The 57,192-nt window shown below is 73.5% G+C and carries 56 protein-coding genes (1 of these 56 only partly in view); 21 read left to right on the forward strand and 35 right to left on the reverse strand.

The window, feature by feature from the left end; translation table 11 throughout:
- Positions 1-211 precede the first annotated feature (211 nt).
- From AB0637_RS02010 to AB0637_RS02035, 6 genes are all read right to left on the reverse strand, one after another.
- The gene (locus tag AB0637_RS02010) at positions 212-310 is read right to left on the reverse strand and encodes an AURKAIP1/COX24 domain-containing protein (protein ID WP_012085056.1); all 99 of its coding nucleotides are present in this window, start codon (positions 308-310) and stop codon (positions 212-214) included.
- A 179-nt stretch (positions 311-489) separates the two neighbouring features.
- Positions 490-690: a helix-turn-helix domain-containing protein gene (locus AB0637_RS02015; RefSeq protein ID WP_106210166.1), complete on the reverse strand. Its 201-nt coding sequence runs from the start codon at positions 688-690 to the stop codon at positions 490-492.
- 192 nt (positions 691-882) lie between these two features.
- Entirely contained in the window at positions 883-1,998 is a 1,116-nt protein-coding gene (locus tag AB0637_RS02020; protein WP_366169742.1) for an acetoin utilization protein AcuC, read from the reverse strand.
- Between the two features lie 84 nt (positions 1,999-2,082).
- Positions 2,083-2,886 (reverse strand): pyrroline-5-carboxylate reductase, encoded by an 804-nt coding sequence (proC, locus tag AB0637_RS02025; protein ID WP_366169489.1) that lies wholly within the window; start codon positions 2,884-2,886, stop codon positions 2,083-2,085.
- Positions 2,887-2,917: 31 nt separating this feature from the next.
- A complete protein-coding gene (locus AB0637_RS02030; protein WP_366169490.1) occupies positions 2,918-3,757 on the reverse strand; it encodes a sugar phosphate isomerase/epimerase in 840 nt (279 codons plus the stop codon).
- Positions 3,758-3,767: 10 nt separating this feature from the next.
- Positions 3,768-4,745, reverse strand: a complete 978-nt coding sequence (locus AB0637_RS02035) for a Ppx/GppA phosphatase family protein (protein ID WP_366169491.1) — start codon at positions 4,743-4,745, stop codon at positions 3,768-3,770.
- Between the two features lie 65 nt (positions 4,746-4,810).
- Between AB0637_RS02035 and AB0637_RS02040 the strand changes: the two genes are divergently transcribed.
- Both AB0637_RS02040 and AB0637_RS02045 read left to right on the forward strand, forming a co-directional pair.
- Positions 4,811-5,614 carry a hypothetical protein gene (locus AB0637_RS02040; protein ID WP_366169492.1) on the forward strand — a complete coding sequence of 268 codons (804 nt, stop codon included), beginning with the start codon at positions 4,811-4,813 and terminating at the stop codon, positions 5,612-5,614.
- The gene (locus AB0637_RS02045; RefSeq protein WP_366169493.1) at positions 5,614-6,300 is read left to right on the forward strand and encodes a class I SAM-dependent methyltransferase; all 687 of its coding nucleotides are present in this window, start codon (positions 5,614-5,616) and stop codon (positions 6,298-6,300) included. The genes AB0637_RS02040 and AB0637_RS02045 overlap by 1 nt, the downstream gene beginning before the upstream one ends.
- On the opposite strand, the gene AB0637_RS02050 is transcribed toward AB0637_RS02045, so the two are convergent.
- Positions 6,267-8,042 carry an EAL domain-containing protein gene (locus AB0637_RS02050; RefSeq protein WP_366169495.1) on the reverse strand — a complete coding sequence of 592 codons (1,776 nt, stop codon included), beginning with the start codon at positions 8,040-8,042 and terminating at the stop codon, positions 6,267-6,269. The two genes, AB0637_RS02045 and AB0637_RS02050, sit on opposite strands and share 34 nt — an antisense overlap.
- A complete protein-coding gene (locus AB0637_RS02055) occupies positions 8,039-9,292 on the reverse strand; it encodes a diguanylate cyclase (RefSeq protein WP_366169496.1) in 1,254 nt (417 codons plus the stop codon). Before AB0637_RS02055 ends, AB0637_RS02050 begins: the two co-directional genes overlap by 4 nt.
- Positions 9,293-9,372: 80 nt before the next feature.
- On the opposite strand from AB0637_RS02055, the gene AB0637_RS02060 reads away from it, so the two are divergent.
- From AB0637_RS02060 to disA, 3 genes are all read left to right on the forward strand, one after another.
- Positions 9,373-9,738, forward strand: coding sequence for a hypothetical protein (locus AB0637_RS02060; RefSeq protein ID WP_366169497.1), 366 nt, complete (start codon positions 9,373-9,375; stop codon positions 9,736-9,738).
- A gap of 81 nt (positions 9,739-9,819) precedes the next feature.
- Positions 9,820-11,214 carry a DNA repair protein RadA gene (gene radA, locus AB0637_RS02065; protein WP_366169498.1) on the forward strand — a complete coding sequence of 465 codons (1,395 nt, stop codon included), beginning with the start codon at positions 9,820-9,822 and terminating at the stop codon, positions 11,212-11,214.
- Positions 11,215-11,309: 95 nt separating this feature from the next.
- Positions 11,310-12,389, forward strand: coding sequence for a DNA integrity scanning diadenylate cyclase DisA (disA, locus tag AB0637_RS02070; protein ID WP_366169499.1), 1,080 nt, complete (start codon positions 11,310-11,312; stop codon positions 12,387-12,389).
- Between the two features lie 33 nt (positions 12,390-12,422).
- On the opposite strand, the gene AB0637_RS02075 is transcribed toward disA, so the two are convergent.
- Complete coding sequence (locus AB0637_RS02075) at positions 12,423-13,127, reverse strand: BsuPI-related putative proteinase inhibitor (RefSeq protein WP_366169500.1); 705 nt, start codon at positions 13,125-13,127, stop codon at positions 12,423-12,425.
- Between the two features lie 84 nt (positions 13,128-13,211).
- Between AB0637_RS02075 and AB0637_RS02080 the strand changes: the two genes are divergently transcribed.
- Positions 13,212-14,126 (forward strand): A/G-specific adenine glycosylase, encoded by a 915-nt coding sequence (locus tag AB0637_RS02080; RefSeq protein ID WP_366169501.1) that lies wholly within the window; start codon positions 13,212-13,214, stop codon positions 14,124-14,126.
- A 56-nt stretch (positions 14,127-14,182) separates the two neighbouring features.
- On the opposite strand, the gene arfB is transcribed toward AB0637_RS02080, so the two are convergent.
- The 5 genes from arfB to AB0637_RS02105 form a co-directional block, all read right to left on the reverse strand.
- On the reverse strand, positions 14,183-14,608 hold the full coding sequence (gene arfB, locus AB0637_RS02085) for an alternative ribosome rescue aminoacyl-tRNA hydrolase ArfB (RefSeq protein ID WP_366169743.1): 426 nt from the start codon (positions 14,606-14,608) through the stop codon (positions 14,183-14,185).
- Positions 14,605-16,026: a gluconate:H+ symporter gene (locus AB0637_RS02090; RefSeq protein WP_366169503.1), complete on the reverse strand. Its 1,422-nt coding sequence runs from the start codon at positions 16,024-16,026 to the stop codon at positions 14,605-14,607. The genes arfB and AB0637_RS02090 overlap by 4 nt, the downstream gene beginning before the upstream one ends.
- A gap of 17 nt (positions 16,027-16,043) precedes the next feature.
- Positions 16,044-16,538: a gluconokinase gene (locus AB0637_RS02095; protein ID WP_366169504.1), complete on the reverse strand. Its 495-nt coding sequence runs from the start codon at positions 16,536-16,538 to the stop codon at positions 16,044-16,046.
- The gene (locus AB0637_RS02100) at positions 16,535-17,107 is read right to left on the reverse strand and encodes an amino-acid N-acetyltransferase (protein ID WP_366169505.1); all 573 of its coding nucleotides are present in this window, start codon (positions 17,105-17,107) and stop codon (positions 16,535-16,537) included. The genes AB0637_RS02095 and AB0637_RS02100 overlap by 4 nt, the downstream gene beginning before the upstream one ends.
- A gap of 98 nt (positions 17,108-17,205) precedes the next feature.
- Positions 17,206-19,731 (reverse strand): ATP-dependent Clp protease ATP-binding subunit, encoded by a 2,526-nt coding sequence (locus tag AB0637_RS02105; RefSeq protein ID WP_366169506.1) that lies wholly within the window; start codon positions 19,729-19,731, stop codon positions 17,206-17,208.
- Between the two features lie 252 nt (positions 19,732-19,983).
- On the opposite strand from AB0637_RS02105, the gene AB0637_RS02110 reads away from it, so the two are divergent.
- Positions 19,984-20,553 carry a 2'-5' RNA ligase family protein gene (locus AB0637_RS02110; protein ID WP_366169507.1) on the forward strand — a complete coding sequence of 190 codons (570 nt, stop codon included), beginning with the start codon at positions 19,984-19,986 and terminating at the stop codon, positions 20,551-20,553.
- 217 nt (positions 20,554-20,770) lie between these two features.
- On the opposite strand, the gene AB0637_RS02115 is transcribed toward AB0637_RS02110, so the two are convergent.
- Entirely contained in the window at positions 20,771-21,910 is a 1,140-nt protein-coding gene (locus tag AB0637_RS02115) for a citrate/2-methylcitrate synthase (protein WP_366169508.1), read from the reverse strand.
- A gap of 54 nt (positions 21,911-21,964) precedes the next feature.
- On the opposite strand from AB0637_RS02115, the gene AB0637_RS02120 reads away from it, so the two are divergent.
- Together AB0637_RS02120 and AB0637_RS02125 are read left to right on the forward strand one after the other, a co-directional pair.
- Complete coding sequence (locus tag AB0637_RS02120) at positions 21,965-23,101, forward strand: citrate synthase (RefSeq protein WP_366169509.1); 1,137 nt, start codon at positions 21,965-21,967, stop codon at positions 23,099-23,101.
- Positions 23,102-23,141: 40 nt separating this feature from the next.
- A complete protein-coding gene (locus AB0637_RS02125) occupies positions 23,142-24,194 on the forward strand; it encodes a LacI family DNA-binding transcriptional regulator (RefSeq protein ID WP_366169510.1) in 1,053 nt (350 codons plus the stop codon).
- Positions 24,195-24,213: 19 nt separating this feature from the next.
- On the opposite strand, the gene AB0637_RS02130 is transcribed toward AB0637_RS02125, so the two are convergent.
- The 13 genes from AB0637_RS02130 to AB0637_RS02190 all read right to left on the reverse strand — a co-directional run bounded on the left by AB0637_RS02130 (position 24,214) and on the right by AB0637_RS02190 (position 36,724).
- On the reverse strand, positions 24,214-25,053 hold the full coding sequence (locus AB0637_RS02130; RefSeq protein ID WP_366169511.1) for an ABC transporter permease: 840 nt from the start codon (positions 25,051-25,053) through the stop codon (positions 24,214-24,216).
- Entirely contained in the window at positions 25,050-26,021 is a 972-nt protein-coding gene (locus AB0637_RS02135) for an ATP-binding cassette domain-containing protein (RefSeq protein WP_366169512.1), read from the reverse strand. The genes AB0637_RS02130 and AB0637_RS02135 overlap by 4 nt, the downstream gene beginning before the upstream one ends.
- A 253-nt stretch (positions 26,022-26,274) precedes the next feature.
- On the reverse strand, positions 26,275-26,628 hold the full coding sequence (locus AB0637_RS02140) for an Lsr2 family protein (protein ID WP_366169513.1): 354 nt from the start codon (positions 26,626-26,628) through the stop codon (positions 26,275-26,277).
- Positions 26,629-26,751: 123 nt separating this feature from the next.
- Entirely contained in the window at positions 26,752-26,955 is a 204-nt protein-coding gene (locus AB0637_RS02145) for a hypothetical protein (RefSeq protein ID WP_366169514.1), read from the reverse strand.
- Positions 26,956-26,998: 43 nt separating this feature from the next.
- Positions 26,999-28,513: a lysine--tRNA ligase gene (lysS, locus tag AB0637_RS02150; protein WP_366169515.1), complete on the reverse strand. Its 1,515-nt coding sequence runs from the start codon at positions 28,511-28,513 to the stop codon at positions 26,999-27,001.
- 32 nt (positions 28,514-28,545) lie between these two features.
- Positions 28,546-29,388: a pantoate--beta-alanine ligase gene (panC, locus tag AB0637_RS02155; protein ID WP_366169744.1), complete on the reverse strand. Its 843-nt coding sequence runs from the start codon at positions 29,386-29,388 to the stop codon at positions 28,546-28,548.
- A 26-nt stretch (positions 29,389-29,414) separates the two neighbouring features.
- Positions 29,415-30,287 (reverse strand): DUF2520 domain-containing protein, encoded by an 873-nt coding sequence (locus AB0637_RS02160; protein ID WP_366169516.1) that lies wholly within the window; start codon positions 30,285-30,287, stop codon positions 29,415-29,417.
- Between the two features lie 228 nt (positions 30,288-30,515).
- Positions 30,516-31,805: a Gfo/Idh/MocA family oxidoreductase gene (locus tag AB0637_RS02165; protein ID WP_366169517.1), complete on the reverse strand. Its 1,290-nt coding sequence runs from the start codon at positions 31,803-31,805 to the stop codon at positions 30,516-30,518.
- Positions 31,802-32,347, reverse strand: a complete 546-nt coding sequence (gene rfbC, locus AB0637_RS02170) for a dTDP-4-dehydrorhamnose 3,5-epimerase (protein ID WP_366169518.1) — start codon at positions 32,345-32,347, stop codon at positions 31,802-31,804. Before rfbC ends, AB0637_RS02165 begins: the two co-directional genes overlap by 4 nt.
- Complete coding sequence (locus AB0637_RS02175; RefSeq protein ID WP_366169519.1) at positions 32,344-33,393, reverse strand: SDR family oxidoreductase; 1,050 nt, start codon at positions 33,391-33,393, stop codon at positions 32,344-32,346. The genes rfbC and AB0637_RS02175 overlap by 4 nt, the downstream gene beginning before the upstream one ends.
- 25 nt (positions 33,394-33,418) lie before the next feature.
- Positions 33,419-34,231, reverse strand: a complete 813-nt coding sequence (locus AB0637_RS02180; RefSeq protein ID WP_366169520.1) for a glucose-1-phosphate cytidylyltransferase — start codon at positions 34,229-34,231, stop codon at positions 33,419-33,421.
- Between the two features lie 247 nt (positions 34,232-34,478).
- Entirely contained in the window at positions 34,479-35,648 is a 1,170-nt protein-coding gene (locus AB0637_RS02185) for a glycosyltransferase family 4 protein (RefSeq protein ID WP_366169521.1), read from the reverse strand.
- Complete coding sequence (locus AB0637_RS02190; RefSeq protein ID WP_366169522.1) at positions 35,645-36,724, reverse strand: glycosyltransferase; 1,080 nt, start codon at positions 36,722-36,724, stop codon at positions 35,645-35,647. Before AB0637_RS02190 ends, AB0637_RS02185 begins: the two co-directional genes overlap by 4 nt.
- 492 nt (positions 36,725-37,216) lie before the next feature.
- Here AB0637_RS02190 and AB0637_RS02195 point away from each other — a divergent pair, with 492 nt between their 5' ends.
- The gene (locus tag AB0637_RS02195; protein ID WP_366169523.1) at positions 37,217-38,206 is read left to right on the forward strand and encodes a glycosyltransferase family 2 protein; all 990 of its coding nucleotides are present in this window, start codon (positions 37,217-37,219) and stop codon (positions 38,204-38,206) included.
- 93 nt (positions 38,207-38,299) lie between these two features.
- Here AB0637_RS02195 and AB0637_RS02200 read toward each other — a convergent pair whose 3' ends face one another.
- Positions 38,300-39,916 (reverse strand): malectin domain-containing carbohydrate-binding protein, encoded by a 1,617-nt coding sequence (locus AB0637_RS02200; RefSeq protein ID WP_366169524.1) that lies wholly within the window; start codon positions 39,914-39,916, stop codon positions 38,300-38,302.
- A gap of 222 nt (positions 39,917-40,138) precedes the next feature.
- Here AB0637_RS02200 and AB0637_RS02205 point away from each other — a divergent pair, with 222 nt between their 5' ends.
- Positions 40,139-40,966 (forward strand): hypothetical protein, encoded by an 828-nt coding sequence (locus tag AB0637_RS02205; protein WP_366169525.1) that lies wholly within the window; start codon positions 40,139-40,141, stop codon positions 40,964-40,966.
- Positions 40,967-41,047: 81 nt separating this feature from the next.
- On the opposite strand, the gene AB0637_RS02210 is transcribed toward AB0637_RS02205, so the two are convergent.
- Positions 41,048-42,478 (reverse strand): hypothetical protein, encoded by a 1,431-nt coding sequence (locus tag AB0637_RS02210; RefSeq protein ID WP_366169526.1) that lies wholly within the window; start codon positions 42,476-42,478, stop codon positions 41,048-41,050.
- 415 nt (positions 42,479-42,893) lie between these two features.
- On the opposite strand from AB0637_RS02210, the gene AB0637_RS02215 reads away from it, so the two are divergent.
- Positions 42,894-44,438: a hypothetical protein gene (locus tag AB0637_RS02215; RefSeq protein WP_366169527.1), complete on the forward strand. Its 1,545-nt coding sequence runs from the start codon at positions 42,894-42,896 to the stop codon at positions 44,436-44,438.
- The gene (locus AB0637_RS02220) at positions 44,408-45,025 is read left to right on the forward strand and encodes a serine acetyltransferase (RefSeq protein ID WP_366169529.1); all 618 of its coding nucleotides are present in this window, start codon (positions 44,408-44,410) and stop codon (positions 45,023-45,025) included. The genes AB0637_RS02215 and AB0637_RS02220 overlap by 31 nt, the downstream gene beginning before the upstream one ends.
- 305 nt (positions 45,026-45,330) lie before the next feature.
- Here AB0637_RS02220 and AB0637_RS02225 read toward each other — a convergent pair whose 3' ends face one another.
- Positions 45,331-46,686, reverse strand: coding sequence for a hypothetical protein (locus AB0637_RS02225; RefSeq protein WP_366169530.1), 1,356 nt, complete (start codon positions 46,684-46,686; stop codon positions 45,331-45,333).
- Complete coding sequence (locus AB0637_RS02230; protein WP_366169531.1) at positions 46,683-47,822, reverse strand: glycosyl hydrolase; 1,140 nt, start codon at positions 47,820-47,822, stop codon at positions 46,683-46,685. The genes AB0637_RS02225 and AB0637_RS02230 overlap by 4 nt, the downstream gene beginning before the upstream one ends.
- A gap of 309 nt (positions 47,823-48,131) precedes the next feature.
- Here AB0637_RS02230 and AB0637_RS02235 point away from each other — a divergent pair, with 309 nt between their 5' ends.
- The 3 genes from AB0637_RS02235 (at position 48,132) to AB0637_RS02245 (ending at position 50,677) form a co-directional block, all read left to right on the forward strand.
- The gene (locus AB0637_RS02235) at positions 48,132-48,839 is read left to right on the forward strand and encodes a methyltransferase domain-containing protein (RefSeq protein WP_366169532.1); all 708 of its coding nucleotides are present in this window, start codon (positions 48,132-48,134) and stop codon (positions 48,837-48,839) included.
- Between the two features lie 112 nt (positions 48,840-48,951).
- On the forward strand, positions 48,952-49,131 hold the full coding sequence (locus AB0637_RS02240) for a hypothetical protein (protein WP_366169533.1): 180 nt from the start codon (positions 48,952-48,954) through the stop codon (positions 49,129-49,131).
- Positions 49,132-49,192: 61 nt separating this feature from the next.
- A complete protein-coding gene (locus AB0637_RS02245; protein ID WP_366169534.1) occupies positions 49,193-50,677 on the forward strand; it encodes a SulP family inorganic anion transporter in 1,485 nt (494 codons plus the stop codon).
- Here the strand turns inward: AB0637_RS02245 and AB0637_RS02250 are convergent.
- On the reverse strand, positions 50,664-50,846 hold the full coding sequence (locus AB0637_RS02250; RefSeq protein WP_366169535.1) for a hypothetical protein: 183 nt from the start codon (positions 50,844-50,846) through the stop codon (positions 50,664-50,666). The genes AB0637_RS02245 and AB0637_RS02250 overlap by 14 nt on opposite strands.
- Positions 50,847-50,892: 46 nt before the next feature.
- On the opposite strand from AB0637_RS02250, the gene AB0637_RS02255 reads away from it, so the two are divergent.
- Both AB0637_RS02255 and AB0637_RS02260 read left to right on the forward strand, forming a co-directional pair.
- Complete coding sequence (locus tag AB0637_RS02255; protein ID WP_366169537.1) at positions 50,893-51,456, forward strand: ATP-grasp fold amidoligase family protein; 564 nt, start codon at positions 50,893-50,895, stop codon at positions 51,454-51,456.
- Entirely contained in the window at positions 51,408-51,809 is a 402-nt protein-coding gene (locus AB0637_RS02260; protein WP_366169538.1) for an ATP-grasp fold amidoligase family protein, read from the forward strand. Before AB0637_RS02255 ends, AB0637_RS02260 begins: the two co-directional genes overlap by 49 nt.
- A 28-nt stretch (positions 51,810-51,837) precedes the next feature.
- On the opposite strand, the gene AB0637_RS02265 is transcribed toward AB0637_RS02260, so the two are convergent.
- Together AB0637_RS02265 and AB0637_RS02270 are read right to left on the reverse strand one after the other, a co-directional pair.
- Positions 51,838-53,334: a PH domain-containing protein gene (locus AB0637_RS02265; protein ID WP_366169539.1), complete on the reverse strand. Its 1,497-nt coding sequence runs from the start codon at positions 53,332-53,334 to the stop codon at positions 51,838-51,840.
- A gap of 20 nt (positions 53,335-53,354) precedes the next feature.
- Complete coding sequence (locus AB0637_RS02270) at positions 53,355-53,891, reverse strand: PH domain-containing protein (protein ID WP_366169541.1); 537 nt, start codon at positions 53,889-53,891, stop codon at positions 53,355-53,357.
- Positions 53,892-53,985: 94 nt separating this feature from the next.
- Here AB0637_RS02270 and AB0637_RS02275 point away from each other — a divergent pair, with 94 nt between their 5' ends.
- From AB0637_RS02275 to AB0637_RS02285, 3 genes are all read left to right on the forward strand, one after another.
- Positions 53,986-55,161: an ATP-binding cassette domain-containing protein gene (locus AB0637_RS02275; RefSeq protein ID WP_366169543.1), complete on the forward strand. Its 1,176-nt coding sequence runs from the start codon at positions 53,986-53,988 to the stop codon at positions 55,159-55,161.
- 130 nt (positions 55,162-55,291) lie between these two features.
- A complete protein-coding gene (locus AB0637_RS02280; RefSeq protein WP_366169545.1) occupies positions 55,292-56,533 on the forward strand; it encodes a glycosyltransferase in 1,242 nt (413 codons plus the stop codon).
- A 12-nt stretch (positions 56,534-56,545) separates the two neighbouring features.
- On the forward strand, positions 56,546-57,192 hold the 5' portion of the coding sequence (locus AB0637_RS02285) for an endonuclease/exonuclease/phosphatase family protein (RefSeq protein ID WP_366169546.1). 376 nt of this gene lie beyond the right edge of the window; only the first 647 of its 1,023 coding nucleotides appear in the window; its start codon is at positions 56,546-56,548; its stop codon lies beyond the right edge, outside the window.

Below are 57,192 nucleotides of genomic sequence, written 5' to 3' on the forward strand. Positions count from 1 at the left end.
CGACGAGGACAGCGCGTCGCTGAAGTTCGCCGTCGAGTCCGGGTCGGCGGGCGAGGAGTTCCGCCGCGTCACCCTGTCCGCCAGCTTCGCCGAGCCTCGCTTCCATTCATCGACAGCGAGGTGCCAACGATCCGGCGCCAGAGCGGTGACCGGGGCGCCCCGGACAGCACGAAGGGCGGGTCCCCCACCGGGGGACCCGCCCTTCAGCACATCACTTCTTGTTGCGACGCTGGTGACGCGTGCGACGGAGCAGCTTGCGGTGCTTCTTCTTCGCCATGCGCTTGCGACGCTTCTTGATGACAGAGCCCAAGGGGTCCTCGCTCACTCGATACGACTGGTTGCTGCCGACGCACCGGAGGACCGGCGGACGACGTGCCGCTCAGCGAGCGGCAGACCGTCCGCGAGTCTACCCGCCCGCCGGTGCCCGGAACGTCGACGCTCCCGCGGAGGCGCTCGGGCGGTGTCTCAGGCCGTGTCTCGGGCCGTGTCTCAGGCGGTGTCGATGAACGACTGCCGCAGGTACTCGTGGACGGCGTCCTCGGGCACGCGGAAGGAGCGGCCGACGCGGACGGCGGGCAACTCCCCGTTGTGCACGAGGCGGTACACCGTCATCTTCGACACGCGCATCATCGACGCGACCTCGGCCACGGTCAGGAACCGGACCTCGGACAGCGGGCGATCCTCAGGCATCCCCACAGCACCCTTCAGTTCGCGCGCCATTTGCGCACCGTCCCCCGCGGACGGCCCGGTGGGGGCGCGTTCGCAGTCCACTCTAGGGGCACGTGTGACGTGCGTGGAAGGTATCCGTGCTCATTGAGTCACACAGAGTGACCTGAACAGCCTGTGACCAGCACTTACGCTCGGTAAAAATCTGCTGGGAGATCAGTCGAAGTCCGGATCCAGCCCGTGCAACGGGAACGCGGCCCGGCGGGTGGCGAGGATCGCGCGGTCCACGGCGTCGTCCGGGTCGTAGCCGGACTCCCACCCCGTGAAGGTCGCGGGCTCACCGTCCGTCATCGTCGCGGGGGCCTCCCGGTCGAACACCCGCTCGACGTGCGCCCGCCAGGAGGCCGGCAGCGGGGTCGACGGGTCCAGCGGCTGCTGCGACGCCTCGGCCACCAGGTTGGCCCACGTGCGCGGCACGACGTCGACGACCTCGTAGCCGCCGCCCCCCAGGGCCAGCCACCGTCCCCCCGACGCCTCGTGGGCCAGCGCGTGCATCGCGGCCGACGCGACCCGCTGGGCGTCGACCGAGACCGCCAGGTGCCCCAGGGGGTCCAGGGAGTGGGTGTCGCAGCCGTGCTGCGTGACGAGGACGTCGGGGGCGAAGGCCGTCACGAGCTGCGGGACCACGGCGTGCACGGCCCGCAACCAGCCGGCGTCGCCCGTCCCGGCCGGCAGCGCGAGGTTCACGGCACCGCCGAGCGCGTCCGGTCCCCCGAGCTCGTCGGCGAACCCCGTGCCCGGGAACAGCGTCGTCCCGGACTCGTGGACGCTGAGCGTCAGGACGCGCGGGTCGTCCCAGAAGACGGCCTCGGTGCCGTCGCCGTGGTGGCAGTCGAGGTCGACGTAGGCGACGCGTTCGGCGCCGTCCCGCAGCATCGCGACGATGGCCGCCGCGGCGTCGTTGTAGACGCAGAACCCGCTGGCGCAGCCCGGTTTCGCGTGGTGCATCCCCCCGCAGAAGTTCACCCCGTGCAGCGTCCGGCCCGCGACGAGGGCGCGCCCGAGGTCGACGGACCCGCCCACGATCCGGGCCGCCGCCTCGTGCATCCCGGGGAAGGCGGGGTCGTCCTCGGTGCCGAGCCCGAAGACCTCCTGCGCCTGCCGGGGGTCGGCCGAGGCCGCCTTGACGGCCTCGACGTAGGCGCGGTCGTGGACGGTGCACAGCAGCTCGTCGTCGGCGGGTTCGGCGCCGACGACGGAGACCCCCGGCCGGTCGAAGAGGCCGAGGTCGGCGCACAGGCGGGCCGTCAGGTCGAGCCGGACGGGGGCCATCGGGTGCCACCGACCGAAGTCGTAGCGCGTGAACGCCGGGTCCCAGACGACCTGCACCTCGTCCCGCGAGCCCTCCCCCACGGCTCAGCCCCCCGACAGCTGCTGGGACCGGGCCGCCGCGGCCTCGACCGCGGAGATGAGCGCGGCCCGCACGCCGGAGTCGTCGAGCTGACGCAGCGCCGCAGCCGTCGTGCCGGCGGGGGACGTCACCTGCTCGCGCAGGACCGTCGGGTGCTGCCCCGTCTCGCGCAGCATCGCCCCCGCGCCGACGACCGTCTGGACGACGAGCTCGGTGGCCGTGGCGCGCGGGAGCCCGAGGAGGACCCCGGCCTCGACCATGGCCTCGACGACGTAGAAGACGTACGCCGGACCGGACCCGGACAGCGCGGTGACGGCGTCGAGGTGCTTCTCGGCCAGCACGACCGTCCGCCCGCAGGAGCGCAGCAGGTCCTCGGCCTCGGCCAGCTGGGCGTCCGCGCAGGACGACCCGGCCGCGAGCGCCGCCATGCCCTCGTCGACGAGGGCCGGCGTGTTCGGCATGACCCGCACGACCGCCGTGCCCGTCGGGAGCCGGGCCTCGATGGCCGCGGTCGTGACGCCGGCGGCGAGGGAGACGACGAGCGCGTCGGCGTCCAGGTGCGGGGCCAGGGAGTCCAGCAGCGCGGGCAGGTCCTGCGGTTTGACGGCCAGCAGCACCGTGCGGGCGCCCCGCACGGCGGCGACGTCGTCGACGACCCGCACGCCGAAGCGCTCGTGCAGCTCGCGGCCGCGACCGGCCCGCCGGTCCACCACGAGGACGTCGTCCGCGGCGCGACCCGCGCGCAGCAGACCCCCGAGCAGCGTCTGGCCCATCACTCCCGCACCGACCATCGCCAGCGTCACGTGCACTCCCCTTCGTCCGTCCGCCGCTCGGGCCCGTTCACGCCGTGACCTCCGGGGTCCGCGCCAGGTGCTCGCGGGCGAAGCGGAGGGTGCGGGCGAGCGCCTCCTCCCGGGCCGCGCGACCGCGGGCGCGGCGCGTGTTCACCTCGGCGGCGACGACACCGTCGAACCCGCTGCGCGCCAGTTCGGCCAGAGCCGCGGCGACGGGCTGGGTGCCGTCGCCGGGGACGAGGTGCTCGTCCTTGGCCGACCCGGTGCCGTCGCACAGGTGGACGTGGGCGAGCCGTGAGCCGAACGCCCGCGTCAGCTCCAGGCAGTCCTGCCCCGAGGTCGCGGCGTGGGAGTAGTCCAGCGTGAGGTTCCGGTAGCCGAGCGCGGTCGGGTCCCAGCCGGGCGCGTAGGCCACGAGCTCCCGTCCGCGGGCGCGCCAGGGGAACATGTTCTCCACGGCCATGGTGACGCCCGTGCGCGTCTCGAGCGCCTCGATGCCGGCGACGAAGCCGTCGGCGTACTCGCGCTGCCAGCGGAACGGCGGGTGCACGACGACGGTGCCGGCGCCGAGGGCCCCGGCCAGCTCCGCGGACCGTTCGAGCTTGCCCCACGGGTCGCCCCGACCCCAGGTGCGCTGGGTCAGCAGGAGCGTCGGGGCGTGCACGGACACCACGGGCACGCCGAAGTGCTCGACGAGCCGACGCAGCGCGGCCGCGTCCTGGCTGACGGGGTCGGTCCAGACGAGCACCTCGACGCCGTCGTAGCCCAGGCGCGCGGCGATCTCGAAGGCGGCCGTCGTCGACTCGGGGTACGAGCACGTCGTCGACAGGGCCACGCGGATCCGGCCCTCGGGCAGGTCAGCGGCGGTCGGGGACGTGTCTTCCACGGCGCTCACGCTAGTTCCCCGTCCCGACACCGCCGTGCGCGCCGTCCACAGCCGCACCCGCCGCGGTGATCGCGTCGAGGCGGCGCAGGATGACGCCCTCGCGCAGCGCCCACGGGCAGACGACGGCCTCCTCGACGCCCAGCAGCTCGAAGGCCGCCTCGGCGACGAGCGCGCCCGCGAGCACCTGCGGCGCGCGTTCGACGCTGACCCCGGGCAGCTCCGCGCGCTGGCGGAACGTCATGCCCGCGAGCTTGGGCACCCAGGCGGCGAGGTCGTCGCGGCGCAGGACGCGGCGCACCGCGGGACCGTCCTCCGCGGGGGCGGCCCCGGTGAGGCGCGCGAGGCTGCGGAACGTCTTGGACGTGACGACGACGCGGTCGGGCGTCCCGGCGCGGGTCACGTCGCGCACCCGGGCCGCGACCTGCTGGCGCACCGAGCGCCGCACGTCGCGGACGGCCTCGGGGGACGGGGGGTCACCGGCGAGGCGGTCGCGGGTCAGGCGGCCGGCGCCCAGCGGCAGGGAGAAGGAGACGTCGGGCGCCTCGTCGAGACCGGCGCCCACCTCGAGCGACCCGCCCCCGATGTCCAGGACGAGGAGCCGACCGGCGGACCAGCCGAACCAGCGGCGCACGGCGAGGAACGTCAGGTCGGCCTCGGCGGTGCCGGGCAGCACCTGCAGACGCACCCCCGTCGCCCGTTCGACGTGGTCGAGCACGTCCTCGCCGTTGGCGGCCTCGCGCACGGCGGACGTCGCGAACGCCAGCACCTCGCTGACGCCCGCGTCCTCGGCGGCGGCGGCGGCCGCCGCGACGGCGTCGGTGAGCGCGTCGACGCCCGCGGCGTCGATCGCGCCCTCGGGGGTCAGGTGCTCGGCGAGCCGCAGCAACCGCCGCGTGGAGTTCGCCGGCAACGGGTGGGCCCCGGGGTGGGCGTCGACCACGAGCAGGTGGACCGTGTTGCTGCCCACGTCCAGGACACCCAAGCGCACGCGGCGACCCTAGTGGACCTGGACGGGTGCGCCGTGCGCCCCGGACGCGCGCCTACGCTGCAGCGGTGAGCGTCGAGACCCCGCTGGACACGGCCCGGCTGTGGCTGGAGTTCCCCGACCCCGAGGACCTGGCGTCCGCGACGGGACCCGAGGACCAGCCCTCGACGGTGTACCGCGTCGACCTGACGTGGCTCACGAGCGACTACACGTGCATCTTCGGCAACGGCTGCCCGGGGATCTACGCCGACCGGCCCGACGTGGGCTGCTGCGCACTCGGGGCCCACTTCACGGAGAAGGCCGACGAGAAGCGCGTCGCCGAGGTCGTCCGTCGGCTCACCCCCGAGGTGTGGCAGTTCCACGACGAGGGCCGTGCGGGCGGCTGGACCGAGGTCGAGGACGGCGAGCGCAAGACCCGCGTCCACGAGGGCGGCTGCATCCTGGCCAACCGGCCGGGTTTCCCCGCCGGCGCCGGCTGCGCACTGCACCTGCAGGCCCTGCGCGACGGGGTCGACCCGCTCACCTACAAACCCGACGTCTGCTGGCAGCTGCCGCTCAAGCGCTCCTACCGCACGGTCACGCGCGGGGACGGTTCGACGTACCTCGAGGTGAGCATCGCCGAGTACGACCGCCGCGGCTGGGGTGAGGGCGGCCACGACCTCGACTGGTACTGCACCGGCAACCCCGCCGCCCACGTCGGGGAACGACCCGTGTTCCTCAGCTGCGAGAACGAGTTGCGCGAGATGATCGGCGACGCACCGTACGAGGAGCTGGCCCGGCACTGCGAGGCCCTCGTGGCGCGGACGCGGTCGGGGTCGGCGCACCGGCGGCTGCTCCCGCTGACCGTCCACCCCGCCGACCGGGGCCGGTAGTGGACGGGGTCGTCCCCAGCCCGAACATCTGGGGGTCCCCCGACGTCTACGAGCTGGAGAACCTCGCCGTCGACCGCGGCGGGCTGGTCGAGGCCACGATGCGCGGGATCCACGACTGGGCGGGGCTGGACGTCCTCGACGTCGGCTGCGGGACGGGTTTCCACCTCCCGCGGTTCGCGGCGACGGCGCGGTCGGTGACCGGCGTCGAACCGCACCCACCCCTGCTGCACCGGGCCCGGGACCGCACGGCCGGGACTCCGGGAGTCCGTGTGCTGCAGGGCGAGGCGGGGGCGCTGCCGCTGCCGGACGCGTCCGTCGACGTCGTCCACGCGCGGTGGGCCTACTTCTTCGGTCCCGGCTGCGAACCCGGGCTGGCCGAACTCGACCGCGTGGTGCGCCGCGGCGGGACGGCGTTCGTCCTCGACAACGACGCCACCCGCTCGACGTTCGGCCGGTGGTTCGCGACGTCCCTGCCGTCCTACGACGCGGTCGCGGTCGACCGGTTCTTCGCCCGCCGGGGCTGGGCGGTCGAACGCCTCGACGTCGCCTGGGAGTTCGACTCCCGCGCCGACCTCGAGGCCGTCGTGCGGATCGAGTTCGCCCCGCGGCTGGCCGACGCCTTCCTGGCCGGCCACGCCGGGACGACCGTGGACTACGCGGTCGTGCTGCGCCACAAGAGGTTCTGAGGACCCCGGCGGCCGGACTGGCGGGCCAGGTGCTCGTGCACCGCGGCCTCCGGCAGCGGCCGGGCGAACAGGTAGCCCTGGCCCCACGTGCAGCCCGCCTCGGCGACGAGCCGGGCGACCTGGTCGGTCTCGATGCCCTCGGCCACCGTCGTCAGCCCGAGACCGGAGGCGAGCGCCGCGATGCCCGAGAGCACCGCGACCCCCTGCCCGTCGGCGACGTCGTCGAGGAAGGACTTGTCGATCTTCAGCTTGTCCACCGGCAGGCGCCGCAGGTACGACAGCGAGGAGTAGCCCGTCCCGAAGTCGTCGAGCGCCGTGCGCACGCCGAGGGCGCGCAACCGCAGCAGCGTCTCGCGCGCCGCCGAGAGGTCGGCGACGGCGGCGCTCTCGGTGACCTCCAGGCACAGCGCGGCCGGGTCGACGGCGTGCCGGGCCAGGGCGTCGGCGACGAGGCCCGCGAGTTCGGGCTGCAGCAGCTGGTGCCCGGAGAGGTTCACGCTGACGAGGACGTCCGCACCGGCGGCGCGGTGGAACCCGGCGCTGGCGCGCAGCGCCCGGTCGAGCACGAACGCCCCGAGGTCCAGGATCGTCTCGGAGTCCTCCGCGATGGGCACGAAGACGTCCGGGGGCACGGCGCCGCGGTGCGGGTGCTGCCAGCGGACGAGGGCCTCCACGCCCACCGTCGACCCCAGCGAGAGGTCGACGAGCGGCTGGTACACGACCTCCAGCTCGCCCTGGGCGACGGCCTGGCGCAGGTCGGCCGCCAGTTCGGCGCGGTCGTGGCGGGCGTCGAGCAGGCTGCGGGAGAAGGGGACCGCCTGGTCCCCGCCCACCGCCTTCGCCGCGGCGAGGGCGACGTCGGCGTGCTGGAAGAGCTCCCGCACCCGGTCCTGGGGGTCGGGGGCGGCCGCCGCGGCGAGCGCCGTCCCGGCCCCGGCGGTCACGACGACGGACCGCCCGCCCAGGGTCACGGGTTCGCGGACCGCGCGCACGCAGCGCTCGGCCACGACCGCGACGGCCCGGCCGACGGTGCGTTCGGCCCCGGTCACGAGGACGGCGAACTCGTCCCCGTCGAGGCGGGCGAGGACCGCGTCGCCCCCGACGGCCCGCGCGAGCCGCTCGGCGGTGCGCCGGACGACCTCGTCCCCCGCCGAGTGCCCCTGCCGGTCGTTGACGGCCTTGAGCCCGTCGAGGCCGAGGAGCACGAGGCCGCAGGTCGCCCCCGTCGCGGTGGCGGCGGCGAACGTCTCGAAGAGGCTGCGGCGGTTGGGCAGACCGGTGAGGGCGTCGTGGTCGGCGGCGAACCGCAGCGCTTCCAGGGCGCGCCGCTCCTCGGTGGTGTCCAGGCAGTTCCAGATGACCCCCCGGATCCCCCGTTCGTGGCGGGCGTCGCTGAACCGGACGCGGCACCAGCGGACCTCACCCGTGCTCCGGACGAGGTAGCGGTGCTCGGAGTCGACGGGGCCGGCGTCGGGCAGGCAGGCCTGCCGCAGCCGCTCGCGGGCCCGGTCCCGGTCCTCGGGGTGGATCCACTCGAACGCGTCGCGCCCGACCAGACCCCAGCGGTCGAGGTTCCACCGCCGGCTGAAGGACGGGCTGAGGAAGGAGACGGTGCCGTCCGGGCTCGTGACGAGCACCTCGTCGGCGGCCTGGCGGGCCAGCGCCTCGTAGCTGGGCGAGACCACGGGCAGGCCCATCCGGCGCAGCCGCTCGCCGATCCGCATCCGCTGCGCGCGGTTCACGCCGTGGCTCCCGCGACGGGCTGGGCGGCGGGCTGCACGAGGGTGGCCCCCGCCAGCACGACGGCGTCGCGGCCGAGCGCCTTGGCGGCGTAGACGGCCTCGTCCGCGCCGGCGAGCGCGTGCTCCCAGGGACCGCGGGCGGCGCCCACGCTGACCGTCACCACCCCACCGCGGGGGTGCGGCAGTCCCAGGTCGCGCACCGCCGTGCGCAGTCGATCGCCGGCCACCTGCACGTCGTCCTCCCCCGGGTCGACCCCAGCGCGGCCCTCGACGTCGAGCACCACGACGAACTCCTCCCCGCCGAACCGGGCGACCACGTCGGTGGGACGGCTCGCGGCGGCGAGGGCCTGCGCGACCAGCCTGAGGCACCGGTCGCCCTCCAGGTGGCCGAACCGGTCGTTCAGCTCCTTGAAGTGGTCCACGTCCACGAGCAGGACGCCGGAGCGGCCTGCGGTGCGCGGGTGGGCACCGACGCGGTCGTGCAGGCCGCGTCGGTTGAGCAGCCCGGTGAGCTCGTCGCGGACGGCGGCCTGGGCCAGGGCCGCGATGAGCTCCTCGCGCTCGGCGGCGAGCCGGCGCTCGCGGTGCTCGGCGAGGAAGCGGGCTCGTTCGCTCTCCTCGAGGGTCCCGGCCAGCACGAGCCCGAACAGGCCGCTCACGGCGGCCGCGAGCAGTGCGGTGGCCTGGATCGCGACGGGGTCGGACCCGACGTACCACTGCCCCCACCCGAAGGCGGCCACCATCGTGGCCAGCACGACCGACGCCCCCCGGACGTCGTTGCGCAGCAGCGTGCTGAAGAACACGACGACGATGAGGGCGCCCGCGAAGTAGGCCCCACCGAGCGCGTCGGGGGCGCTGTGCTGCACCACGGCGATGACCGCTACGACGAGCGAGGCGGCACCGGCCACCAGCGGCACGTCCACCCGGGACCCCGGGCAGGAGGCGATCCGGCGCCCGCGCAGCCACAGGCCCACGAGCGTGACGGGTGTCACCAGGCCCAGTCGCAGCCCGAGGGACAGCGCGAGCACCTGCGGGGCCAGCACGAGGTCGATGAGGACGTAGAGGTCGAGGAAGACGAGGCCGAGCAGGGCCGTCGGGACGAACCAGCGCGACCGGGACGCGTTGCGCACCACCTGGAACTCCCGTTCCAGGTCCGCCTCGAAGGGCCGGGGCAGCAGGCTGCCTGCTCGGCGCGGTGCGGTCACCCTGGTGGTGTCGGCGCCCCCGCCCGGGCTCCGGAGTCCGCTCACCCGCCCGGCGTAGGAGCCGTGGCGCGACGCAGGATGCACCTGGGTCGCCGCGGAGGGTCACGAGCGTGGATGATGGACGCATGAGCGCGCACGCCACCCCGCCGGTCCAGCACGAGGAACAGCGGGCCATCGCCCCCATCAAGTGGTCGCGGCCCAACCGCGGCACGGTGATCGCGCTGGTCATCTGGGCGGTCGGCCTCGTCCTGTCCGGCGTCGTGCCGCTGCTGCTGCTGGGGTCGAACCCCTACGAGGCGGCCCCGGGCAGCCGGATCGTCGTCGGGCTCACCTTCACGCTCATCGGCGCGCTCGTCATGGTCTTCTCGGCCTACCTGCTCTACCGCAAGAGCGGCAGCATCGGCGCCGCGATCCTCGCCTTCGTGCCCAGCTTCGTCATGGCGACGCTCGGCATCCTCATGACGACCATGAAGGTCCTCTACGGCACCTGACCGGCGAGCACGCTCCGACACGACCCCCGCACCGGCCCCGGTGCGGGGGTCGTGTCGTACCCGGCGCCTACCGTGCGACCCGTGCCCGCGAAGAGCTCCGCCCGCCCGTCCGCGAAGTCCCGTCCCGCCTACAAGTGCGCCGAGTGCGGCTGGACGACGGCCAAGTGGGTCGGCCGCTGCGGGGAGTGCCAGGCGTGGGGCACGGTCGAGGAGGTCGGGACGGCGCCGGTCCGCACGACGGTCGCCGCGCCCGTCCGCGAGCCCGCGCGGCCCATCGCCGACGTCGACGTCGAGGCCGCACGCGCGACGTCGACGGGGGTCGACGAGTTCGACCGGGTCCTCGGCGGCGGCCTGGTGCCCGGCGCGGTCGTGCTCATGGCGGGTGAGCCGGGTGTCGGGAAGTCGACGCTGCTGCTCGACGCCGCCTCCCGCGCGGCGTCCTCGGGTCGCACGGTCCTCTACGTCACGGCCGAGGAGTCCGCGGCCCAGGTCCGGCTGCGCGCCGAGCGGATCGGCGCGCTCCGGCCGCGGCTGCTGCTGGCCTCCGAGACGGACCTGGCCACCGTGCTCGGCCACGTCGAGCAGTCGAACCCCGACCTGCTGGTCGTCGACTCGGTGCAGACGGTCGCGTCCGGTGAGGTCGACGGGGCCGCGGGCGGCGTCTCGCAGGTCCGGGAGGTCGCCGGCGCGCTCATCGGGGTCGCCAAGCGGCGCGGGATGGCGACGCTGCTCGTCGGCCACGTGACGAAGGACGGCTCCATCGCGGGGCCGCGCACGCTCGAGCACCTCGTCGACGTCGTCTGCCAGTTCGAGGGCGAACGGCACTCGCGCCTGCGCCTGCTGCGCGCGGTGAAGAACCGGTACGGCCCCACCGACGAGGTCGGCTGCTTCGAACTGGGCGAGGACGGCATCGTCGGGCTGCCCGACCCGAGCGGCCTCTTCGTCTCCGGCACACCGGAACCCGTGGCGGGAACGTGCGTCACGGTGACGTTGGAGGGACGCCGGCCGCTGCTGGCCGAACTGCAGTCGCTCGTGTCCACCGACACGACCCCCGGCAACGCGCGCCGGGTCACCAGCGGGCTCGACGCGAGCCGGATGGCGATGGTCCTCGCCGTCGTGCAGCGCCGCCTCGGGGTGGCCCTGGGCAACCGGGACACGTTCGTGGCGACCGTCGGCGGGGTGAAGCTCACCGAGCCGTCGGTGGACCTGGCCGTCGCCCTGGCCGTCGCCAGCGCGGCCAAGGACCGGCCGCTCGCCGCGGGCACCATCGCGCTCGGGGAGGTGGGGCTCGCCGGGGAGGTGCGCCGGGTCACGGGGGTCCCGCGACGGCTGAGCGAGGCCGCCCGGCTGGGGTTCACGACGGCGATCGTGCCCAAGGGCTCCCTCGGCGACGGTCCTCCGCCGGCCGGGTTGCGGGTGCACGAGGTCGAGACCCTCCACGACGCCTGCGCCGCGGCCCGACTGGTGTCCTCGTGAAACCGTTCGCGGGAGGTCGGCACCCGTTCGGCGGGTCGCACCGCTAGACTCCGCCCAGGTTCGTGGTCGTGACGTGCGAGGTTCGGAGGTGGCCGGTGGTGGACCGCACCCCCGAGGAGGTCCTCCGGGCGACGTTGGCGATCGTCGCGCCGGGGACGGAACTGCGCGACGGGCTCGAACGCATCCTCCGCGGCCGCACGGGCGCGCTCATCGTCCTCGGGTTCGACCGGGTCGTGGACTCCCTGTCCACCGGGGGTTTCGCCCTCGACGTCGAGTTCTCCGCGACGCGGCTGCGCGAGCTGGCCAAGATGGACGGGGCGATCGTCCTCGACCGGGACGTGTCCCGCATCCTGCGTGCCGCCGTCCAGCTGGTGCCCGACTCCTCCATCGAGACGAGCGAGTCCGGAACCCGCCACCGCACGGCCGAGCGCGTCGCCAAGCAGACGGGTTTCCCCGTCATCTCGGTCTCGCAGTCCATGCGGATCGTCGCGGTCTACACCGGGAACCGCCGCTACGTGCTCGAGGGGTCCGACGCGATCCTGGGGCGCGCGAACCAGGCGCTGCAGACGCTCGAGCGCTACCGCGCCCGCCTCGACGAGGTGACGGGGACGTTGTCGGCCCTCGAGATCGAGGACCTGGTGACGGTCCGCGACGTCTGCTCCGTGGTGCAGCGCATCGAGATGGTCTCCCGGATCGCCGACGAGATCTCCGGGTACGTCGTGGAACTCGGCGTCGACGGCCGCCTGCTGTCGCTGCAGCTCGACGAGCTCGTCGGCGGGGTCGGCCCGGACCGCGAACTCGTCGTCCGCGACTACCTCGAGGCCTCCCGGCACGAGGGGCCGCTGGAGGTCGTGCTGGAGGCCCTGGCCAACCTGCACTCCGCCGACCTGGTCGACCTCGCCTCCGTGGCCCGTGTCCTGGGTTTCTCCGTCGGCGGCGACTCCCTCGACTCCGCGGTGTCCCCGAAGGGTTTCCGCCTCCTCAACCGCGTCCCGCGGCTGCCGGGGGCGATCGTCGAACGTCTCGTCGACCAGTTCGGCGACCTGCAGAAGCTGCTCGCGGCGAGCATCGACGACCTCATGACGGTCGACGGCGTCGGCGAGCAGCGGGCCCGCGCCGTGCGCGAAGGGCTCTCCCGGCTGGCCGAGAGCTCGATCCTCGAACGCTACGTCTGACGACGTCTCGTCACGGCCCGGCCGGGGTGACCCTCAGCCCGCGAGCGCGAAGGTGAGGGGCGCGGCGGCGACGCCGTCCCACGTGCCGGTGACCGTGTACGTCCCCGGCTCGACGGCCGTCTGACCGGTGGGGCACCCGGCCGCGGAGTGCTGCCGCGACCACGTGATGTTCTTGGAGCTCTTCTCCCCCGGGTCGAGCTGCTCGGTCGCCGTCGCGCCCTTGGTCTGGCAGTCGGCGCTGGACCACACCTTCGTGCCGCGCGAGTCCGTGATCGTCAGGACGCGGACCGCGCTGCTGCTCTCGACGGTGCACGGGGTCTGCGAGGTGTTCTCGAGCGTCAGCACGAGGTTCGGGGCCTGGCCGGGCCCGTAGGTGGTGGCCTTGGTGGTGAGGACCGCGGTGAGGGACTGGTCGGAGCAGGCGGTCGTCGCCGCGGTGCCCGTCGCGCTGCCGGTGGCCGTGTCCGTGGCGGTGCCGCTCGCCGTGGCGCTGTCCGACGGGGTGCCCGACGCGGTGCCCGTCGGGGTCCCGGTGGGCGTCTGCGCGTCCGTCGTGGCGACCGTGCTGGGGTCCAGCTTCGTCGGCCCCTGCGCGCGGGCGTCGTCGGGCGTCGTGAGGGCGCGGACCGCGAGCGCCACCAGCACGACGACCACGACGAGTGAGACCACGACCACGAGGCGTCGCCGCCAGTACGTGCCCTTGTCCTCCGGACCGACCGGGTGCAGGACGCTGCTCACCGGGCGACGGTAGGCGCCGTCCCGTGGGCCGCGGTGGAGGCGCGCCGCGACCGTGGTCGATGCGCCGTGCGACGATCCAGCGCGATGAGCACGACCCCCGCCGCCGCCTCCCTCGACGCCGCCTCCCTCGACGACCTGCACACCCGCGTCCTGCGCTGGTACGACGAGCGCGCCCGCGACCTGCCGTGGCGCGCCGCCGACCGCACCCCGTGGGGTGTCCTCGTGAGCGAGGTGATGCTGCAGCAGACCCCCGTCACGCGGGTGCTGCCGCAGTGGCTCGCGTGGATGGAGCGCTGGCCGACCCCCTGCGACCTCGCCGCGGCCGCACCGGGCGAGGCCGTCCGGGCCTGGGACCGCCTCGGCTACCCGCGCCGGGCGCTGCGCCTGCACGCCGCCGCGGTCGCCATCCGGGACGAGCACGGCGGCGTCGTCCCCGACGACCACGCGCAGCTGCTGTCCCTGCCCGGGATCGGCACCTACACGGCCGCGGCCGTCGCCTCGTTCGCCTTCGGGCAGCGGCACGCCGTCGTCGACACCAACGTGCGCCGCGTCCACGCCCGCGCCGTCACGGGTGCGGCCGAGCCGGCGACGGCGCTCACGTCCGCCGAGCAGCGGCTGGCGGTCGCCCTGCTCCCGCAGGACGCCCCGACGGCCGCCCGCTGGGCCGTGGCGGTCATGGAGCTCGGCGCGCTGGTCTGCACGGCACGGTCCCCACGCTGCGACGACTGCCCCCTGCTGGACCGGTGCGCGTGGGTGCTCGCGGGCCGGCCCGCCCACGACGGTCCCGCCCGCCGCGGCCAGGCGTGGGCCGGGACGGACCGCCAGGTGCGGGGGAAGCTGCTCGCCGTCCTGCGCGCGAGCGCCGACCCGGTGCCGGCGCGGGACCTGGAGGCCTGCTGGCCCGACGCCCGGCAGCGCGCCCGCTGCCTCGACGGCCTCGTCGCCGACGGTCTCGTCGAACCCCTCGAGGACGGGCGCTTCACCCTCCCCCGCACCTGAGCACCTGAGCACCCCACGGCGCCTCCCGGGGACCCCGGGACGGGCGGTCGTGCGGGTCAGTCGTCGGAGGAGCGGCGCAGGCGCTTGGTCTCCCCGCGCCGGCGCTTGCCGTCGAGGCGGCGGCGCTGGGACCCGCGGGTCGGGCGGGTGGCGCGGCGGGCGGCCGCGGGCGGGGCGAAGGCCAGCGCCAGCAGGGACCGCAGCCGTTCCGCCGCAGCGGCCCGGTTGCGCAGCTGCGCCCGGTGCTCGGAGGCCGCCACGGTGAGGACACCGTCGACGAGCCGGGCCTCGAGCCGCTCCAGGGCGCGCTCGCGGAGGTCGTCGGGGACCGAGGGCGAGCGGAGCAGGTCGAAGGACAGCTCCACGCGGGAGTCGGTCGTGTTGACGCCCTGCCCGCCGGGCCCGGAGGACCGGGAGAACCGTTCGTGCAGCTCGGCCTCGGGGACGGTGACCCGCCGGTTGACGACGAGGTCCACGGTCAGACGACGAGCGAGAGCAGGAGCACCCCGACCAGCCCGCAGACGGAGATCACCGTCTCCATGACCGACCAGCTCTTGAGCGTCTGCCCCACGGTCAGGCCGAAGAACTGCTTCACCAGCCAGAACCCGACGTCGTTGACGTGGGAGAAGAACAGCGACCCGGCGCCGATGGACAGCGCGAGCAGCGCGAGGTGGTTGGCGCTGAGGTCGCCCGCCAGCGGCGCGACGATGCCGGCCGCGGTGATGGTGGCGACGGTGGCCGACCCCGTCGCGAGGCGGATGAACACCGCGACGAGCCAGCCCAGGACGAGCGGCGACAGCGAGAGCGCGGCGGCCTGCTGACCGACGAGGTCGCCGATCTTCGCGTCGACGAGGACCTGCTTGAACCCGCCGCCCGCGGCGATGATGAGCAGCGTCGAGGCGATGGGCGGCAACGACGCGTCGATGGTCGAGCCGATCTTGCGCCGGTCCATCCCGACGGCCCTCCCGAGCAGCGGGATCGCGACGAGCACCCCGATGAGCAGGGCCACCAGCGGCGTCCCGAGGGCGTAGAGCAGGTCGTGGACCGGGTTGCCCTCCCCCGAGACGATCTCGGCGACGGCGCGGGCCAGCATGAGGACGACGGGCAGCAGCACGACCGTCAGGACGGCGATGAGCTTCGGGCGGCGGGTGTGCTCGTCGGCGCCGCCGAGGTCACCGCCGGAGGTGGGCAGGTGCTCGGCGTCCTGCGGGCCGTACTTCGACACGAGCGGCGCCAGCAGCGGCCCGGCGATGATCACGGTCGGGATCGCGAGGATCAGGCCGAACCCCAGCGTCAGTCCGAGGTCGGCCTTGAGGTTGGCGATCGCGACGAGCGGGCCGGGGTGCGGCGGGACGAACCCGTGCAGGACGGACAACCCCGCCAGGGCGGGGATCCCGAGCGCCAGGACGGGCCGGCCGGTGCGCTTGACGACGAGCAGCACGATCGGGACGAGGAGCACGAGGCCGATCTCGAAGAACAGGGGCAGCCCGACGAGGGCGGCGGCCCCGGCGAGGGCCCAGGGCAGGGCCTTGCCGTGGACGCGGTCGACGATCCGGTCGACGATCTCGTTCGCCCCGCCGGAATCGGCGAGGAACCGGCCCAGGACCGCGCCGAGGGCCACGAGGATCCCGACGTCGGCGAACGTCTTGCCCGCGCCGCCGGCCTGCCCGGTCGCGTCCCCCAGGCCGATGGAGAACGACGTCACGATGTCGCCGACCGACAGCCCGGCGACGAGCCCGAGGACCGCCGACCCCAGCAGCAGGGCGATGAACGCGTTGAGCTTGGCCCAGGAGACGGTCACGACGACGACCGCGATCCCGAGGAGCGCCGCGACCACCAGCCGGGTGTCGTGGCCGGTCCAGGCCGCAGCCTGGACGGCCAGGGGGACGGACACGGGCATGGGGTGCTCCCTCCGGGTCAGAGGTGGCTGAGCACCTCGTCGAGAACTTGGGCGGGACCACCCTGCACCCGCACCCGGAACCCGCGCTCATCGGGGTGCAGGTCCTCGAGGGTGTCGAGCTGGCTGCGCAGCAGCGATGCGGGCATGTAGTGCCCCTCGCGGTGGGCGACCCGGTCTTGCAGGACCTCGTCGGGCACCTCGAGCTCGCAGAACACGACCGAGGGGTTGCCCTCGGCCAGGAGGTCCCGGTACGCGCGCTTGAGCGCGGAGCAGGTGACGACGGCCGACTCCCCCGCGGCCTCGCGCTCACCGATCCAGGCGGCGATGGACCGCAGCCACGGCCAGCGGTCCTCGTCGGTCAGGGGGTGTCCCGACCGCATCTTCTCGACGTTGGCCTCGCTGTGGAAGTCGTCGCCCTCGGCGTACGTCCACCCCTTGGCCTTCGACAGGTCCTGGGCCAGCGTCGTCTTCCCGCTGCCCGAGACCCCCATGACGATGACGGTCGTGCTCATGCCCCTCCTCGTTCCGGTGTCGCACCCGGTCCTGCGGTGAGTCGCAGCATCCGGCTGTTGCCCAACGTGTTCGGTTTGACGCGGGCCAGGTCGAGGAACTCCGCGACCCCCTCGTCGTGGCTGCGCAGCATCTCGGCGTAGACCTCCGGTTCGACCGGGGTCCCCTCGATCTCGACGAACCCGTGCCGTTCGAAGAACGCCTTCTCGAAGGTGAGGCAGAACAGCCGGGTCACCCCGAGGGCGTCGGCGCGGTCCAGCAGCGCGGTGAGGATGAGGTGCCCGGCACCCGCGCCGCGCACCGTCGGGTCGACCGCGAGGGTGCGCACCTCGGCGAGGTCCTCCCACAGCACGTGCAGGGCACCGCAACCGACCACCCGGCCCCCGAACCCTTCGTCGTCGACCAGCTCGGCGACGACGAACTCCTGGACGGCCTCGTACAGGGTGATGAGTTCCTTGCCGAGCAGGATCCGCTGCCGCGCGTACTCCTCGACGAGGCGTCGGACCTCGCGCACGTCCCCCGTGCGGGCGGGACGGACCCGGACCTGCGGACGGACCTCGGCGTTCGGCATCCCGCGATCCTCCCAGACCGGCGCCGGAGCGCCGCGGGCGGGAACGCCGACGGCCCGGCACCCCCTGGTGGGGGTCCCGGGCCGAACCGGTGAGGAGGTCAGTCCTTGGAGAGGTCGGGACCGGTGCTCGTGGTGCCGTCACCGACGGGGACGGTCACGGGCAGGTCGTCCTTGGAGGTGCCCTCGAAGGTGAACTTCTTCGCGTCGCCCTCGCCCTCGGTGTCGACCGAGACGATCTGGCCGGCGCGCAGGTCGCCGAACAGGATCTTCTCCGACAGGACGTCCTCGATGTCGCGCTGGATCGTGCGGCGCAGAGGACGGGCACCGAGGACCGGGTCGTAGCCCTTGGTGGCCAGCAGCACCTTCGCGGACGGCGTGAGCTCGATGCCCATGTCCTTGTCCTTGAGGCGGCTGTCGAGCCGGGCCAGGAACAGGTCGACGATCTGGATGATCTCGTCCTGCGTCAGCTGCGGGAACACGACGATGTCGTCGACGCGGTTGAGGAACTCGGGCCGGAAGTGCTGCTTGAGCTCCTCGTTGACCTTCGACTTCATTCGCTCGTAGTTCGTCAGCTGGGTCTGGGACCCCGCCGCGAACCCCGTGCCGACGCCCTTGGAGATGTCCCGGGTGCCGAGGTTCGTGGTCATGATGATCACGGTGTTCTTGAAGTCGACCATGCGGCCCTGGGAGTCGGTCAGGCGACCGTCCTCCAGGATCTGCAGGAGCGAGTTGAAGATGTCCGGGTGGGCCTTCTCGACCTCGTCGAAGAGGACGACCGAGAACGGCTTGCGGCGCACCTTCTCCGTCAGCTGGCCACCCTCCTCGTACCCGACGTAGCCGGGGGGCGAGCCGAAGAGCCGCGAGACGGTGTGCTTCTCGGAGAACTCGCTCATGTCGAGCTGGATGAGCGCGTCCTCCTCACCGAAGAGGAACTCCGCGAGGGCCTTGGCGAGCTCGGTCTTCCCGACGCCGGTGGGGCCGGCGAAGATGAACGACCCACCGGGGCGCTTGGGGTCCTTGAGGCCGGCCCGCGTGCGGCGGATGGCCTGGGACAGCGCCCGGATCGCGTCGTTCTGACCGATGACGCGCTTGTGGAGCTCGGCCTCCATGTTGAGCAGGCGCGAGGACTCCTCCTCGGTGAGGCGCACGACGGGGATGCCCGTCGCGGTGGCCAGCACCTCGGCGATCAGCTCCTCGTCCACCTCGGCGACCACGTCCATGTCACCGGACTTCCACTGCTTCTCGCGCTCGCCCTTCTGCGCCAGGAGCTTCTTCTCCTTGTCGCGCAGGGAGGCCGCCTTCTCGAAGTCCTGCGCGTCGATCGCGCTCTCCTTCTCGCGGCGGACGTCGGCGATGCGCTCGTCGAACTCGCGCAGGTCCGGCGGTGCGGTCATGCGGCGGATGCGCAGTCGCGCGCCCGCCTCGTCGATGAGGTCGATCGCCTTGTCCGGCAGGTACCGGTCGTTGACGTAGCGGTCGGCCAGCGTCGCGGCGGCCACGAGGGCGGCGTCGGTGATCGAGACGCGGTGGTGCGCCTCGTACCGGTCGCGCAGGCCCTTGAGGATCTCGATGGCGTGCGACAGCGTCGGCTCGGGGACCTGGATGGGCTGGAAGCGACGCTCCAGGGCAGGGTCCTTCTCGATGTGCTTGCGGAACTCGTCGAGGGTCGTCGCCCCGACGGTCTGCAGCTCACCGCGGGCCAGCATCGGCTTGAGGATGCTCGCGGCGTCGATCGCGCCCTCGGCGGCACCGGCACCCACGAGGGTGTGGATCTCGTCGATGAACAGGATGATGTCGCCGCGGGTGCGGATCTCCTTGAGGACCTTGCGCAGGCGCTCCTCGAAGTCACCGCGGTAGCGCGACCCGGCGACGAGGGCGCCGAGGTCGAGCGTGTAGATCTGCTTGTCCTTGAGGGTCTCGGGGACCTCGCCGCGCACGACGGCCTGGGCCAGGCCCTCGACGACGGCGGTCTTCCCGACACCCGGCTCCCCGATGAGGATCGGGTTGTTCTTGGTGCGACGCGAGAGGACCTGCATGACGCGCTCGATCTGCGGGTCGCGACCGATGACCGGGTCCAGCTTGCCCTCGCGGGCGGCCTGGGTCAGGTTGCGGCCGAACTGGTCGAGGACCAGCGAGCCCGACGGGGTGCCCTCCTGGGGGCCGCCGGCGGTCGCGGGCTCCTTGCCCTGGTAACCGCTCAGGAGCTGGATGACCTGCTGCCGGACGCGGTTGAGGTCGGCGCCGAGCTTGACGAGGACCTGCGCGGCGACGCCTTCACCCTCGCGGATGAGGCCGAGCAGGATGTGCTCGGTCCCGATGTAGTTGTGTCCCAGCTGCAGCGCTTCGCGCAGCGACAGCTCGAGGACCTTCTTGGCGCGGGGGGTGAAGGGGATGTGACCGGACGGGGCCTGCTGGCCCTGGCCGATGATCTCCTGGACCTGCTCGCGGACGGCGTCCAGGGAGATGCCCAGCGACTCGAGGGCCTTGGCGGCGACGCCTTCGCCCTCGTGGATCAGGCCGAGCAGGATGTGCTCGGTCCCGATGTAGTTGTGGTTGAGCATCCGGGCCTCTTCTTGGGCCAGGACGACGACCCGTCGGGCGCGGTCGGTGAACCTCTCGAACATGCGGCGCTCCTCGCGGGTGGTCGGATCCGGACTGCACGGGGGGCAATCCCCCGACCGGACCATTCCGATGCTAGTCCCGAGCTCTGACACTCTCACTCCCATCGGCGGCGCCCGGGGGCACCTGACGGTGATCGTGAACGAGTCGTGACTCGGTTGTCCTGTCCAACCTGCGCTCCGGGTGGGGTGTTCCGCCACTTCGTTCGCCGTCGGCGCAACGGTTCGGGGCCTCTGCACGCCGCTACGGTCGGCGCTGTGCAGGAGCAGACGGCGCTCGTCGTGGAGGTGCCCGCCGCGGACCCCGCCGTCGCGCCCTGGCGCCGCCGGTACGACCGCGCCGCCCGCGCCGGCGTCCCGGCCCACGTGACGGTCTGCTTCCCCTTCCTGCCGCCGCACGAGCTGGACGACCACGAGCGAGACGGCCACGAGCGGGACGACGACGTCGAGGAGGCCCTCGCGGTCCTCGCCGGGGCGACGCCCGGCTTCGCCGCGACCTTCACCCGCGTCGACTCCTTCGGCGAGGCGGTGCTGTGGCTCGCCCCCGAGCCCGACGAACCCCTGCGCGCCTTGACCCGGGCCGTCTGCACGACCTTCGGCCTCCTGCCCTACGGCGGAGCCCACGGCGGGGTCGACGACGCGGTGCCGCACCTGACGGTGGCCGAGGACCCGCCCGACCCGGCCGCCGTCCGCGCCGACCTGGCCCCGCAGCTGCCGATCACCCAGCACGTCCGGCAGCTGACGCTGCTCCAGGGCGCGTTCGTCCCCGGCGGGTGGCGCGTGCGCCGCCGCTTCCCGCTGGCTGGCCGGACAGCCGACCCGAGGTAGCGGGGCTGTGCGGGATGTCTGCACGCCGGCCCCGGGAACGAGCGTTCTGGCCTCTGCGGGCGGGCAGCGTGCAGACATCCCGTACGCGCCCACCCGTCGGCCCCGACCCGAGCGGGGTACGGCACCCCTCACTGTCCGCCCGCACGGCCCGGAAGGGCGCGTTGCCTCCACGAGGACGATGACCGGCCGCGGGGAGGCAACGAGGACCACCGCGGGGTCAGGGCACCGGGACGGGGGCGGCGGGGCCGGTGTAGCGGGCCGAGGGCCGGACGATCCGCGGGTCGCCGGCCTGCTCCAGGACGTGGGCGCACCACCCGACGACGCGGCTCGTCGCGAACGTGGGGGTGAACAGGGCCGGGTCGATCCCGCACGTGGCCATGACGACCCCCGCGTAGTACTCGACGTTGGCGTGCAGGGCGCGCCCCGGCTTGAGCTCGGCCAGGGCCGCGACGACGCGCTCCTCCACGGCCACCGCGAGGTCGGCGAGGTCGCCGCCGAGCTCGAGCGCCGTCTCGCGCAGGAGCTCGGAGCGGGGGTCGGCCGTGCGGTAGACGGCGTGCCCGAAGCCCATGACCCGCCGGCCGGCGGCGAGCTGCTCGCGGACCCACGCGGCGGCCCGGTCGGGGGACCCGATCTCGTCCAGGGCGGCCAGGGCCCGGTCCGGGGCCCCGCCGTGCAGCGGTCCGGAGAAGGCGCTGAGCGCCGCCACCACGGCCGCCACGACGTCGGCGCCGGTCGAGGCGACGACGCGGGCCGTGAAGGTCGAGGCGTTGAACCCGTGGTCGACCGTCGCCACGAGGTAGCGGCGCAGCGCCCGGACGTGGGCGGGGGGCGCCTCCCGTCCCGTGAGCATCCAGAGCCAGTTCGCCGCCGCGTCCAGGTCGTCGCGCGGCGGCACGGGCGGCAGACCCGCCCGGGTGCGGTGCAGCGCGGCGAGCACCGTCGGCACCACGGAGCAGACCCGCAGCGCGTCGGCCGCCCGCTGCGCGGGCGTGAGGTCCAGGACGGGACGCGCGCCCTCGGCGGCCCCGAGCAGCGACAGTGCCGTGCGCAGCCCGGCGAGCGGGGAGCCGCCCGCGGCCGCGAGCAGGGGCAGGGCCTCGGCGAGCACCGGGGGCAGGACCCGCAGCGGGGCGACCTCCGCACCGAACGCGGCCACCTCGGCCGCCGAGGGCAGGTGGCCGCGGTGCAGCAGGAACCACACGTCCTCGACGGTCCGCGTGCGGGCCAGGTCAACGGCGGAGTACTGCCGGTAGTGGAAGAAGCCCTCCTCACCGCGGACGTCGCCGAGCTCGGTGGTCGTGACGACGACGCCGCGCAGGCCGGCCGGGACGTCGGTGGTGAGGGGTGCGCTCATGCCCCGCAGCGTCCGGACCTTGACCGACCGGGGTCAACGTTGATCGGATCAACCGTGGAGCGGACCCCCACCCCGTCGTCGGTCCCCCTGTCGTCGGCCCCCCTGTCGTCGGCCGAGGCGGCGCACCGGCTCGGGGTCCGGCGCGCGACGCTCTACGCCTACGTCAGCCGCGGACTGCTGCACGCCCACCGCACCCCCGGCGGCAGCCTCTTCGACCCCGCCGAGGTGGACGCACTCGCGGCGCGGGGCCGCAACCGCCCGGTGGGGGCGGTGGAGACGGTGCGCACCGAGCTGACGTCCCTCGACGACGACCGGCTGCGCTACCGCGGGCAGGACGCCGTCGCGCTCTCGCGCACGCACTCCTTCGAGGCCGTCGCCCGACTGCTGTGGACGGGCGCCGCCCGACCGGGTCGCTTCGCCGCCGACCCCGCCCTCACGGCGGGAGTCGAGGCGGTCCTGGCGGCGCTGCCGACGGGAACGCGCCCGGCCGCCCGGTTGCGGGTGGCCGTCGCGGCGGCCGGGGCGCTCCTGCCGCCCGGGGGGCCGGTCCCGGGGCCGTCGGAGGCCGAACCGCTGCTGGCTGCCGTCCTGGACCGCGGGCACGGCGTCGCCGCGACCGTCGACGAGGTGCTGGGGGTGCCCGGTGACTGGGGAGCGGCGCTCGTGCTGCTGGCCGACCACGGCCTCGCGGTCTCGACGGTGGCCGCGCGGGTGGCGGCGAGCGCGCGGGCTCCCCTGCCGGCCGTCCTGGGGGCGGCCCTCGGTGCGGCGGACGGGCCGCTGCACGCGGGGGCCTCGCGGGTGGCCCACGCCTTCCTGCTGCAGGTCCTGCAGGACGGACCGGTCGGCGCACTGGCCGGGCTGGACGGTCGCCTCCCGCCGGGCTTCGGGACGGTCGTCCACACGCGCGCCGACCCGCGGGCCGAGGCCCTGCTGGACGCGCTGCCGCCGGGGGAGGTCGCCGACGCCGTCCCGGCCCTGCTCGTGCACGTCCTGCGCGCCCACGGCGCCGGCGCCTACCCGAACGTCGACCTCGCGCTGGCGGCACACGCGGTCGTCCACAGGCTCGGGCCAGGCGCCGGGGAGTTCGTCTTCGCGGTCGCCCGGACGGCGGGCTGGGTGGCGCACGCCCTGGAGGAGTACCGCGCTCCGGCGCTGCGGTTCCGGGTCCGCGGACTTCACGGAACGTGATGTATCTAGAACAATCGGGTTAGCATCCAGCGTGGCAGCTGTGAGCATCAAGGAAGTCGCGGCGCGGGCCGGTGTCTCCATCGGGACCGTCAGCAACGTCCTCAACCGACCCGACAACGTGACCGAGTCGAACCGCCTGCGGGTGCAGGAGGCCATCGAGGAACTCGGCTACGTCCGCAACGAGTCGGCCCGGCAGCTGCGGGTGGGCCGCAGCCGGTTCCTCGCGCTCGTCGTGCTCGACATCGCCAACCCGTTCTTCACCCAGCTGGCCCGCGGCGCCGAGCTGTCGGCCGAGGCCGGCGGGCACACCCTGCTGCTGTGCAGCAGCGCCGAGGACGCCGCCCGGGAACGACGGCACCTGGAGGTGCTGCAGCAGCAACGGGTCGCGGGCATCGTCCTGTCCCCCGTCGACACCTCCGCGGAACGCCTCACCGAGCTGGCCCGCCTCGACGTCCCGCTCGTCCTGCTCGACCACAGCGACCCGGACGGGACGACCCCGTCGGTGTCCGTGGACGACGTCGAGGGCGGCCGGCTGGCCGTCGCGCACCTGCTGGCCGCCGGCCACCGCCGCATCGCCGTGGTCGGCGGGCCCCGGGGGTTCCTGCAGGTCGAGGAGCGGATCGCGGGGGCCCGCCGTGCCGTCGCCGACGCCGGCCTGCCGCAGGACGTCCTCGTCGAGGTCGAGGTCCCGGCGATGCACCTGGAGAACGGTCGGGCGGTCGGCGCGACGCTGGACTCCTGGGGTCGGCCGGAGCGGCCGACCGCCGTGTTCTGCCTCAACGACCTGCTGGCGCTCGGGGTCCTGCGGGAGGTCGTCCACCGGGGCCTGAAGGTCCCCCAGGACCTCGCCCTCGTCGGCTACGACGACATCGCCTTCGCGGCGGCCGCCACCGTCCCGCTCACGTCCGTCCGGCAGCCCACCGACCTGCTGGGCCGCTCGGCGGTGGAACTGCTGCTGGCCCGCGCGGCCGGCGACACGGGGCCGGGTGGGGGCGAGCGGACGGTGGACGTGCGCGACGACCCGCCGGTCGTGGTGCCGGACCGGCGGGTCGTCTACCTGCCCGAACTCGTGGTCCGGGCCTCCTCGTCGTGAAGGGTCCCGTCCCGAGGACTCACACGTCCCGGCTGCGCAGGGCGAGTGCGCCCAGCCCGAGCAGGACGGCGACCCACACCACGAACATCCCGAACCCGACGCCCGCGGACAGGTAGCTGTCGCTCTGGCTGACCGTCGTCGCGTTCTGGATGGTGTTGTTGAACCAGAACTCCCGGATCCTGTCCCCACCCCAGGAGTCGGGGATCGGCATGAGCAGCAGCGGCAGCACGAAGATGGCCGCGACGACCGTGCAGATGCCGCCCGCGGAGTTCCGCAGCAGCGCACCGACCCCCAGGCCGGCCAGGGAGATGCCGACGAGCATCGCCACGTTCCCCAGCAGGGCCCGCACGACCCCGTCGTCCCCGATCGAGGAGCCGAGGTCACGGGTGTTCAGCACGGCCTGCCCGAGCAGGAACGCCACGAGGACGGCCACCCCGGTGACGACGGCGACGTTCACCGCGAGCACGACGGCCTTGGCCCCGAGGACGCCGAGCCGGCGCGGGGCCGTGACGACGGACGTGCGGATCATCCCGGTGGAGAACTCACCGGCGATGACGATGACGCCGACGGCCGCGACGATGAGCGTCCCCAGCTGCGCACCGGTCAGGCTGGCGCCCACACCGTCGAAACCCTGGGCGGCCATGGCCCGGGCGCCGTCCGCGCTGGACAGGGCGGACCGCGTCGCGAACGACGTCAGGACGCCGATCCCGATGATGGCGACGAAGGAGGCGACCATCGTCACGACGACGGACCGGACGCTCCAGAACTTGATCCACTCCGAGCGCACGAGCCCGGGGAACGTGACCCGGTGCTCGGTCGCCTGGAACTGCTGCCGCGGCAGCTGCTCGGTGGTGCTCATCGGACGACCTCCTGTCGCGCACGGGCGTCCGGCCCGGGGACCGCGAGCGGTCCACCCCCGGCCGGTCCGTGGGCCTGGTACTCGACGGCGTTCGCGGTGAGTTCCATGAAGGCCTCCTCCAGCGACGCCTTGACGGTGGTGAGTTCGTGCAGGGCGACACCGCGGCGGGCCGCGGCGTCCCCGATGCGTTCGGCGGACAGGTCGCGGACGTCGAAGCTGCCGTCGTCCAGCACCGTGAGCCGCCCGCCCTCGGCGACGACGAGTTCGCGCAGTTCCTCGACCTGGGGGGACCGGACGGTGACACCGCGCGGCTGCACGCGGTCGACGAACGCCTTGACGCTCTCGTCGGCGATGAGCCGGCCCTTGCCGATGACGACGAGGTGCTCGGCCGTCAGCGCCATCTCGCTCATGAGGTGCGAGGAGACGAACACGGCCCGGCCCTGGCGGGCGAGTTCCTTCATGAGGTTGCGGATCCACAGGATGCCGTCGGGGTCGAGACCGTTGACCGGCTCGTCGAACATGACCGTCGAGGGGTCCCCGAGCAGCGCCGAGGCGATGCCGAGGCGCTGGCCCATCCCGAGGGAGAACCCGCCGGCGCGCTTGCGGGCCACCTCGCCGAGGCCGACGAGGTCGATGACCTCGTCGACGCGCGAGCGCGGGATCCCGGCCGTGGCGGCCATGGCGAGCAGGTGCTTGTGCGCGGACCGGCCGGTGTGGACGGCCTTGGCGTCCAGCAGCGCCCCGACGGTGGACAGCGGGGCGCGGTGCGCGGCGAACGGCTTGCCGTCGACGAGCGCCTGTCCGGCGGTCGGACGGTCGAGGCCGACGATCATCCGCATGGTCGTGGACTTGCCGGACCCGTTGGGCCCGAGGAACCCGGTGACGATGCCCGGGCGCACGGTGAAGCTGAGGTCGTGCACGGCCACCTTCTTGCCGTAGACCTTGCGCAGGCCGACCGCCTCGATCATGGGGTGCCCTTCGGTGGTGGACGAGTGGGTGCTGGTCGCCGGGCCGCCCCGGTCACCGGGGGCCGCCGCGGCGGAACGACACGATCTTCACGCACCGTGACGAGCGGCCGCATCCACCGATGGGTGCACCGGGAGTCGGGCGGAGGGATGGTCCCCGTCCCCCGGCGGACCCCCGCCGTACGACGAAGGGCCCGACCACCGGCTGGTGGTCGGGCCCTTCGAGGGTCCTGCGCGGGTGTTGCGGTGGAGCTCGTCAGTGGGCCGCGTCGAAGGCCTGGAGGATCTCGGCGGAGATGCGGCCGCGGTCGGAGACCGTGTAGCCGTTCTCCCGCGCCCAGGTCCGGACCTCGCCCGTGTCGCGCTCGGGACCGCCGGCGCCCTTCGCGGCCGGTTTCGCGGTCGTGGACGAACGGCGGGCGGCGCCGGAGCGGCCGCCGACGCGGCGGGCGTGCCCGACCCACGGTGCGAAGGCGTCGCGCAGGGCGGACGCGTGCTCGTCGGACAGGTCGATCTCGTAGTTGACCCCGTCGAGGGCGAAGGTCACCGTCTCCGAGGCCTCACTGGCGTCGATGTCGTCGACGAGCAGGACCTGAACCTTCTGCGCCATCCGGGGCATTCCTCTCGAAGGAAGTGGACGACCGGATTCGCGAGTGCGCCGGTCGGCAACACTCTGGCCCTTTTCGCAGAGAAGGTCAAATCACTCGGGAATACCGCTTTTCGTGCCCCGACTTCAGACCGGGCGGTCGGTCTGACCGCTTTCCGCGCTCCCTTCCCGGGCGACGGCGGCGGGCAGCCCCCCGGTGCCGACGCGGTCGGCCCGGGCGCGACGAGCGGCGGCTCGCTCCCGGCGGTCCGCGTGCAGGATCGAGCGCATCAGGAGCACGAACAGCACAGCCAGACCCGCGGGGGGCAGGAGCGCGGCGAGGTAGTCCACGCCCCCAGGGTACGTCCGCCCCCGCCCTCCCCCGGGCCCGCCGTCAGCGGGGCTTGACCAGCGGGAACGTGATGGTCTCGCGGATTCCGAGGCCTGTGAGGGCCATGAGGAGCCGGTCGATCCCCATGCCCATGCCGCCCGTGGGGGGCATCCCGTGCTCCTGGGCGCGCAGGAAGTCCTCGTCGATCCGCATGGCCTCGTCGTCCCCGAGGTCGGCCAGCCGCGCCTGGTCGACGAAGCGCGCGCGCTGCACCACGGGGTCGACGAGTTCGGAGTACCCCGTCGCCAGCTCGAAACCGCGCACGTACAGGTCCCACTTCTCCACGACCCCCGGGATGCTGCGGTGCGAACGCACGAGCGGGGACGTCTCGACGGGGAAGTCGCGGACGAAGGTCGGCGTTTCCAGGGAATCACCGAGCTGGTGCTCCCAGAGTTCCTCGACGAGCTTTCCTCCCGTCCACCGGGCGGCGTCGACGGGAACCTCGAGCTTGGCCGCGACGGCGAGCAGGTGGTCGCGCGGGGTTTCCGGGGTGATCTCCTCACCGAGGGACTCCGACAACGACGGGTACATGGAGATGGACCGCCATTCCCCCCCGAGGTCGTACTCGGTGCCGTCGGCCCACGTCACGACGTGCGAGCCGAAGGCGGCCTGCGCGGCCTCCTGGACGATGGTCCGGGTCAGCGCGGCGATGGAGTCGTAGTCGCCCCAGGCCTCGTACGCCTCGAGCATCGCGAACTCGGGCGAGTGGGTGGAGTCGGCGCCCTCGTTGCGGAAGTTGCGGTTGATCTCGAAGACGCGCTCGATGCCGCCGACGACGAGCCGCTTGAGGAACAGTTCGGGCGCGATGCGCAGGTACAGGTCGGTGTCGAACGCGTTCGAACGCGTCACGAAGGGCCGGGCGCTGGCCCCACCGTGCAGCGTCTGGAGCATCGGCGTCTCGACCTCGAGGAACCCGCGGTCCTCCAGCGTCCGACGGACCGAGCGCACGACGTTCGAGCGCGCGCGCACGTTCTGCCGGGCCGCCTCCCGGACGATGAGGTCGACGTAGCGCTGCCGGACGCGGGTCTCCTCCGACAGTTCCTTGTGCAGGACCGGCAACGGGCGCAACGCCTTCGAGGCCATCTGCCAGGAGTCGGCGAGCACGGACAACTCCCCGCGCTTGGACGAGACGACCACCCCGTGCACGAACACGACGTCACCGAGGTCCACGTCGGACTTCCAGGCGGCGAGCGCGTCCTCGCCGACCCCGTCGCGCGAGACCATCGCCTGCAACCGGGTGCCGTCGCCCTCCTGGAGGGTCGCGAAGACGAGTTTGCCCGTGCCCCGCAGGAACACGACGCGGCCCGTCACCCCGACCTCGTCGGTCGTCTCCTCGCCGGCCTCGAGGTGCTCGTAGCGGGCGCGCAGGTCGGCCAGCGACGTCGTCCGCGGCACCGAGACGGGGTAGGCCTCACCGCCGCCGGCGATGATCCGGTCCCGCTTCTCGCGGCGGACCCGGACCTGTTCGGGCAGGTCCTCGAACTCGTCCTCGGGCAGGTCGGGCGTCTGGTCGCTCACGCGCCCCAGGCTAGTGGGGAGCGGTGGGTCCCTCAGTCCGCCGGGTGACCCACGACGAGGGGGGCGTTGTCGATGAGACGGGTGGAACCCACGCGGGCCGCGACGGCGAGCAGCGCGTCGCCCCGGAAGTGCTCGGGCACGTCGGCGAGGTCGTGCGGGTCGACGAGGGCGAGGTAGTCCACGCGCGCGGCGGGTTCGGCGACGAGGACGTCGCGCGCGGCCCGCCGCACGGCCGAGGGCCCCTCGGGCGCCGCGGCTCGGCCGGCCGCCAGGGCGCGCTGCAGCACGAGGGCGACCTCGCGGTCGAAGGGGGTGAGGTAGCGGTTGCGGCTCGACATCGCGAGCCCGTCGTCCTCGCGGACCGTCGGGACCGAGACGATCTCCACGCCGAGGTCGAGGTCGCGCACCATGCGCCGCACGAGCAGCAGCTGCTGGGCGTCCTTCTGCCCGAAGAACGCCAGGTCGGCGCGCGTCAGGTGCAGGAGCTTGGCCACGACCGTCAGGACGCCGTCGAAGTGGCCGGGGCGGCTGGCGCCCTCCAGCACCTCACCGAGGGGGCCTGCGGCCACCCGAACCCCCGGGGTGCCGTCGGGGTAGACGACGTCGGGGCCGGGGGCGAACACGACGTCCGCGCCGTTCTCCGCGGCCAGCGCCAGGTCGGAGTCGAGGGTGCGCGGGTAGCGGGCGAGGTCCTCGTTCGGCCCGAACTGCAGGGGGTTGAGGAAGACGGTGACCAGGACCGAGGACGCGCGGCCCCGGGCCTCGCGGATGAGCCGGGCGTGCCCGGCGTGCAGGGCGCCCATGGTCATGACGACCGCGACGGGGCCGGTGAGCGCGTCGCGGGCGGCGGCGAGCTCGGAGCGGGTGCGGGCCACGGTGAGGGCGGCGGTCGGGGTGGTGCTCACGGTTCTCCTGCGGTGAGTTCGGACCGCACCGCGGCGGCCGCGGTGGGGGTGAGGCGTCCTGCGGCCTGCGCGCGGTCGGCGGCGACGCCGGCGAGCTGGGCGTAGGTGGCGGCGGTGGCCGGGTCGAGCGCCCCGAGCACGCGCAGGTGGGTGGCCACCGTCCCGGCGTCGCCCCGGGCGACGGGTCCGGTGAGGACGGCATCGCCGTCGCGCAGGGCGTTCTCGAGCGCGGCCTGCAGCAGCGGGCGCAGCACGCGCTCGGCGTCCTCCCCCACCGCCGCCCGCGCGGCGTCGACGGCCTGCGCCACCAAGGTCACGAGGTGGTTCGCCCCGTGGGCCAGGGCCGCGTGGTACAGCGGGCGGTCGGCGTCGGCCACGACGACGGGGGTGGCGCCCCACTCGCGGACGAGGGCGTCCGCGACGGGGGCCAGCACGGGCGGGGTCGTGACGGCGACGGCCGCGCCCACGAGGCGCTGCAGGTCCAGGGAGGTGCCCGTGAAGGTCATGGCCGGGTGCAGCGCCAGGGTGAGCGCGCCGCGCCGGGCGGCCGGTTCGAGGACGCCGAGGCCGTGCAGCCCGCACGTGTGGACGACGAGCTGCCCCGCGCGCACGTTCGGCGCGAGCTCGGCCACCAGCGGGCCCAGGACGTCGTCCGGGACCGCGAGCAGGACGAGGTCGGCGGCGAAGGCGTCTGCCGGCTCGATCCAGGGGACGTCGGGCAGCAACGCCTCGACGCGTTCGGCGGCCTGCCGCGTCCGGGCAGCGACGCCCGTGAGGCGGTGACCGGCGGCCCGCAGCGCGGCCCCCAGGACCGGCCCCACCCGCCCGGCCCCGACGACCGCGACGTCGAGCCGTCCTGCGGAGTTCACGTCGGCGACCCTAACGCGATCCCCCGGGGGCGCCGAACGGCCCCGGCGGGGGTGGCTCGTCGACGCCGCCGGCTCAACCTACGAGCGCGATGCGTCAACGAGCCCAACCCCGCGGAACGCCGAACGGCCCCGGCGGGGGTGGCTCGTTGACGCCGCCGGCTCAACCAATGAGCGCGATGCGTCAACGATCCCAACCCCGCAGGGGCCGTTCGGGACGTGCGGAGGTGCTCAGCGCCCGAGGAGCGCGGCCTGCTCGACGCGGAGCGCGTCGATGAGCCGGCCCTGCGGGAGCACGACGTCGTCGTACGTCAGGACCTGGTCCTTCGTCACGTCGCGACGCAGCACGCAGCCCTCGGCCACGCCCATGGGCAGGAGGTTCCCCGCCTTCGTCGCCGCGTACGTCTCGGCCACGCCGTAGGTGTCGTACCCGCCGAGACGGTCGATCTCCTTGCCGGCGGCCAGGTCGGTCTTGGCCGTCGTGACGACCTCGACCTTCACCTCGTCGCCCGGCACGATCGCGGCGTCGCCGAAGATCACCGCGCGGGCGACGGTCAGCGGCACCTCGAAGTGGCACAGGTGGTACGGCGTGTAGAACGAGTACAGCGGCCCGGTGCCGAGCTTGTACAGGTTCAGGTAGTGCTGCTGCTTGGGGTCGTCGTGCGTCCCGAGGACGTAGACGCCGGGGCCCGGCTTGGACCCGACGACGTAGTCCACGACGCCGCCGAGCTCCTTGAGCTGGTCCACGTCGTACATCGTCGTCAGCTCGTCGACGTGCCCGCGGTGGTCGGCGCCGCGCATGCCGCGCTTCTCCACGCTGAACCCCGCCGCGTTGGCGACGAGGGCCTGCTCGAACGACACCTTCGTGCCGTCGGCGAAGCTCGTCACCATGTAGGGGTCCTGCCCCCACTGCTTGGCGAAACCCTCCTGCGTGGTGGGGTTGCGGTACTCGTCCTGCAGACCCTTGATGTTCCCCGACACCAGCGGCGTGACGCCGATGGAGCGCACGAAGCGGATGAGGTTCATCTGGACGCCGGGCTGGTCGCCGTCGCAGCCGGTGTAGACGACACCGGCCTTCTCGGCGCGGGTCCGCAGCGCGAGGCCGGCGGTCCCGTCGACCTCGGCGTTCAGCAGGACGATGTGCTTGCCCGCCTCGATGGCCCGGACGACGACGTGCGCGCCGTACTCGGTGTTGCCCGTCGCCTCGACGACGGCCTCGACCTGGCCCGCGTCGACGACGGCCTCGTAGGAGGCCGATACGACGGGCTTGCCCTGCGCGATGGCCTTGTCGACCGCTGCGGCGTCGTCGGCCTCGACCACACCGGTGACCCCGGCCTGCTCGTAGGCGTCGCGCGCCTTGGACACGGTGCGGTTGGCGATCGCGACGAGTTCCATGCCGGGCACGGAGTTCACGACCTGGTTGACGAACCCGCGGCCCATGAACCCGGCACCGACGAGGGCGACGCGGATGGGGCGCCCCTCGGCCTGCCGGCGCTTGAGCGCGTTGTCCACGATGATCACGACAGCTGCGCCCCGTCCGCCAGCAGCGTCCAGCTCGCGTCCTTGTCGCTGATGACGGCCACGTCCCGCGCCCAGGGCAGGGCGAGGTCGGGGTCGTCGTACCGCAGACCGCGTTCGGTGCCCGGGGTGTAGCTCTGGGACACCTGGTAGACGACCTCGGCGCCGTCGGTCAGCGTGAGGTAGCCGTGGGCGAAGTACTCCGGCACGTAGAGCGCCGTGCGGTTCTGCGCGGACAGCTCCACCGCGACGTGCTGGAACCGCGTGGGCGAGTCCGGGCGCAGGTCGACGATGATGTCCTGGATCGCGCCGGCCGTGCAGCGCACGAGCTTGGCCTCGGGCGCGGGGTCGACCTGCGTGTGCATGCCGCGCAGCGTCCCGGCCTTGTGGTTGTACGAGAGGTTGCACTGCTCGACCGCCGGGTTCAGCCCCGCCTCGAGGAACTCCTCGCGGCAGAAGGACCGGGCGAAGAACCCGCGGTCGTCCGCGCGCTCCTCGAGGTCGATGATCGCGACACCCTCGATGTGGGTGGTCCGGAACTTCACTGGGCGATCCCCGAGGTCGGCTGGACGCGCCAGAACAGCTCCTTGTCGAGCTGCTCGGTGCTGATGAGGTGCTCGAGCTGCTTGAGCCGGGTGTGGCCGCGGCCGGTGAACGTCGCCTCGTCGAGGTCGATCGCCTTGAAGACGTCGACCAGCTGCTGGGCGCCCTTGTCGGCGTTCCAGTCGCACGAGAAGCCCTCGAGGGTCGCGTGGATCTTGTCGAAGTTCACCTTGTAGCTGCGGTTGTCCCCGCCGTTGCTCTGCCCGAAGGTGATCTCGGCCTCGGGCAGCGCCCGGCCGACGGCCTCGGCGATCTCGCGGACGCGGTAGACCTGCTCGGAGTCGCCCACGTTGAAGACCTCGTTGTGGACCTTCTCGCGCGGGGCGTCCAGGACGGCGCGGATCGACTTGGCGATGTCGAGGCCGTGCACGAGCGGGCGCCAGGGCGAACCGTCGGAGGTCATGGCGATCTTGCCGGTCGTGTAGGCCAGACCGGCGAGGTTGTTCAGCACGATGTCGAAGCGCTGGCGCGGCGAGGCCCCGTACGCGGTCGCGTTGCGCATGAACGTCGGAGAGAAGTCGTCGTCGGCCAGCGGCGCGACGTCGCGCTCGACGAGCGCCTTGCACTCGGCGTAGGCGGTCTGCGGGTTCACGGCCGACGTCTCGTCGACGGTGTCCTCGGCCACGCCGTAGACGGAGCAGCTCGACATGTAGACGAACCGGGAGACCCCGGCGGCCTTGGCGGTCTCGGCCAGGCGGACGGACCCCTTGTGGTTCACCACGTAGGTGACGTCGGGGATCAGCTCACCGAGCGGGTCGTTGGACAGCTCGGCCATGTGCACGACGGCGTCGGCGCCGGCGAGGTCCTCCACGGTGACGTGGCGGATGTCCTTGGCCAGCGTCTCGACCGAGGCGGTGACGCCGTTGTAGAGCCAGCCCTGCTTGTAGTAGCCGGTGTCGATGCCGAGCACCGAGTGGCCGGCGTCGAGCAGGGTGGGAGCGAGCAGGGCGCCGAGGTAACCCTCGGTCCCGGTGACGACGATCTTCACAGCAGTTCTCCGGTTCTCGAGGGTCTCAGTCTTCCCAGGTCTTCCACGGCGCCTTGCCGGAGTCCCAGAGCTTGTTGAACTCGGTCCACTCGCGGAACGTGTCCATGCCCAGCCAGTAGCCCTCGTGCTGGGAGACCGTCAGCTGGCCGTCGCGGGCGACGGTCTGCAGCGGCTTCTGCTCGAGCATCATGTCCGGGTCGTCCTCGAGGTACTTGTCCGCGAAGGCGCGGTCGAAGACGAAGAACCCGCCGTTGACCCAGCCGTCGGCCAGGGTCGGCTTCTCGTTGAACTCGGTGACGGTGTCGCCGGTGACGTGCATCTCGCCGTAGCGCGAGCTCGGGTGCACGGCCGTCACCGTGGCCAGGCGGCCGCCGGCCTCGTGGTCGCGCAGGGTCTTGAGGATGTCGACGTCGCCGAGGCCGTCGCCGTAGGTCAGGACGAACTTGTCGGCGGTCAGGTGCTGCTCGACGCGCTTGATGCGGGCCGCCGTCGCGGTCGTCAGACCGGTCTCGACGAACGTCACGTCCCAGTCCTCCTGCACCCCGTTGGTGTGGAAGGTCGGCGCGTCCTGGGTCGACAGGTTCAGCGTGAAGTCGCCGGCGTTGATGCGGTAGTCGAGGAAGTAGCGCTTGATGAGGTCGCTCTTGTACCCCAGGCACAGCACGAACTTCCGGAAACCGTACGAGCTGTACAGCTTCATGATGTGCCAGAGGATCGGCCGTCCGCCGATGTCCACCAGCGGCTTGGGCAGCTTCTCGCTGGCCTCGCGCAGTCGGGTGCCCATGCCACCGCAGAGGATGACGACGGGGATCTCGGAGACGGGAGTGGCCTCGGTCATGTCTTCCCTCACTCGAACCTGATCGGTCGGATCTCGTCGGTGCGGGCGCCTTGCGCCCGCGACCGTCCGTGGGGGAACTGCGCACCAGTCGCGTCGTGCGCGTGGGAACTCCGGTGGCGGTCCGAACCCCCCACGAATCCGAGCCACCGGTTTCCCGCCGAGGTGCTGCCGCGAGATTACTACAGGCGGACGAACACGGAGCGTGAGATTGGGCGAAGCGGGTGACGACGGACCCCGTTCGCGAGAATCATCGACGAATCGTCGACAAGAGGTCACGCAGCGGAGTCATCGCGGATTCCCACGAGAACGACTGCGCCACGTCGGCCGCGGCGGACCCGAGTTTCGCGGCCTGCTCGGTGTCCTCCAACAGCTCCACGAGGGCGTCGGCGAAGGCCGGCGCCCCGTCGGCGACGCGCAGCACGTCGCGGTGCTCCTCGAGCCCTTCGAGCCCGAGGGTGGTGGTGACGACCGCCCGGCCCCGCGAGAGGGCCTCGACGAGCTTGATCTTCGTGCCGCCGCCGGACAGCAGCGGCACGACGCACACGTCGGCGCGGTCGTAGAAGGGGTCGACGGAGGCGACGTCGGAGTGGAACTCCACTCCGCCGGGTTCACCGGTCGGACGCGGGTGCACCGCAGAAACCCCCCGGCCCACCGCGAGGAACCGTGCCGACGGGACCCGTTCGAGGACCTGCGGCCACACCTCGTCGAGGAACCAGCGCAGCGCGGCCTTGTTGGGGCCGTAGTCGACCGCGCCGACGAACAGCGCGGTGCGCGTGGCCGGCGGGACCGTCGGGACGTGCGCGACGGCACTCACCCCGTTGGGCACGAAGGTGCTGTCGATCCCGTGCGAGGACAGGACCTCCTGGTCCTTGCGGCTGCACGCCGTCACGTGCTCGGCCCGCGTGGCGACGGCGAACTCGAACCGGCGGAACCGCGCGACCTCGGGCGCCAGCACCCGGCCGGCCAGCGGCCGTTCGGTGCGCAACCGGCGCGCGACGAGGTCGGACTCGACGTTGTGCAGGTCGAGGACGTCGATGCGCACGTCCCCGGGGACGTTGACGGCCATCTGCGGGAAGTCGACGTGCACGACGTCACGGGCACGCACCCCCGCGGCCAGCAGGTCGTGGACCTGGCGGGAGAACCACTTGCCCGCGAAGAGCGAACCCCGCAGGACCGCACCCGGGGTGGGCTTCGGCGCCTCGACCTCGTGGACCGTGACGTGGGCCGGGAGGACCTCCCGCCAGCCGGGCCACCGGCCGAACCCGACCACGTGGACGTGGTCGAAGGACGCGGCGTAGGCGTCGATGACGGCGCGGACCCGCTGCCGCCCACCGGAATCGGTGCTCGCCGGCAGCTGCTTGGCGAGCACCCACGCCGTGCGCCCGGCCGTGCCCCCGGACGTCGGCTCAGCGGTCAACGGGTGCGCTTCTTCCACGCACCCGAGCGCGAACGGCCGAGGGCGCGCGGGATGGAGAGCGCGAAGATGACCGGCGGCATCCCGACGGCCTGACCGAGCACGCGCAGCGGCGCGGCGGCCTTGCCCTGCAGCTTGTCGCCCTTGAGGTAGGCCGCGACGGACACGGCCTCACCGAGCAGGAAGAGCTGGCTGTAGCGGTTCTTCGGCCGGGCCAGGCAGGCGGCGGTCAGCGTGAGCTGGGCCGCGGGACCCAGCGTCGAACGCCACCCCTTGTGCATGGCGAAGTGCAGGAACTTGTCGTCCCCGGACAGGAACGAGCGACGGAAACCCCAGAACAGGCGCAGCTGACCGCTCATGATGCGGACGCGCCGTTCGAGCTGGTCGTTGCGGGGCGCGGAGTCCTCGATCGCGACGCACTCGGGCACGACGCCGACGTTCAGCCCGCGCCGGGCGAAGTCGAAGGCGAGGAACAGGTCGTCGTTGAGGACCGAGCCGGGGATGGGCCGGAACGACTCGCGCCGCAGCGCGACGGCCTCGCCCACGAGCGCGAGCGACCCGCCGCGGCCGGCCTCGGTCTGCTTGATCCAGTTCTCGTAGCGCCAGTACAGGCCCTCGTCGGCCGCACCGGACTCCTTGCGGACGCCGGAGGCCAGGTGCAGGTCGGTGGCGACGCGGTCGATGAGCGCGCGCAGTCCCTCGCCCGGCACGAACGCGTTGGCGTCGAGCAGGACGACGATGTCGGCCTTGGAGTTCTCGACCCCGCGGTTCACGGCCGCGGCCTTGCCGGCGCGGGTGGGCGACCAGTCGACGCGGCAGCCGAGGTGCTCGGCAGCCGCACGGGTCTTCTCGTCCTCGTCGACGACGATCGTGATGCGGTCCAGCGGAACGCCTTCGGCCAGCAGCTGCGGGACGGTCTCGGCCAGGATGCTCGCCTCGCCGAACGCCGGGATGAGCACGTCGACGTCGTCCCACGTCCAGCCGGCCTCGCCCGCGCGCGGGCGGACGGGGCTGCGCGGCGCGAAGCGCTCGCTGGCGAGCAGGTACAGCGGGTACATGACGTGACCGGCGAAGGACATGACGGTCAGCGCACTGACGGTCGGACTCGGTCGACCAAGTTTCACGTGTGGAACCCCCCAGACGAACGTCCGGAGCGGTGAAATCCCCCGGCCTGCCGGCCGTTGGACCCCCCTCACCGCCCCTGTGACCCCCGCGCAGTCCGCGGGTGGTCCGGGCATTCTTGCAAGGGCGGGACACGCTGAGCAACAAGGCCTTTGCGTATCTAACCAATCACTCTGGGTAGTTCCTGGTGGCCTCGTGAAACACTTCCACAAAGTCGTGACGCCCTGTTGTTGCAGGTCAGCGCGGAGTGACGAGTTTGCGCCTCGTCCGTGCCCGGAGACGGGAAACCACCCGTTCGCCACGGACGGTCACCCTTCAGGACGCCCCGCAGGGGTCCACACTGGACCCTCGGTGAGTGGGACGACCACCACCGGAACGGACCAGCCGGGGCCTGTGCCCACGGTCGGTCCGGACGGGGGAAGCACCGGAAGGGGACGGGCGGAGTGAGCGTGGACGTCACGAAGGACACGGGGCAGGACACGGAGCAGGACACCGGGCGGGGCACCGCGCCGGCGGCGGGACTCGAGCACGACGTCGAGCTCGTGCTCGTCAGCTACCGCAGCGCCCACCAGATCCGCGCCCTGCTCGCCGGGCTCCCCGACGACCTGCCGGTCGTCGTGGTCGACAACGCCTCCGACGTCGACGGGCTCTCCCGGTTGCCGGCCGAGCGCCCCGCGACCCGCTACGTCGACTCCGGCGGCGGCAAGGGCTTCGCCAAGGCCGCCAACATGGGCGCCCGCACCTCGACCCACGAGTACGTCGTCTTCGGCAACCCCGACTCCCGGCCCACGCTGGAGCACCTCGCCACGCTCGTGGCCGACGTCGCCGGGGACCCGGGGCTGGCCGCGTCCGCGGCGACGATGGCCGGCGTGAACGGGCACGTCGAGCTCGGGGTCGGCGGCTGGGAGCCCACGGCCGTCCGCGCCGTCGTCCACTCCGCCGGTCTGCACAAGCTCTTCCCGCGGGCGGGGCTGTACGCCAAGCCCGCCCCGGGCGAGGCCCTCGAGGTGGACTGGACCACGGGTGCCTGCATGGCGGTGCGCCGCAGCACCTTCGTCGAGCTGGGCTGCTTCGACGAGGACTTCTACGTCTACAACGAGGACATGATGTTCGGCCGCACGGCGCGGCAGGCGGGGCTGCGCGAGCGGCTCCGGACCGACGTCATCGTCCCGCACGCCGCGGGCGGCTCCGGGGCACCGAACCTGGAGATGCTGCGGCTGCGCGGGGCGGCCATGCGCCGCTACCTGGCCCGGCACCACTCCGGCGCGACGGTGCAGGGCATCAGCTCGGTCCTCGCCCTCGGCTACGCCGTCCGCACCCTGCAGTGCAAGGCCCTGCGCCGCCAGGACCGGGCCGCCCAGCACTGGGCCTACGTCAAGGGCGTCACGACGGGTCGCGCCTCGGTGGCCGGCCGCGTCGTCATGGAGCGCATCAAGTAGCCCGACCCCGGGACCGGACGCACGACGGCGCCCCCGCCGGCCAGGTGGTCACCTGGCCGACGGGGGCGCCGGGTCGTGCGGGGAGTCAGGACCTCAGAAGAGCTCGCGGTACTTCGCGGCCGAGTTCGGCATGCGCGTGCCGCCGTTGAGCAGCCAGCGCTTGGCGTCGATGTCGACGTTGAACTGCACCTCGTAGAGCAGCTGGCCCGCGCCGGTCCCGGCGTTGGCCTTGAAGAAGTCGTACATGCCCTGGACGTACGCGGGCGAGTCACCGTCGTCGGCGTTGCCGGACCACTCCGAGACCGCCAGCGGCAGGCCCTGGCTCTTGGCGAAGGCCAGGTGGGCGTTGATGCCCTTCGGCGCGCCGTACCCGTCCTTGTCCCACGACTGCTGCTGGAACTGCGCCAGCGTCGAGGCGTAGGGCCAGTTGTTGTAGTAGTCCACCGACAGGACGTCGACGTACTGCTTGCCCGGGAAGTACTTCGTCCAGTCCATGCCCGAGCCGTTGGTCTCCTTGTTGACGGAGAAGACCAGCTCGGCCTGGGGGAAGATCTGCTGCTGCAGCGCGCGGTAGCGCTTCCAGGACGTCATGAAGTCCTGGTAGTTGTTCTTGTTGACGCTCCAGGAGAACCAGTAGCCGTTCATCTCGTGGGCGAAGCGGATGTACATCGTGCCGTCGCGGTCGCCCCACAGCTGCTTGAGCTTGGTGAGCGAGGCGGCCCAGCGGGCGTCGAACTTCCCCGAGGCGGCCTGCGACCAGGTCTCGCCCGGGTCGATGCCGCCGACGGACATGTCCATCGAGCCGTTCCAGTTCCCGTACTCCGCGCCCTTCCACAGCGTGTAGAAGTTGGCGGAGTTGTCGGCGTTGCCGGCCCAGCTCGACACGATGTCGAGGTTGCTGCCGCGCCAGGAGCCGAACTGGCCGTTGGCCGCGCCGACCCCGGAGGACCCGGACATCCACTCGTGACCCGAGACGTTCGTCGTCGCGGGACGCGGGGTCGTGGTCGGCGGGGTCGTGACGGGCGGGATCGACACGGGCGGGGTGGTCGTGGGCGGCGGGGTCACGGGGGTGGTGGGAGGCGGCGTGGTCACGACGGGGGTGGGGTTGGTCGGGCGGGGGCCGGGGCTGACGACGACGCCACCGCCGGGGGCGGGGGTGGTGGTGCCGCCCGCCGGCTGGACGAGGATCGCGTCGACGGTGGCCCAGTTGCGGGTCTGCGAGAAGCCCAGGTTGAGCGTGCCGTCGGCCACGGTGACCGAGAACTTCTTGTCCAGGGCCCGGTTCTTGCCGACCTCGGCGAAGATGTCGAGGTTGTTGATGACGCTGCGGCCCTCGGCGGTGACCGAGAAGACGCGGGCACCCGCCTGGGTCCAGTACGTCTCGGCCGTCTTGAGGGTGACGTCGTAGGTGCCGTTGGGGACCTTCGCGCTCCAGCCCTTCATGCCGAAGTGCTCGGACTGGTACAGCTTGGCGTCCGTCGTGCCCGCGATGGCGGACGACGTGACGTTGGCGTTCTGCCAGCCGCCGTCGAAGCCGGAGTCGGCGGACCAGACGTTGCCGCCGGCGTCGGTGTAGGCGCCGCGCTGGGTGCTGACGCGCAGCGTGGGGGCGTCGGCGGCGCTCGCCGCGGTGACGGCGGCGGTCGTGAGCCCGCTGGCGACGGTGGCGACGGCGGCAGTGCTGAGAAGGAACTTCGAAAGCTTGCTCATCGGGGTGGATCAACCTCGCTGTGCTCAGGGCGCCTCCGCGGGGGGAGCGGGGGTGCCGAGTTGGCCCGTTCGGGGTGACAGAGAGGTCTTCGGCCGCCCCGCTCAGCGACTTGAGGAGAAAGTTCGCCAGAACCTGTAACGCGCCGCCGACCTGCGGCGATAGACGTGACCCCCGTGATCGCGGGACCGGGTCCCAGGGGTCGTCCCGGCTACGATCGGTGGGTGAGACTTCACGTCGTCTACCGCTCGCACGGCGGGGAGAACAGCAAGGGCCGGCCCGACTGGTACAGCAAGCGGGTGGGTCTGGAGTCCTTCTGCCGGGCCGTCGAGCGGGTCCGCCAGGAGCGTCCGGACGCCGCCGCCGAGGTCGTCTTCCTCAACGACGGCCCCGTGCCGGCCGACCGGCTGGACCTCATGGCCCGCTGGGGCGACCCCGTCACCATCGACGGGGGCTCGAACCGGCGCAGCTACCTGACGGCCCTGGGCCTGCCGCGGCGCCGCGGCTGGGACGGGCGGGACGTGCTCCTGCTGGCCGAGGACGACTACCTGTGGCGGCCCGAGGCCCTCGTCGCCCTCGTCGACGCGGCCGTCGACCCGCAGCACGCGAACGCCGACTACTTCGCCCCCTACGGCGAGGAGGTGCCCGACACGGGGCTCCCCGTGCGCTGGGAGCGGCTCGTGAGCACGACGAGCACCTTCGCGGCCCGCGTCCGCGCGCTGCGCGAGGACGAGCGGCTGCTGTGGTTGTGCGCGCTGTCGGGGGGCAACTTCGACTACGCCAGCTGCCTCACCCTGCAGGGGCGGCCGCGTTTCACGCTGCGCGAACTCGTCGAGCACCACGACCCCGCGGACGGCACCCCGGCCTGGAAGTCCGCGCTGCGCCGGGCCTACCTCACGGGCATGCGGACGGCCGTCGACGCGCGGTCGCTGCGGCGGCCCTCGCGGCGCCGCGTCCTGCTCGGCGCGCAGCCCGCGCTGGCCACGCACATGGAGGACGGCTGGATCGCGCCGGGCCCGTGGGAGGAGATCGCCGCCACCCCCGCCCCCTGACCCACCCCCTGAACGCCCCGGGAACGACGAACGGGCCGGCCCCCCGCGTGGGGGCCGGCCCGTCGTGCGTGCTGACCGGTGTCAGCCGCGGCGCGAGACCTCGGGGGTCTGCTGCTGCGCCTGGACGACCGGGCGCTGGCGCTGCGGCTCGGAGCGCTCGGTGGAGGCGGGGGCGCCGTTGCCGGTGTCGGCGACGACGACCTGCGCGACGACGGCCGGGGCCGCGATGGACAGCTGCGCGACCGTCTTGCTGACGACCTCGGCGCGCGGCTCGGCCTCGATCTGGACGAGGACCGCGTCGACCTCACCGGCGACCGCGAAGGCCACCGGCGACGTCACGACGGAACCGCCGACGAAGATCACGAGGTAGCCGGCTTCGACGAGCTGGCGGACCCCGGCGCCCACGACGTGCGGCTGCAGCGAGCGGGCCTCCAGGGGCAGGACCCCGACGACGGCGCCGCCGCCGATGACCCACGGGTGGATCTCGTCGCTCCAGCGGCGCTCGGGCAGGACCCGCTGGTCGGTGTCGGCGACCGGGGCGCCGAAGGCGCCGAGACGGCTGCCGGCCTCGTCGGCGTCCACGAGGACGACGCGGCGGCCCGCGCGGGCGGCGGACGCGGCCAGGCCGGTGGCCAGGGCGCCGGCGTTGCCGCTGGCGGCGGTCACGAGGACGCTCGAGACCTCCAGGCGCGGGGTGCGCAGGTGGCCGAGGTGCTGCAGGCCGACGAGGACCATCCCGGCGTTGCGGGACTCCGCGGAGTTCTGGTCACCGATGCCCCGCCCGCGCGGGACGGAGGTCCAGCGCCCGAGCTCGGCGACGCCCTCCAGGGGCGGGGTGTCGACGCGCTGGGCGAGGTGCGCCCGCCAGGCGACGAAGCCGGCGGCGGCGAAGAGGCCGACGAGACCGGCGAGGACGGCGACCTGCCAGGCGTACGGCGGCGCGGGCTGCGTCGGCACGGTGGCGGCGTCCAGGACGGAGATGCCGTTGCCGTAGGCGCTGGCGTTGAGGTTGATCGTCTGCTGCTGCGCGGTGTCGGTGCCGACGGCGGTCAGCGCGTTGGCCGTCGCCTGCTGCACCTTCTGCGTGTTGACCGTCTGGTACGCGGTCGCCACGGCGTCGGCGATGGTCGCCGCGTCCTGCGGGTCCTGCGCGCTCGACGTGACGGTGATCTGGTTCGACTCGTCGACGGCCGTGATCGTCAGGCCGTCGCGGAACGTCGACTGCAGCTTCGCCGGCAGCGTCTGCCCGGCGACGGACAGGACCGTCTCGGACCCCGCGACCGCGGCCTGCAGGGTCGCCCACTTCGTCGGGTCACCCAGGGACGAGGCGTTGGACGTCGTCGGGTCGTAGGGGCGGTCCTTCGACAACGTGATGGTCGAGGTCGCCTGGTAGGTCGGGGTCAGCAGCTGAGAGGGCAGGACGTACCCGAGGACGGCGACCAGGACGGCCACCACCAGGATCTTCCAGCGCTGACGGCTGATGGCACCCCACGCACCAGAACCGCTCCGCACGTGCGAGCTCGTTGTCACCGACTACCAGTCCCTTCCCTGACGTGACGCAGAACCGCGCCCCCCGGTGCAGCGCGCCGGTCCACCCCGCGGCCCCCACCGCCCGTTACTCGGTGCTGGGGTTTCCCTACGCCGTGTGATCAGGCACCCGGCGACTGCTGCGGGCGCCACTATTGCACCCTTTTCCGGGGTCTGTCGGGCGTTGTCACGCAGGCGGCCGAACGGGCGTGGACGCCCTGCTGCGAACGTGTGAAGTTGTCACGCAGAGCCCCCGGTCGGCTCTCGGGAACTCCGTCGCCGCTCCCGCCGGAGGCGCGCTCCGCCTAGCATGAGACCCCGCGGGGGGACCGCGACGGCAGGCCTGCGGGGACGACGGACAGCCGCACGGCCCGGCCGCACAGACGGGGGGATTCCACGCGTGGACGACGCGCAGCACCGCACGGACGACACGGGCCACTCCGGTGACGGAGAGGGTTCGTCGACGCACCGTCACCGCGATGGCACTGCCGGCAACCGCACGCGCGCGACCTGGGTCGGAGCCCACGCGGGAACCGGTCTGCGCCGCGTCGCCCCGACCGTGCGACCCGCGGTCCCGGGGCTCGACGCCGGCGCGGCCACCCGCGCCGCAGCCCGCGCGGACACCGCCGGGACGACCAGCACCGCCGACGCCCGCGTCATGACCGGCGTGACGATCGTCATCGTCGCCCTCACCGTGCTCCAGCGCTTCGCGTTGCCGCTCGGCGCGCCCGTCCCCGTCACGATCCCCGTCGTCGCCGCCGTCCTGGGGTACCTCGCCTACCACGGCCACGTCCGCGAGGACGGCGCGTCGGTGCGCACCTACGCCCTCGCGATGGGCGCCCTGACGGTGTTCGCGTTGGTCGACATCGTCTGGCGGGGAACGGGTTCGCTCACGTCCCTGCTGCTGCTGATCGTCACCTGGGCCGCGTTGTGCTTCCGCGTGGACGAACGACGCCTGCACCTGTTCCCCCGTGTCCAGCGCCGGTTCGAGACGTTCATGCTCGTGTTCGCGGCCATCGGGATCCTGCAGGTGCTCACGCAGTTCGCGGGGGTCTGGTCCTACACCGACTTCCTGCGCAGCGTCGTGCCGCAGAACCTGCTGTTCCAGGGCTACAACACGTCCTACCCGATCGAGTACGGCTCCCCCGTCATCAAGGCGAACGCCTTCGTGTTCGTCGAACCCTCGGTGTTCTCGCAGTTCCTCGCGCTCGCGCTGCTCTCGGTGCTGAGCCGCGGCAAGGAGTACTGGCGGATCGCGGTGTTCGCCGTCGCGCTCGTCGCCACGGTCACCGGGACCGGGTTCATGGTCCTCGGTTTCGGCCTCGTCGTCCTCGCCGTCCGCCGCGGCGGCCTGTGGGCCGTGCGCGCCGCCGTCGTGCTGGCCGTCGGCGCCGTCGCCGCGCTGCTCTCACCCGTCGGGCCGATCCTGCTGAGCCGGACGGGGGAGGCCGGGCAGACGAACTCCTCGGGCAGCCTGCGGTTCGTCCAGCCGTACGAGTACCTGCTCAACCGGTGGTCGTCGGACCCCTGGTCGATCCTCACGGGTCTGGGCCCGGGACAGGCCGACCGGATCTCGGACGCGATCTTCGCCGAGACGGGCCTGCCGATCAGTTTCGCCGGCGCCGTGAAGATGGTCCTGGAGTACGGGGTGCCCGCGTCCGTGCTGGCCGGGGTGTTCCTCTACGTGGCGGTCGTGCGCCGCTCCCCCGCGCCGACGGTCGCCCTCGCCGCGATCTTCGTCAACGCGGTCACGTCCTCGAGCTTCCTGGCCGCGAACATCTTCTACGTCCTGCTGCCGCTGGCCGTCCTGTTCGTCGGCCGGCGCACCGAGTTGTCCGTCTGGGAACGGCAGCGCCAGGAGGCCGAGGAGTCCCCCGGCCCGCTCGCCGCACCGTTCCCGGTGACGGTCCCGTCGTGGATCCCGACCCCTGGAGGAAACCGTTGAACCACCACCTCACCGCCCTGCGCGGGGACCTCGAGCACATGGTGGAACCGGAGGGCCGGTCGACGGGGTCGTGGCTGCCGGACGTCCTGGCGCGGGTGGCCCTCGTGCCGCGCGTGCGTGCCGTCGTCCAGCTGCGCGCCGCGCAGGCCGTCGCCCCGCGGTTCATGCCCGCCGCCCACTTCCTGCAGGCGCGCGCGCTGCGCTCGGCCGGCGCCGAGATCTCACCCTTCGCGCAGATCGGTCCCGGCCTGTGCCTCATGCACTCCACCGGCATCGTCGTCGGCCCGTCCGTGCGGATCGGCCGGGGCCTGCGCATCTACCAGAACGTGACGCTGGGCGACGGTTCGACGCCGGGCCAGCCCGTCGTCGGTGACGACGTCACCATCGGTGCGGGGGCCTGCGTGCTCGGCGGTGTGCGGATCGGCGACCGCGCCGTCATCGGCGCCAACGCCGTTGTGACGAAGGACGTGCCGGCCGACCACGTCGCCACCGGCTCGCCCGCCACCTCCCGCCCCCGGCGCCGTGGCAGCGACCCGCGGCTCGACGCCCTCGCCCGCGAGGCCGGGGTGGAGCTCGCCGCCGTCTGAGCCCGCCGCGCGTGAGAACGCCCCCACCGGTGTCCGGTGGGGGCGTTCTGCGTGCTGGTCTGCGCATGGGGCCGGGGGTGGGAACGGCGTCGCAGTCACCGGGACGACGTCCGCGCCGGCCCCACGGCCGGTCCCGTCCCTCGGGGCCTGGGACCGGGCGTGGGACCGGGTGCGGGGCCGGTCAGCCCGTGAGACCAGGTGCGGGAACGGCGTCGCGGTCACCGGGACGACGTCCGCGCCGGCCCCACAGCCGGTCCCGTCCCTCGGGGGCGTGGGACCGGGCGTGAGACCGCTCGTGGGGCCGGTCAGCCTGCGTCGGCGGGGGTGGTGGCCGGGGCCTCGAGGGCGGGACCGCGCACGTGCCGGCGGACCGAGACGAACCACCAGGGGGCGACGATCCAGAACGCGGCGGCGATGCCCCACGCGGTGCCCTGGGCGCCCCAGGTGAAGGCGCCGATGGTCGAGAACGTCACGAGGAAGAGGGCGAAGACGAGGTGCAGGCGCAGCGTCACGCGCGCACCCTCGGTGGCGTACAGGACGGCCGCGCAGCCGACGGTCACGGCGGACCCGGCCTGCCCGACGATCGTCGCGAGCAGCACCGTGCGCGCACCCTCCCAGGTGTCGCCGAGGACCATCTCGCCGACCGAGGTCGGCAGCAGGAGGGTGATCGCCCCCCAGAGCGCGCCGACGACGAGCACGAGACCGGAGATGGCGACGGCGGCCAGCTGCCAGGTCTTCGGCGTCATCCGCGAACGGCGACGGACGAGCTCGGGCACGGCGAAGCTCATGAGGCCGGTGGACACGATGGTCGCCGGGACGGTCAGGAGGTTCGCCCCGCGCAGGGCGCCGGCGGCGTCGATCGTCGTGACGGCCGCGGCGAGCACCGGTGCCAGCTGCCCGCCGGTCTGGATGATGACGAACTCGGGGACGAGGTAGCGCGTGACCGAGGACTGCTCGCGCAACCAGCGCCACGCGTTCGAGACGCGGGGCTTGAGCCGCAGGACGAACAGGCCCAGCAGCGAGGCGACGTACGCCGCGCCGCCCCAGACGGCGGTGAAGGCGGAGATGTGGTTCTCGTCGGAGACGAGGAACAGGACACCGAGCCCGGCGAGCTGCAGGACCATCCAGCTGACGTCCATGAGGAAGGCCGCCGCGGGGCGCAACCGCGCGAAGAAGACCTGCCGCCACGCGTCCTGCAGCATCAGCCCGGGCAGCACGAACCCGAGGGCGATGAACACGTGGGACAGGGACTCCCCGAAGGGGAGCAACCAGCCCATGAGGACGAGGACGACCCCGAAGAGGGCGCTGCCCGTGGCCGTCAGCGCGACGGCGGAGCCCGCGGCGCGCGAGAACTCGCGGTCGTCGGCGTCGGCGAAGCGCATCGCGACGGGCGACGTCGACAGGGCCCGGAAGAACCCCGTCGAGATGGAGAAGACGGAGAACGCGATCGCGAAGGCGCCGAAGACGTCCCGGGTGAAGGCGTGGGTGATGACGAACTGGATGAGGAAGTTGTTCAGGCTGGCGACGACCTGGTCGCCGATGTTCCACAGGCTGCGGGTCATCCCCGCACTGCGGAGCCTGCGCAGCTTGCCCAGCGGACCGGAGCGCCTGCCCGGCACCTGCTCGACCTCCACCACGCCGTCGAGGTTACCGGCGGTCACGCCTTCCTCGGCCCCGCGTCACCCGTTGCGCCGAAGCGCTTCAGGAACGCCGCCTTGCCGTTGGGCGCGTCGTCGAGCGTCATGCCCACCCCGCCGTCGGGGACGTTGAAGTAGGCCTGGTAGCGGACGTCGGCGCTCACGACGGCGTCGGCGATCTGGTTGATGAACTCCGGGCTGTCACCACCGCCCTGGGTCTTGCCCTCGGCGACCATCGCCCACTCGGGGATGCTGATGGGCTTGTCGCGCTCGGCGGCGAAGGCGATGACGGCCGACAGGCTGTTGACCTTGGCGTCCTTCTCCTCCCACCGGGCCGAGGGGTCGATCGGGGAGATGTAGGAGTCGTAGACGTCCACGCCGATGATGTCGACCCACTCGTCGCCGGGGTACATGTCGGAGATCTCGACGGAGTCCTGCTGACCCTCGGCGATGTTGAAGTCGATCTCGAAGGCCGTCCCCTCCACGGCCGTGACCGTCTCCACGATGCGGCGGAAGTAGGCCTTCCACTGCTCGCGCTTCTCCTGGGTGTCGCCGATGTAGTGCGTCTCGTACCAGTCGCCGTTGAGCTCCCAGCCGAGGCGGACGATCGACTTCCCGAGGCCCTTGGAGACGAGGTTCTGAGCGAACGTCGTCCAGTGCTCGTCGTACTCCCCCGCGGCACCCCGCTCGCGCCAGTCGTCCGGCGGGTCGGCCGGGACCAGGCCCGTGGAGATGACGAGGGTGCGGTTGTCGGGGTCGTCGCGGACCCACTGGCCCCAGTCCTGGCCCTCCTGGGGGACCATCGCGAACCACGGGCCGGAGATGGCGGCCCAGTTGGCGTCGGAGTTGAAGACGACGACGACGTCCAGCGGACGGCCCAGCCACTCGCCGAAGGCGGCGGCCACCGCGGTCTCGTGGGTCTGGATGCCGACCCACTTGGTGTCGAGGTCCTCGGCGGGGACGGGCTGCTTCGGCGTCCAGGCGGGCTTGGGCGTGCTGTGGACGGGAGCGCTCCCGTCGCGCGTCGCCCAGTACACGCCACCACCGGCGGCGACGGCCAGGACGCCGAGACCGGCTCCGATGACCTTGCGCCGCCCGTGCTTGCGGGGTTCCTTCGAACCTCCGGTCGCGGGGCTCTCCTGGTGCGTCGTGTCCACCACTGCGCGAGTCCGCCTCTCCCCCTCGGACGGAGCTCTGCACCCTTCGGCACCGTGTGCCGGCCGGCGTGTCCCGAACCCCGTCACCGTCGACCGCACCGCCCCCCGGCCATGCGCGCACCGGACCGGTGCTGGCACGACTGTAGGTGAGGTACGGACACTTTGACGCCACGTGAGAGTGGCCGTTCACGGAATCTTCGACCGACCGGGCGCACGTTGTGACCGCTTGCGCCCGAGCCGGTACGAGCAGTGACGAACGGGTCCCGAAACCGCCTGCGGGCGAGCGGGACCCGCTGATCGTAGGCTGCGGGCGTGGGTCGTTTCGAGAACGTCGCAGAACTCGCGGCCATCGCTCCCGAGTCCGTCGCGCTCGACCTCGCCTGCGGGCAGGGGCGCACGACCCGGGCGCTGCTCGCCGCCGGTCCCCGCCTCGTGCACGCGGTGGACGTGGGGGCCGCGCTCGACGACGACCTGCTGCTCGACCCCCGCGTCCGGGCGCACATCGCCGAGCTGGACACGCTGCCGCTCGAGGACGACAGCGTCGACGCGGCCGTCAGCCTCAACGCCGTCGAGCACCTCGCCGACGTGGGCGCCCACCTGCACGAGGTCCACCGCGTCCTGCGGCCCGGCGGGACGGCCGTGCTGGCGCACTCGGACTGGGACACCGCCCTCTTCACGAGCGACGACGACGACCTCACGCGGGAGCTGCTCGACCGCTTCGTCGCCCACGTCCCCGCCCAGGGGGCCAGCACCGACGGGTTCGCCGGCCGCAAGCTCCTGCGGCACGCCGCCGCCAGCCCGTTCACGGTCGAGTCGGTGCACTCCTGGGCCGACCCCCACCGACGCTTCGACGAGGGGTCGGTCGCCTGGAAGGTCGCCACGGGCATCCTCGCCGCCGCCGGTGACGACCCCGACCTCGCCGCCCGCGCCGCCGGCTGGGTCGAGGGGCTGCGGCGGGCCGCGCGCTCCGGGACGTTCCTCTTCGCCGTGACCGACGTGGCCGTCGTCCTGCGCAAGTGATCGCGCCGACTCGCGGAACCGTCGACCTGGCCCCACCGTTGGACCCTCACAGACGATGCATCCGCCGCGAGGCGGTCGGAGAGATCGCCCGAGGGCGGTCGAGGAGGTCACGGTGGCAGGCCTGGTGGGCAAGCTGGGGCAGTTCCTGAAGTCCCCCGAGGGCAAGCGGGTCACGCAGCAGGCGCAGCGCGCCCTCAAGGACCCGGCGACGCGGCGCAAGCTGACGGACGCGGTCTCGAAGTTCCGGGGCGGCTCGGGCGGGACGGGGTCGGGCACCCGCACCCCGCGCTGATCGGGTGAGCCGGACGGGGCGCCCGGCGGAGCAGACACTGACGCGAGGTTAGAGTTCGTCGGTGCCCTCCGCCCTCGCCTCGCCCGGCGCTGCCCTGCGCCGGCCGTCGTGGCTGCGGTCCCCCCGGGTCCTGCGCACGGAGGTCCTCGCCGGCCTCGTCGTCGCCCTGGCCCTGGTGCCCGAGGCCATCTCCTTCTCGATCGTCGCGGGTGTCGACCCCCGCGTCGGTCTCATCTCCTCCTTCGTCATGGGTGTCACCACGTCGTTCGTCGGCGGCCGCCCGGCGATGATCTCCGCCGCGACAGGTGCGGTCGCGCTCGTCGTCGCCCCGCTCTCGCACAGCCACGGCGTCGGGTACCTCATCGCCGCGATCCTGCTGGCGGGGGTCCTGCAGATCGCCCTCGGCCTGCTCGGGGTGGCGCGGCTCATGCGGTTCGTGCCCCGCAGCGTCACGACGGGGTTCGTCAACGCGCTGGCCATCTCCATCTTCGTCGCCCAGCTGCCGAACCTGCGCGGGGCCGGCGTCACCGGGTACGCCGTGCTCGCCGCCGGGCTCGCACTGCTCGTCGTGGTGCCGCGCTTCGTGAAGTCCGTGCCGGCACCGCTCATCACCGTCGCCCTGCTCACCGTGCTCGTCGTCGTCCTGCACGTCGACGTCCGCACCGTCGGCGACGACGGGGCACTGCCGCGCACGCTGCCGACCCTCGGCTTCCCCGACGTCCCGCTCACGCTGGACACGTTGCGCACCATCGCCCCGTTCTCGGTCGGCGTCGCGCTCGTCGGGCTCATGGAGTCCCTCATGACGGCGCAGCTCGTCGACGAGCTCACCGACACCCGCTCGAACAAGACGCGCGAGTGCGTCGGGCAGGGCACCGCGCAGATCGTCACGGGGTTCTTCGGCGGGATGGGCGGCTGCGCCGTCATCGGGCAGACCATGATCAACGTCAAGGTCTCCGGGGCCCGCACGAGGCTCTCGACGTTCCTCGCCGGAGCGTTCCTCCTCGTCCTCGTCGTCGGGTTCGGCGACGTCGTCGCGCAGATCCCGCTCGCCGCGCTCGTGGCCGTCATGTTCCTCGTCTGCTACGGCGCCTTCGACTGGCACAGCGTGCGCCCGGCGACGCTGAAGGCCATGCCCCGCAGCGAGACGGCGGTCATGGTCGTCACCGTCGTCATCGTCCTGCTCACCCACAACCTCGCCTACGGCGTCCTCGGCGGGACGCTGCTGGCGTGCGTGCTGTTCGCGAGGCGGGTGGCGCACCTCGTCGAGGTGCGGCCCGGGGCGGAACCCGGCCACTACACCGTCCACGGCCAGGTGTTCTTCGCGTCCTCCGGCGACCTCGTGACGCAGTTCGACTACGCCGGCGACCCCGCCCGCGTGACGATCGACTTCCGCGACGCGCACGTGTGGGACGCCAGTTCCATCGCGGCCCTGGACGCCGTGAGCCGCAAGTACGTCGAGCACGGCAAGGAGGCCGTCATCGTCGGGATGAACCCCGCGACGGCGGCGTTGCACGGGCGGCTCGCGGGACGGGTCACGGCGGAGTAGAGGCGCGCCGCCAACGGAGGACGGACACCGACGCGGCGACGGTCCAGACGACGGCGACGAGGACCCACAGGCCCCCGCGGGGTGCGAGCCACGCCCACCAGAGGACGGCCGTCACGACCTGCAGGGCGGCGGTCACGGCGAGTTCGCGGCGGGTCGAGGGTCGGCCCATCCCGCCATCCTGCCCGCGGGACCGGGGACTGCGACACACTGACCCGGTGCCGAAAGGAACTCCCCGGCCCCGGTGGCGGGAGCGCAGCCGCCTCGTCCGGCTCTGGCGGCTGGCCCGCACCCGTCGTCCGCGCACCTTCACCGAGAAGGTCCGCTACAAGATGCTCCGCGACCACCGACCGCTGGTCGTGACCTTCGCCGACAAGGTCGCGGTGCGCGATCACGTCGCCGCGCTCGTCGGCCCCGGGCACCTGCCCGCACTGCTCGGCGTCGTCGACGACCCCGCCGACCTCGCCGGGCTCGACCTGCCGGAGTCCTACGTCGTCAAACCGAGCCACGGCAGCGGCGCCGTTGTCGTCGTGTCCCCGCAGGCGCCCGCCGACGCCCGGCTGCCCGCCGCGCACCACAGCTGGGTGTACCGCCACGTCCGGCCCGAGCACGCCGACCGCGACCACCTCGTGGAGATCGCGCGGCACTGGACGAGCCGGCTCTACGGACAGGGGCCGAACCGGGAGTGGGCCTACGGCCACGTGCCGCGGCGGGTCGTCGTGGAGGAGTTGTCGTGGAGGAGTTGCTGCGCGGACCCGACGGCGCGGTCCCCGACGACCTGAAGTTCTTCGTCGTCCACGGCCGCTGCCACTGGGTGCAGGTCGACTCCGGCAGGTTCGGCCACCGGACGCAGGACTTCCACCGCCCCGACTGGGAGCACCTGCCGCTGTCCGGCGGACCGCCGTGGGCCGACCCGCCCCACCCCCGGCCGGAACGGCTCGACGAGGCGCTGGCCCTGGCCGAACGGCTCGGCGAGGGCACCGACTTCGTGCGCGTCGACCTCTACGCCCTGCCCGACCGCGTGGTCGTCGGGGAGCTGACGAACTACCCCGCCGGCGGCGACAGCCCGTTCCACCCGGAGAGCTGGAACGCCGCCTTCGGGGAGGCCTGGACCGTGCCGCGCCGCTACCGGTAGCCGTCACCACGCGTGGTCGGGGTGGGGGTCAGCGGGTCATCCACCGCTCGGGGCCGGAGCCGGCGCGCGCGGTGCGGGCGCGCAGCGTCTGCTCGCGCAGGAGCTGGGCGGCGACGTCCGCGGCGAGGTGGTCGACGCGGGGGCTCACCTTGCCGGGGGTGGAGTGCAGGCGCACGCTCGCCAGCCCGAGCCGGCGCTGCCACGGGCCCTGGGTCAGCCCCAGGCTCTGGGTGCGCGCGTGCGGGACGACGTCGAGACCGCGCACGATCCGCCCGTTGCGGGACAGGAACGCGTGCTCGGTGACGAGGTAGCCGCGGCGGCGCCAGCTGATCCAGTCCAGCCACCGGGCCTGGCGCGGCACGGGGGTGAACCCGCCGTCGGTGCCCGTCCCGGTGAGACCGGCGCGCACGACGTCCAGGGCCGAGCGGTCGTCGGTGGCGAGGTCGGGCAGCACGATGCCGAGGACGAGGCCGAGCTCCTCCACGGTGCCGACGGGCAGTAGCGTGGTGCTCTGCTCGCCGCTCTTGCCGGACTCGGAGGAGTAGCCGGCCACGTTCACCTCGACGCGCCACCAGCCCGAGCGCCGCCACAGCAGGGGCTGGGTGATGCGCAGGGCCTGGACGCGACCGGGCGGGACGGTCTGGGACCGCTGCTCGACGAGGCCGTGGGTCATCCGCAACCCGTCCGGGCTGTCCGCGACGGTGAAGCCGAAACCGTTGTTGAACCGCTGCCACACGGCGGAGACGAGGCCGAGGACCGCGGCGGCCGAACCGAACAGCGGGGTCAGGCTGCCGGCGAACCAGCACCCGATCCCGATGCCGACGAGCGCGACGACCATCCACAGCGTCAGCCCCGACTTCAGGGTCGAGGTGACGAGGCGCAGCGGGGGCACCTCGACGACCTCGCGCTGCGGGGCCTCGGGGGCGTCCTCCCCCTCGGCGACGACGAGACCGGCGGCGGCGGCCAGCAGCGCGTTGCGCACCCGCTGCGCCTCCTCCTCCTTGAGGTAGGCGAGGGAGACCTTGCTGCCGGAGCCGCCGGCCACCTCCAGCTGCAGCTCGGCGAGGCCGAAGAGACGGCCGAGCAGCGGACGGACGACGTCGACGGCCTGCAACCGGTCCAGCTGGGCGCGGCGCTGCTGGCGCCAGAGGATCCCGCGCTCGACGTGGACGGCGCCGCCGCCGGCCTCGTTGTCGATGCGGTAGCGCGTGCGGCGCCAGGCCAGGGCGCTGTAGGCCGCGCCGACGAGGGCCAGCACGACGATGCCGCCGAGGACGCTGAGCGTGAGGACCCAGCCGGGCAGGTCCATCCGCAGGATGTCGTCGACGTTCTGGCCGAGGACGACGGCCAGGACGGCCGCGACGACCTTCCAGGCGCGCAGCACGGGGGTGACGGGGTGCAGCCGCTTCCAGCCCGGGTCGGCCAGGACGGCGCGGGTCGGGGCGTCGAGGTCGGCCGCGACGCCGCCGGGCAGCGCGTCCAGGACCGGCTCGACCGCGGGGCCGGGAACGCCCTCGCCGCTCACCCCGCCGCTCACACCGCCGCTCACAGCCCCGCCAGTCGCGCCTCGCCGCGGGAGGCGAGGCGGTCGCGCAGCCGGGCGGCCTCCTCCGGCCGCAGTCCCGGGATCGCGGCGTCGGTGTCCGAGGACGCCGTGTGCAGCTGCACCTTGGCGAGCCCGAACTTCCGGTCGACCGGTCCGGCCTCGACGTCGACGTACTGCAGCCGGCCGTAGGGCACGACGACCAACGTGCGGAAGAGGATGCCGTGGACGACGAGCAGGTCGTCGTCGCGTTCGGCGTAGCCCCAGGCCCGCACCTGCCGGCGCGCCCAGGAGAAGTCCCAGAACCACAGCGGGACGAGGACGACGAACCCCAGCCAGACCCACGGGGTGACGAGCACGGCCAGCACGCCGAGCACGACGGCGGCGACGCCCGCGACGATGCCCCCGACGAGGCGCTGGGCCGTCGCCCACCGCGGGTCGATCCGCTGCCAGACGACGTCGCGGGGCGCGAACGGCTCGGTGTCGAGCCGCGGTCCGGCAGCAGGGGTCCGGGAAGGGGTGGGATCCGCGCCGGCCATGTCCCCACCTTGTCAGACGGTGGCCCGGGGCGACCTCCGACGATCGGCTGGCCCCGCGTTGCCGATCGGGGCGCCCGTCGGCGAGGCTTCACGGGTGATCACCGACGAGGCGGAGCTCGAGACCGGCGTCGACGACGTCATCCGGTTCGAGGGCGTCAGCAAGCGGTACGCGCGCCAGCAGTCCCCCGCCGTAGCGGACCTGACGTTCTCCGTGCGCCGCGGCGAGCTCGTCGCGCTCGTCGGTCCGTCGGGCTGCGGGAAGTCGACGATCCTGCGGATGGTCAACCGGCTCGTGGAACCCACGGGCGGGCGGATCGTCGTCGACGGCCGCGACAGCTCCCACGTCGACGCCGTGACGCTGCGCCGCGGGATCGGCTACGTCATCCAGGCCGGGGGTCTGCTGCCGCACCGGACGATCCGCCGCAACGTCGCGACCGTCCCGCGGCTGCTGGGGTGGGACGACGCGGTCGCCGCCCGGCGGGTCGACGAACTCCTCGACCTCGTCGGTCTCGACCCGCAGGTGTACGGCGACCGCTACCCCGCGCAGCTCTCCGGCGGGCAGCAGCAGCGGGTCGGCGTGGCCCGGGCGCTCGCGGCCGACCCGCCGGTCCTGCTCATGGACGAACCCTTCGGCGCCGTCGACCCCGTCGTGCGCGACCGGTTGCAGGCGGAGTTCCGGCGGATCCAGACGACGCTGGGCAAGACCGTCCTGTTCGTCACGCACGACCTCGACGAGGCCGTGCGGATCGCCGACCGCATCGCGGTGTTCTCCCCCGGTGGGGTCCTGGAGCAGTTCGCGGACCCGCGCACGCTGCTGTCGGCGCCCGCCTCGGAGTTCGTCGTGGAGTTCGTGGGGTCCGACCGCGGGCTGCGCCGGCTGGCCGTCACGCCCGTGCGCGTCGAGGACCTCGCCAAACCCCTCGTGCTCGCCCCCGGCGACGGGGTCGAGTTCGCCGCGACGGCCCTCGACCTCGACGGCGGGCAGAGCGCCGTCGTCCTCGCGGACGGCCGGGTCGTCGGCTGGGTCGCGCGCGGCCGGCTGCGGGCGGCGGCCCGCTCGGCCACCCGGGACGCGCGGGTCGGCGACCTCGCGACGCCGTTCACCGCCACCGTCGCGGCCGACGCGGACCTGCGGTCGGCGTTCTCCCGGTTGCTGGCGCAGGAGGCGCCGCTGCTGCCCGTCCTCGACGGGCGGGACTACGTCGGGGCCCTGACGCCCGACGTCGTGCACACCGCGCTGCGCCGGGACGCGGTCGACCCTCCGACCTGAGAACCTGTGCGCTGCAGGAGATCACGGACGACCCCCTACCGCGGGGGTACGGGCGGTGGCACCGGGGTCCCGGGCGGAACGGCTCCGTGGGCCGATGCCCGCGACCCCGGCGCCGGGGTTCCATCGACCCATGAGAATCCTCCTCGGAGCCGACACCTACGCCCCCGACGTCAACGGCGCCGCCGCCTTCGCCGGCCGCCTCGCCGCGGGGCTCGCGGCCCGGCACGACGTGCACGTCGTCGCCCCCGCCCGCGGACTGCGCGCGACGACCGGGCGGACCGCGGCGGGGGTCACGGAGCACCGCCTGCCCGCCCTGCCCGTCGTCGCGGGCGGCACGGGGTTGCGGTTCTGCCCGCCCGTCGGACTGGTCCGCGCCGCGACCCGCGTGCTGCTCGACGTCGCCCCCGACGTCGTCCACGTCCAGAGCCACTTCCTCGTCGGACGGGCCCTCGTCACGGCCGCGAACCGGCTGGGCATCCCCGTCGTGGCGACGAACCACTTCATGCCGGAGAACCTCACCCACCACGTGCCGCTGGGCCGCGGGGTGGAACGGCGGTTGCACGCGTGGGCCTGGGCGGACGCCGCCGCGGTGTTCACGGGCGCCGACGTCGTCACCGCCCCCACGCCCTACGCAGCGGCGCTCGCCGAACGCGCCGGCGTCCCCGGGCCGGTGCTGCCCATCTCGTGCGGCATGGACCTGCGCCGGTTCGCCCCCGACCCCAGCGGGACCCGGCGCCGGGACTTCCGCGCGCGCTACGGCATCCCGGACCGCCCCACCGTCGGGTACGTCGGCCGGTTGGCGCCGGAGAAGAACGTCTCCGAACTCGTCGAGGCCCTCGCCCTCACCCGGCGCGTGCGGCCCGACGTCGACGCCCAGCTGCTGCTCGTCGGGGACGGGGCCCTGCGCCCGGCGCTCCTGCGGCAGGCCGCGGCCCTCGGCGTCGCCGACCGCGTCGTGTCGACGGGTTTCGTCCCGGAGGAGGACCTGCCCGCGGCGTACCTGGCCTGCGACGTGTTCGCCAACGCGGGCACCGCGGAACTGCAGTCCCTCGTCGTGCTCGAGGCGATGGCCTCGGGCCTGCCGGTGTTCGGGGTCGACGCGTGCGCGCTGCCGCACCTCGTGCGCGACGGCGACAACGGGTTCCTCTTCCCGCACGCGAGGCCCGCCGTCCTGGCGGCCCGGCTGGCGCTCGTCCTGGGCGAGGTCGCGGACGACGCGCCCGACGGGTTGCACCGTCGGATGGGCCGGCGCAGCTCCGAGATCGCGGCTGGGCACGACGAGCAGGTGACGCTGGCCCGGTTCGAGGAGCTCTACGCGCTGCGCACGCCCACCGGCCGCGCGGTTCCGACGCTCGCGGGGGCGGGGGTGTAGCAGGATGGAGCCGTGCCACCGACGCCTCCCCGGCGCCCGGCGTGGCGCCGCGCACTGCACGCGCTCGTCCTCGGGTACGGCGTCTGCGCGACCCTGGCCCTCGCCGTCGTGCTCGCGTCCACCGACGCCCACGCCGTCGGGTACGTCCTGGGGTTGTTCGCCGTCTGGTGGCTGGCCCCCGCGCTCGTCCTCGTCCCGCTGACGACCGCCGCGCGCTGGTGGTGGTCCGCCGCCGCCGTCGCGGCGCCGGCCGTCGCCGCGGGCGCCCTGCTCGTCCCGTACGCCGTGCACCGGGTCGACCCCGTGGACCGCACCCCGGACCTGCGGGTCGCCACCTTCAACACCACGAGCTACCGCGGTGCCGACGGCCTGGCCCGGCTCGTGCGCGACGCGGCGCCCGACGTCCTCGCGCTGCAGGAGGTGGCCCCCGCCCAGCGCGCCGGGTACGAGGCCCGCTACGGCTCGCTCTACCCGTACCGGAGCTGGAGCGCCCCCAGCAGCCAGGGCGACGGGGACGCCGTGTGGTCGCGGTTCCCCATCACGTCCGTCGTCCCCGTCACGGGGCTGCCGACCGGGGCGCGCCCCGCGGACGTCGTGACCCTCGACGTGGCCGGTCGACCGCTGGCCGTGGTCTCGGTGCACCTGGCCTCGCCGTGCCT

Source organism: Kineococcus sp. NPDC059986 (assembly GCF_040702905.1).
In the GTDB taxonomy this organism is placed as follows: domain Bacteria; phylum Actinomycetota; class Actinomycetes; order Actinomycetales; family Kineococcaceae; genus Kineococcus.

Bases quoted from the DNA above. Each gene is read 5' to 3' on its own strand.
- AB0637_RS02015 (WP_106210166.1), bottom strand. From the start codon at position 690: ATGCCTGAGGATCGCCCGCTGTCCGAGGTCCGGTTCCTGACCGTGGCC.
- AB0637_RS02020 (WP_366169742.1), bottom strand. From the start codon at position 1,998: ATGGCCCCCGTCCGGCTCGACCTGACGGCCCGCCTGTGCGCCGACCTC.
- AB0637_RS02060 (WP_366169497.1), top strand. From the start codon at position 9,373: ATGAGCGCGCACGCCACCCCGCCGGTCCAGCACGAGGAACAGCGGGCC.
- AB0637_RS02080 (WP_366169501.1), top strand. From the start codon at position 13,212: ATGAGCACGACCCCCGCCGCCGCCTCCCTCGACGCCGCCTCCCTCGAC.
- AB0637_RS02090 (WP_366169503.1), bottom strand. From the start codon at position 16,026: ATGCCCGTGTCCGTCCCCCTGGCCGTCCAGGCTGCGGCCTGGACCGGC.
- AB0637_RS02095 (WP_366169504.1), bottom strand. From the start codon at position 16,538: ATGAGCACGACCGTCATCGTCATGGGGGTCTCGGGCAGCGGGAAGACG.
- AB0637_RS02100 (WP_366169505.1), bottom strand. From the start codon at position 17,107: ATGCCGAACGCCGAGGTCCGTCCGCAGGTCCGGGTCCGTCCCGCCCGC.
- AB0637_RS02105 (WP_366169506.1), bottom strand. From the start codon at position 19,731: ATGTTCGAGAGGTTCACCGACCGCGCCCGACGGGTCGTCGTCCTGGCC.
- AB0637_RS02115 (WP_366169508.1), bottom strand. From the start codon at position 21,910: ATGAGCGCACCCCTCACCACCGACGTCCCGGCCGGCCTGCGCGGCGTC.
- AB0637_RS02130 (WP_366169511.1), bottom strand. From the start codon at position 25,053: ATGAGCACCACCGAGCAGCTGCCGCGGCAGCAGTTCCAGGCGACCGAG.
- AB0637_RS02135 (WP_366169512.1), bottom strand. From the start codon at position 26,021: ATGATCGAGGCGGTCGGCCTGCGCAAGGTCTACGGCAAGAAGGTGGCC.
- AB0637_RS02140 (WP_366169513.1), bottom strand. From the start codon at position 26,628: ATGGCGCAGAAGGTTCAGGTCCTGCTCGTCGACGACATCGACGCCAGT.
- AB0637_RS02180 (WP_366169520.1), bottom strand. From the start codon at position 34,231: ATGACCGAGGCCACTCCCGTCTCCGAGATCCCCGTCGTCATCCTCTGC.
- AB0637_RS02190 (WP_366169522.1), bottom strand. From the start codon at position 36,724: ATGTCCTTCGCCGGTCACGTCATGTACCCGCTGTACCTGCTCGCCAGC.
- AB0637_RS02200 (WP_366169524.1), bottom strand. From the start codon at position 39,916: ATGAGCAAGCTTTCGAAGTTCCTTCTCAGCACTGCCGCCGTCGCCACC.
- AB0637_RS02250 (WP_366169535.1), bottom strand. From the start codon at position 50,846: ATGGGCCGACCCTCGACCCGCCGCGAACTCGCCGTGACCGCCGCCCTG.
- AB0637_RS02270 (WP_366169541.1), bottom strand. From the start codon at position 53,891: ATGGCCGGCGCGGATCCCACCCCTTCCCGGACCCCTGCTGCCGGACCG.
- AB0637_RS02280 (WP_366169545.1), top strand. From the start codon at position 55,292: ATGAGAATCCTCCTCGGAGCCGACACCTACGCCCCCGACGTCAACGGC.